Below are 57,671 nucleotides of genomic sequence, written 5' to 3' on the forward strand. Positions count from 1 at the left end.
GGCAGGCGCCGCCGGCACAGAACGAGCAGGGTCACGCAACTCGGACGGTGAGGGGGGATTCAGATCAACCACTGACGAATCCGGCGCATGATGATGGCGCGCCGTTGAGTGATCCGGCTGCAGCACCGAGGCACCCAGCATCGACCCACTGCCTCCGGCGTACGGCGCCGCGGCGTGTTCTTGTCCGCTCCTGAGTTGCGCCTCCCATGGCGATGTATCCACATGATGGGTGGGGGCCTGCATCAGCACGCGAGCGCCTGAATTGCCGATCTCGCTCAGCTGCTTAGCTTTCCCAGGGAGATACTCTGGCCGACCCAATGCCTTCTGCGGCCCGCTGTGCTGCGCAGCGGCGTCCCCAATGGCACGAGCCTCCATGCCGACTGCGTCTTCCGGACGAGCAGCAAGGGCAATTTCGCGCCCGAGTGCGGCGTACGGCGGGAACTTCCGGAGATGAGCTAGTGCACTGATCCACCGGTTGCCACTGGAGTCCAAATAACGCCTGGCATCTTCATCCAGCGACCCCTCGTAAAGCCGAGCCGCAATCCCCGGCCTGTTGTTTTCATGCAGGTATTGACTGAAACGTCTAAGAGTAGCCGCATAGTCCTGAGTGGTTTTGGGATTCGGCCCGGTCGCAGGCTCTGCCTCGTACTTTTTGATGAGAGCCGCTTTGTAATCTCTGATGAGCTCGGCGTCGACAGGGTCGGGATTCAGGGCAGCGCGGCCCACCATTGGCGCTCCGCCCGCCGACTCTTTGAGACGACCCAGTGCTCTAGCCACGTTCGAGGAGCCACTCTCGCGCTGGTACTCCTTGAGATCCTGATCCAGCAACGGATCGTCAAGCCGAGCAGCAAATCCCGGCTTGTTATTATCAAAGAGCCAACGACCAAAGCCGAGAAGAGAATTTACATGGTCCGTGACCGTGCGCTCCCCGACCTTACCGGCATAGAGTGCTGACCGCAGCCCTTCGACAACGGTCGCATCGTTGGAATAAAGAGGACGCTTGTCGCGACCGGAGACCACTACTGGAGGATCTGGCTGCACCGCCGCCGGCATAGAACGAGCATGGTCACGCAACTCGAACGGTGCGGGGGGATTCAGATCAACCACTGACGAATCCGGCGCATGATGATGGCGTGTTTCCCCGGGAATAACGTCCCGTACGAACACCGAGTCTGGGTTGCCTTGGTCCGGCGCGACTGGAGCCAGGGCTCTGTCGTGCAACGCTCGCGCTGACTGGCCGAGCCGCTTGATCCGCTGGTGAAACGTCCCAACGGGGCTTTCCTTAACCGCGTCTCGCGCCTGTCGGTCCATGAGTTCAAAGTTCGTGAGATAATTTGCCGTTCCAGATGTATCGTCACCCATGAGTCGGGTTTGTAGTGCCTGCCGATTGACGACGAGGTTGTTGAGGTTCAGGTCTGGCAGGTCTGGCAGGTCTGGCTGCCATCTTTGCAATCGCCCAACCAGCGCCCGCGTGCCGTCCACCACGTAGACTCCGCAATCCCACTCGTTGCTCTGCTGGGCGATGCGGGGTAAGTCCACGCGGGTCTCCAGGCTGGCGCCCAGCCTTTCTGCGAGGTGTTTTGCAAGCTTGTCATGCCATCCGCTGACGGAGTCATAATGATAGGCAACCGGCCGTTCCCGGTCGCTGCGATCAACGAACAGCAGCGACCAATGTTTGCCGCGCTCCGCAAGAGTCTTACCGCCATCGCTCACTGGCACGAACAGGAAGTCGGCTGTGTCGTTACCGTTCTGATTATGGACGATGCGCTGGAATGCGCTTAGCTTGTCGCTCTCGGAGCCCAAGCGCAGATGATAATTGGCTACGAGGGGATCCACGAACCGCGTCCGGGCGGCGAGATCTGGATTGTTCCCCTGCAACTCCTGCTCCAGGAGCTGGTAATCCCTGTGGATATGTTCGTCGCCTAGCAATTGCAATGCGCCGAGCACCCGCCCGCTGGGGTCGCCGAAAACACCAAAAAACCCTTCGACCGCGGGGGACATCCCCTCAGGAAAGAGCTCTGGCGAGGCGGAATTCCCCGCCCGCAAGCTGGGCGGAGCGAATTCCGGTGGCCTCAGTGGCACCTCCTCGCTTGGTAGCAGGTTGCTCCTGTCCTGTGCAGCGATCCGCTCGTCCGGCGCGCGCTGGTCGCCGTCGCGCCAGATCAGGGGACGAAAGGACTCTGCGGGATCCGAGGCTTGGTGATGGTGCCCAGTTGGTACGAAAGACGATGGCAGAACAGCGGCGTCTTCATTAGCTTCCCCAGGGAGCTTCTCTGGCCGACCCAATGCCTTCTGCGGCCCGCTGTGCTGCGCAGCGGCGTCCCCAATGGCACGAGCCTCCATGCCGACTGCGTCTTCCGGACGAGCAGCAAGGGCAATTTCGCGCCCGAGTGCGGCGGACGGCAGGAACTTCCGGAGTTGAGCTAGTGCAATGATCCTCCGGTCACCACTGGAGTCCTTATAGCGCTTGGCATCTTCATCCAGCGACTCCTCGTGAAGCCGAGCCGCAATCCCCGGCTTTTTGTTTTTATGCAGGTATTCACTGAAACGTCTAAGAGTAGCTCCATAGTCGTGAATGGTTTGGCGATTCGGCCCGGTCGCAGGCGCTCCCTTGTACTCTTTGATGAGAGCCGCTTTGTAATCTCTGATGAGCGCGGCGTCGGCAGGGTCGGGATTCAGGACAGCGCGGCCCACCATTGGCACTCCGCCCGCCGACTCTCTGAGACGACGCAGTGCCACAGCCACAGTCGAGGAGCCACCACTGCTCTCGTACTCCTTGAGATCTTCATCCAGCGACTTCTCGTGAAGCCGAGCAGCAAATCCCGGCTTGTTATTTTTAAAGAGCCAACGACCAAAGCCGTAAAGAGAATTTACATGGCGCTTGACCGTTTCCTCCTTGGCCTTACCCGCGTAGAGTGACCTCAGCCCTTCGACAACGGTCGCATCGTTGGAATAAAGAGGACGCTTGCAGCCGCGACCGTCGGAGACCACTACTGGAGGATCTGGCTGCACCGCCGCCGGCACGGGGGAACGAGCATGGTCACGCAACTCGAACGGTGCGGAAGGATTCAGATCACCCACTGACGAATCCGGCGCATGATGATGGCGCGCCGTTGAGTGACCCGGCTGCAGCACCGAGGCACCTAGCATCGACCCACTGCCTCCGGCGTACGGCGCCGCGGCGTGTTCTTGTCCGCTCCCTTGCATCATGGGCTGCGCTTCCCATGGGGCCGCGCCTTCGATGAGGCTCAGGTCTCCCTGAGACGGATGAGGATGGAACGGGTCTGGCAGAGCCGGAACGGCGGGGGCGGGAATTTGGGCAGCGGCTTGGCGCGCCTCGCCCGAGCGCTGCTCAAAGCCCTCTTGCCCGGCCTGTGCCGCTTGCTCTTGAGATGCCGGGGGCTGCACCTGCCGCCAACCTGTTACATTGGATAGGTCAAATTTGTGCCGGTTCACGCTAGCCTCACGTCCACAGATCAGCTGAGCAACCTACTCGGGCATACTTACGAGAAGCTGACGAGGTCCGCGGTCCCGGAGCGGGTAGGCCTAATTTTCTGCGCGCCGATTGCGCTGGCGCGACGTAGCCCAGCCTTTTGCCAGCTCGGCAGCTACGGCTCGCAAAGAGCGTCGTAAGGCTTGCGGAGCCGCCCCTCAGCTCCCGTCGAGGAGCAATCCACAATTCACATATTTGGAGATGGCTCGCTGGTTTACCGGTCTGCGAGCCCTGCAAGCCCATGCTTCAGATGCCGCCCGTGCAGAGGTATTTCATTTCGAGGTAGTCCTCGAGGCAATGGCGGGAACCCTCCCGCCCGATGCCGGACTGCTTCACTCGGCCGAAAGGCGCGGCTTCCGACGACATGCGTCCCGTGTTCATACCACTATGCCATATTCCAAGGCCTCGGCGACACGCCAAACACGCTTCCGTTTGAGGCACAAATGTGGGGGAAGGCCGTAGATCGTGTCGTTGGCCTCATGCACGACCTATCCGCATCGTCGAAGCAATCACAGGCGCCAGCCGCCCGAATGTCTCTTTCTTGCGCGATGGTCATCTCGCTGGAGACAGGACCGATAGTTCGACGTGCCATTCGCGCGATGCGTTTGCCCCCGCATCGAATTCTGCGGCCTTTCGCGACGGCATGGGATTCGATTTTGGCCAGAGCCTGCCTGTCGATCAGCGCACCGATCGCCACTCCGGAGCAAAGCCCTCGCCAACGATAAGTGGCGGACTTTCTCCACGAACTCTCGACAAACACCTTCGTGAACGCCTGACTGGACGGGGGTAGCCATGCCGAACAGGTCGCATAACCACGCCATCGTTCGGCGACTGCAGCCGCGAAGCGTCTCGAACACATCGGCTCGATGCGGTTGCGTCCAGAATGCATCAGCGAGCGGCGGGAGTCTTCGCTATATTCGCCCCCGACATCCCGAAGTCCACCAGCTTGCCTGCCAAAAAGGGGTGTTGCATGAATAAACCCGCTTTCGTCGCCGTCAGCCGCGTGCCCAGGAAGGACGACAGTCTCCATAGCAAGAATGCGAGATGATCATCGTATTCAGCGGCAGCGTGCCGGCGAAATTGGGTTTTCGGCAAGCCAAATAGCGCGATGCAGAAGGATGGTGAGGATTTCGCGTCCGCCACTGCGATGCATAGAGCCACCCTTCGCAACCGACCAGCGCAACAAAGCTCGTTATGCGGCGCGTAGGTTCGTAGACGCTTATCCAGTATCGAGATAACAAGGCCGCTGCGCAGGAACGAACTCTGAGAGCGCACCCTGCGAGAGGTTGCGCTTGCTGACGCGGCTGTGGAAGAAGCAGGGGCTCGCGCCGAAGCGCATGATCACCGACTAGCTTCGCTCGTATGGAGCGGCAAAGCGACAGATGATGCCGGACGTCGAGCACCGGTCGCACAAGGGGTTGAACAACAGAGCGGAGAATTCCCATGTGCCGCCGCGAAAACGGGAGCGGATGATGCAGGGGTCCGATCGCCGGGAGGCCTGCAACGCTTCGTCTCGACCTTGTCAGCCCTCCGCAACCTCTTCGTCCCCCGCCCCAAACGTTCTGCTCTCGCCATACATGTTCATCGCTTGCAAGCCATCGCCGAATGGAAGGCCGTGACTGGAACGCCCGCAACGATGGATTGCTAACGGCGAACTCATGCTGGTCGGCAAGGCGATACTGGCTGGAGCATCAACTCGGCCGACGAGAGTGGCCACACCATCCTAGACAGGATCGGCCGATATGCCCGGCATCGCCGCTCTGCAAAAAGCACAGCGGGCATCCAGACGTTGCCGGGTTGACTATGGGTGTCCGAACCGCGAAAAGAGGCCGCTCTTTATGAGTGGCGTGCGCTGGCAGTCTAACCCCAAGCCCCCCGCCCGGGCTGCCGGCGCGCTTCTAGGAACATCGAGGTAGATGACGAGACTCCGAACTACATTTCCAAAGCTATCGGTGGATTCACATTTCAAGCCCAATCGATTTCCTACAGCCAGGCGCGAACGTTCGATTGGAACGTTCAGAATTCACATCAAGGTGCACCGCTGTTGCGTCCCGAACAGGTGCGGCTGCTCAATGACGAGTACGAAATCGTTCTCATCAAGGTCTGCCACCATTAAAATTGAGGAAGGTGCGATATTTTTCGGATCGCATTCTGAAACGCATCTTTGAAAGCCAGACAGGCGCCCTCCCGGAGCCGACGCCCTTGACGAAAGCAGACGGGGGGCTCTCCACAGAATCAACTCGATGAGCCGCTGCGTGGATTGGCGCAGGACTTTGACGATACAGTTTGATGTGAGGCTAGTATGAACCCGCGAAATAGTAATCCATCCCGTGTAACAGCTTTGTCGCAGGTGCAGGACGCCGGCTTGGAAGACGGGCAAGCGGTCCAGGCCCGGCGAGTGGGCTTTGAGCAACACGTGTCCGAGGCGCTCCGGCCGCTGTTCGATGGTCGAGCTGACGAGCCGCCTACCGGTCCAGAGGAGCTTCTGCGACTGGAACAGGGGTTTCGCGAGGTGCTTCAGCGAGGGCAGGATCATCAAGCCGCCTCGTCTTTTTTCAGCGATCCAAGGATGCCCGCTGGACGGGATGACCCCAAGGGAAGCGTGTCGGACGCTTTCGCAGCAGCCGGCTCTAGGCACGCCGGAGTTGAGGCCGCCGCCTCGCCAGTGTTAGCTGCCAGCCAACAGCAGATCCGGCCCTCGCCAGTTGCGTTTGACCGACCGGTATCATCCTCGGCTGCTGCAGGCGTGCGCTTGTATGCCCCTTCGATGATCTCTCGGAAGACCAGTTCCGAAAACTGCGATCAGTTGCCCGCCTTGTGCTGCCGCCTCGCCGTCGAGGTCGAAACGCCCGCGAATCAATGGAAGGTCAGCGGGCCATGGGGGCAGAGTGCAACGGTGTCTACACCGCCTATTTGAGGGGAGAGGTACACTTGGCTTTCCTGTTCCAGCAGCATCCGGCCGCACACCGACGCGATGGGGAGCTAGAATTCAAATCGGACCTTCGCAAGGCACGCACCGCGGATCAAACGCCGTTCGTTTGGGAAAAATGGCTCAGTACCGACAAAGCTTCTGTAATGGCCCTAGTGGCCTCGGTTGCGCTCTTGGTCGCGATACAGTGGCAAGACCCCCAGATCAACGAGGCGGTCCTAAGCGAACTGCGGACGATTCAGATCAACTACGCATTGCTCCAGCGAGACGTCGCCCGCGCCGACATGGTATTGGACTTCCGTTCCGTTGCTTCTACCGGGCAAGCATTAAAAAGGAACCTTCAAAACTACCAACGCCTTGTTGAGATTTCGCCCAATGAGAGCTCCGGGGTGCACTCCAGGTTGCTTGCACAGCTCAAAAAGTCCCTCGAAAACACAGAAGCTGCCATCTCGGCCTCGGCCGCGCAAAATGAGCTTCTGCAAAGCTCTCTCGTACGCTTTGCTCGCTCGGCTAATCGCCTTCGGGGGGGAGTGTCGAACAGGCCTGAATTTTCCAATCTGATCCTTCAATTTTCGGCCAGACCGGGATTCAGCCTCGCATTACAAATCGATCAGTCTCTCGGCCGACTTCCTCCTAGCCAGGACCAAGTCACGGAGGATGTGGCCCGCGAGGGCCGCGCTATCCTGTCCTCAATGTTGAGGTTGGACCGCGCTGTCAATCGGATCCCATCCTTCGACACGTTCGCCAAGGCTGCCGAATTGGAGCGAGAACATCTGAAAGCCTACAGCTTCGCCAGCGCGCAAGCGCAGCGTACACGACTTTTCTTTGGCTTGGTGTCCATATGCCTCTGCTTGTTTGCGACCATTCGAGCCTCCACGCTGCATGTGCGGACGAACCGGTTGGAAAGGCGGTTAGAGCTTGAAGCGGCAATGAGTGAGATCGAAGCTTGCTTCATCGACAGTCAAGCAACGAAGGCTTCGCGGCGCTTCTCCACCGAAGCAGCGCTTAGACTCATTCAATGCGTTTTCGATGCGGATCAATGCGCGCTTGCTCTGGTGGATCCGAGTATCAGCAGGAATACCGAGTACTTTGTCGCGAACAAGCGCATGCGCGTCTGGAACGCCACGCTAATCCATGAAGTCGTCTCACTTGTACACCCGGAACAGCCAGTGTTTCGCGTCGTTCCGGCGTCGGAAGTGGTTCGGACTGCCGTAGGCACTACCGGTGTTTGTCAAATTGTTGGGTGCAGGGCCTCCGATCAGCAGGCTGCGGTTTGTATCCTTGTTTTTGAAGGAGATCGCTCACCACCCTCCACAGACGACCTCCTGGTTCTGGCGAGCGCTACTGTGCGTTTAGGCAACCATCTTGAAATGCAACGTGTACACACGGAACGTAACCTTTTTGAGAGTCGATGGGAGCATGCGGAAAGGCTGACGGCTGTCGGCACAATCGCAAGCGGCGTTACACATGAATTCAATAATGTTCTAGGAGCAATAGTCGGCTACGCAGAGATGGCTAAAGGTCTTGTGCGCCGCCCCTCGAGAATTCGGGGCCACATCGGCCAAATTATCTTGGCCAGCAACCGAGCCAAGCTGATTATTGATCAAATTTTGTCACTAAGCCGAAATCGGAAGCGCGTGACGATGCCTTTCGACGTCTCGGAGAGTGTAATGGATCTCGCGCCATTGCTGCGGGTTACACTTCGTGCGGATGTTCAGTTGAACTTCAAGATCAACGAGTGGCAAACGGTGATCGAGGGCAGCCCGACCGAGATACAGCAGATCCTTATGAATCTATGCAAGAACGCGTCGGAGGCTCTCTTGAATGAGGGCCGTGTCGAGATTAGCGTTTCTCGCGCTCACGTCTGTCAAACGAAGCCCGTGGCTAAGGGCACCTTGAAACCGGGAGATTACGTTCTCCTCTCCATCAGCGACGATGGCCAAGGAATCGCAAGTTCGGTGCTTCCGCACATCTTTGAGCCCTTTTTTACCACGCGCTCTCGCGTCGGCGGGACCGGACTGGGTCTTGCTGCAGTGGACCGCCATGTGAGCGCGCTCGCAGGATGCCTTGACGTCACCTCGGCTGTTGGCCGAGGTACACGCTTCGATCTCTACTTACCGGCCTGCGCTGAGGAGCAGGTCAGAGCTGATAGCGCTTCCGGTCCATACGATGGATCACTTGGCAATGGAGAAATCATTGCAGTCGTGGAGCCCGATCCAGCAGCGTTGGAGATCTACAACGATAAGATCGCCGCGCTTGGTTATAAGCCTGTCGGCTTCGCGACCTTCGAAAGTCTTTGCGACTGGATCGAGAGCGGGAAGGCAGCCGACCTCCTAATTTTCGATCAAGCGACTTTCCTCGGGCCAGGACAGCCCGAAGCCGTACGTACCACCCTGATGACGGTGCCCATCATCGTCGTTGGTGGAAGCGACCCCATGCCGATCACATCTGGTAATCAGACCTTCGTCCTTTGGCTAGCCAAACCGGTCTCGTCCAGGACGATGGAGCATGCAATTCGTAGGATGATAATGGCATGATGCCGCCGACGCGCTCAGGCTACCGAGCTACCGAGGCAATCGGAGGCGGAGCCGGCTGGGAACCAGCAAATACAAGAGCGTCGGACGATCTCTGCGCACCCGGCTCATGGCGAGTTCCCCTCGAACACTGTCGTCGGCTTCCGCCCAAGGAAGGGCTCCCCGACCACGGCAAACCTGCCGCCGTGCCGCCAGCTACACCACGCCGCGGGACACGATCCACTATTCCGTCCTTGGCCAGCATCGCCAAACGCTCATCTGAACCGCGAAGACGGATCGGATCAGATCCGTGGGCGACACAGATTGCCGGCACGTCAGCCTCGAAATCGCACATTAATCGCTCGATGATTGCGGCTCGCACGCGGTCGTCGTCTGTGAGGCGATGGCCCTTCGATGTCGCCAGTCGGCCAGCTGCGATGTGCCGGATGTAGAAATCCCGTGTAACTTCGTTTTGAACGTACCCCTGGCCGATGCGGCCGATAGCCGACGCGCCGAAACCGATCAGGGTTCTGCAGGTATCGGCAGAGCCCAACGAGTTACGTCGCAGGCGACCTGTTTCCTGTGCCAGCGCGAGCTCGTCGTGCGGCAAGGCGAAATGGTCGAGCCCGATCTCTCGGTAGCCGGCGGCAACCAGCGTCACGGCGGCAGCCGCATGCTGTTCAGCGCGGGCAGCGATGTGGGGAAGAAATTTCGCCTCGATGAGGCGCTGGTTCTTTATTTGGGATGGGATATGCGAGTAGCCGAACAAGGCAAGCCGGTCGGGGCGCATGGCGACCGCTGCCCTCGCCGTCTCGACCCACTACTCCACCGTTTGACGCGGCAGGCGTCCCATGGTGATAACAAACCACCTTGCCGCTGAGCTCGCCTGTGTCTTTGCGTTATGCCAGTCCGTTCCGCTTAGATGTCTTGGCTGTTCCCGCCGAGACCTCACGCGCACCGTTTTATTCCCACCATCCCTCCCCGTCAGCTCCGCCTGGGAAATTCTGCCAGCTTGCCGGATCCGACGAGATAATGCAGCACTGGGACGGACTTTGCTCGCCAGCTAGCGACCGTGGTGATCTCTGCCAAAAGGACGAGGCCATGAACGCGATCGGCGCTAACGGTGGCGGTTTGTATAAGCCTTGGGGTGGGAACTGGGCCTTCTATGCTGGCGCCACATACAAGCTCAACGAGACAACTTCGTTCTACCTTCGGCTCTCCCGGTGACCAGCTCTCAGTAGCGTCGCGGCAAACGTTGCCCATGGGCTTCTTTTCGATTTCACAGCTACGGCGACTCCAAACTCAGCAGTCGGCAAGATGGAAGCTTCCAACGGGAACTGCCCAATGCGAACAAGAAGAGCAGTGTCGGCAGTAATCCTGCGCCTCGAACGCTCATCCTAACGCCGTGAAGCGTTGAGCTCCGAGGTTGAGCAGACCAAGCCCGCAACACGCTCCAAGAGAACGGCGCATAGAAGCCATACGAGATTGCAGCCTAGCCTCGGGGCCGGGACGTTGTGTCATATCAGACCGGTGGGGATGAAGCCTGCCATCCAGCACCCAGTCAGTTTCAGGTCAAACTTGAACTCCCAGTCGGGTCAGAACGCGATCAACTGGCAGTCCGACGCACTTAAAAATGACAAATGGACCGGGCGCGAGAGAACAAGCTCACACAGCATAAGCGAAGCTCCAGGCGAATCTTGCGCTGGCCGAGGCAGAACCATGTTTAAAGCTGCCTGTTTTCCACCTCGAACCTGTCTGAGTCCGGCCGATCGTCATAGATCGGCCAAAGCATCGGCCAGATGGCTCCCCCAATTACGGTTTGTGCATAGTTGTCAGTGCGATAGGCCTGCCGAACATCGGCCATGATCATCATCGGCAGCATCGATTTGTGTCCAAGCTTGGCAGCGGTGGCAGTGCCGAGGCCCGCAAGTCCGCATGCCGACGATCGGCCAGAAGATCGGCCAAACAATCTGGTCAACTGAAAATTTATGTTTATAATCACGCATTTGGCGGAACCCAAGATCGGCCGATATGGAAGAGAGCGTACAGCGCATCGAACCGGCACGCCTACCCGATGTATCCGAAACTATCTCGGATGCGCTGGTAGAGCTGTCGGCGACGTCGGCTGTTTTGGGCAAAAGCCTGCACTCGCGTACCGCAGCCAACCTAGCCGATCTCGTGCGCATCATGAACACCTACTACAGCAACCTGATCGAAGGCCACGATACGCGCCCGCGCGACATCGAACGGGCGCTGGTCGGAAACTTCGATCGAGACGAGAACCGCCGCAATCTGCAGCTCGAGGCGGCCGCGCACGTTCGCCTGCAAGCCGAGATCGACCGCCTGGCTGCCGATGGGCAGTTGCCGGAACCAGCATCGGTAGGTTTTCTTCGATGGCTGCACGCGGAATTCTATCGCGATGCCGAAGCGCCCATGCTGACCATCAAGGGTGCCGGCCGTGAGTTCGTCATGGCGCCAGGTGAGTGGCGATCGAAGCCAGAGCATGACGTCGCCATCGGCCGGCATGAACCGCCTTCGAGCGATCGCGTCAACGATTTCATGCAATACTTTGCCATGCGTTATCGCTTCGATAAGCTGGGCAAGGCCGGACGCATCCTGACCATTCCTGCCGCGCATCACCGCTTCAACTACATTCACCCGTTTCCGGACGGCAACGGACGCGTCAGCCGATTGATGAGCCACGCCATGGCCCATCAGGCCGGGATCGCCGCGCACGGGCTGTGGTCGATCTCACGAGGCTTGGCACGTGGCGTGAAAAGCCGAATGGATTACAAGAGCATGATGGATCATGCCGATATGCCCCGCCAGGGTGATCTCGACGGACGTGGCAACCTCTCCGAACGCGCGCTCGGCGATTTTACCTTATGGTTCCTGCAGGCGTGTATCGATCAGGTGAGCTTCATGACCGGACTGTTCGATCTCGACACGTTGGCCAAGCGGCTGTATCGCCATGTGGAGCGCAGTGGTCTGAAGCCCGAAGCCGGCCGCCTCGTGGAGGAAGCGCTCACGCGCGGTGAGTTTGACCGCGGCGAGGCATCCCGTATTAGCGGACTACCCGAACGTACGGCGCGTCGACTGTTCAATGACGTAATCGCGCTCGGACTATTGGCGTCGGAAACGCCAAAGGGCCCAGTGTCCCTACGCTTTCCGGCGGACGCTCTGGACGCGCTGTTTCCGAAGCTTTTTCCGGAAACCTAAAAGCATAGGGCGCTCACGATCTTAAGCCACTTCTCCTCGGAACCGGAAAGATTGTCGCCGGATCGCCCGAAGCCGCAGACCACCTCGTCGACAGCATGAGGATGTCGTGTTTGCGCAGCACCGCCTGAACCTTTGGAAAATAATCCTCCTGTGGCACCAGCATGCCGCCGGCGCCCATGATCGGCTCGGCGAGCGGATCAGGGCGTCGAGTTCCTGGGCCAGGCGCGTTGTCCGCCGGCCGGCAGACCATCCAGATAGTGAAATGGCCGCGCCGCGAATATGACGGGAAGCGGCGGCAGGTTGAAGGACTTGTGCATGTGCGGCAGGCCACTCAGCGCCGCGCCCGTGAGCGCCAGCGAGTGGTCGTCGGCGGGCTCGATGGCGCTATCAGGTCGGGGACTCGACCTCTATGATCATCACCGATTTAATTCAAATTTGTCTGTATATATTGACGATTGCACTACCTTCACCTCGTAAACGGCAATGCGGGCGGATAGAGAGGGTCCTATGATATGACAAGCGATTTTTCCGCCGCCCGAGGGCATTTAGATCGAGCGTATGACTACCTTTGTGGGGATGACCCGATGAGTCAAAGGGGCCGCGAAGCCTTGGATCTGCTAATTGAGGCGGTTGCCGTCGAAGAGTTCAAGCAGCCACGCCAAAGCGCGGAGGTGCTAAGGTTTCCGATCGGGCGCCGCTGCTGAGGTCATCTCCACGGCTGCCATGTAGCCTCAGGTGGCAGGGACTCGCCGCCCCGTGAGGGCCGGGAGAACGCATTGGCAAAAGGAAAGCCCACTTGCCAGACCCGCGCCGGCCGGCGTGGTAAGAAGGCCGGCGGATTCCCAAGCGGAGACATTGACGCCGGACTATGACGTTCTTTGCATCGGCAATGCAGCGCCGGCAACACCGCCGCCGGCGTAGGCAGCTTCGGCGGGCGCGCCGCCTTCTTCGGCAGGTGTGGAACGACCTCTCGGCGAGATCTACGCCCACGACATCCACGCCCAGGGCGTCGCCTTCGACACCGAACCGCTAGTGGGACAACCACCGACGGCATGCTCGATGATCTTCGTCACGCCCGATGGCGAGCGCTTATCTCGGCGCCTGCTTCGAACTCGGCCCCGACGATGTCGAACGGGACAAGGCTTCGGGCACCAAGGTCACTTATTTCGAGGGCTATCTGGGGGACCCGCCGCGCGCCAAGCAAGCGATCCGGCAGACCGCGCGGCTGGCGCATGCCGCTGGGCGCGAAGTGTCGATGACGCTGTCGTATTCGTTTTGAGTCGACCCCTACCGCGACGAGTTCGTCGAGCTGATCCGCTCAGGCACGGCAGCAGCAGGTCGTCTGGATCGCCGGGACTATCCGGGTGAGTACGTCGGGGTAGTGTGCTGAGAGTTCTGCAAATTCGCTGAGAGGGGGCGGTCATGGCAGGCTGGTGATTGTTCACGTCACCTGATTCCCGCGAAGGAACGCCACCATGACCAAGACTGAAGTTAAGACCGCCAGCGCTGCCGTCAAAGCAAGGGCATCGGGTTGGACGTGTCCGACGATCATGCCGGCCTGGTGGCAGCGATCGGCGAGGTGATCCCCGAAGCCGCCTGGCAACGCTGCTACGTGCACTTCCTCAGGAACGCGCTCGATCATCTGCCGAGGAAGCACGGCGACGACTGCCTGCAGGAATTGCGCTGGCTCTACGACCGGCGCGATCTCGCAGAGGCCAGGGCTGATCTTGCCGCATGGCTTGCCAAATGGTCGGCCCGCTATCCGGTCTGACAGGCTGGGCCGAGGATGCCATCGAACAAACCCTGACCTTCTTCAGGCTGCCGAGACAGCACCACAAGCATCTCAAATCCACCAACACGCTGGAGCGGCTCAACGAGGAAATCCGCCGGCGCACCTATGTCGTGCGCATCTTCCCCAATACCGAAAGCTGCCTGCGCCTGGTCAGGGCCTTGGCCGTCGAGACCAATGAAAACTGGATGGAGGCCAACCGATACATCAACATGGACGACCTGCGCGAGCACAAGAAGCTCGCTCTGCGCCAAGCCGCATGACCAGCATCATGGCCGCCCCATTTTGCAGAACTTGACGCACACAACCCGCTTTGCTCTCTCTACAAAGGCATCGGAGTTGCCGAGCCGCCACCGCCTTACATGCCACTGAAAGCGCCAGCCCGATGCTGACTCGCGCCATGTGAATTGAGAAGGGAGATCGAGCCGGCTGCGAGTGAGCCCAGGCTGAGATCTAAGCTCATCCACGTGCATGATCAGCTTACGACGGGTAGTCACGGCGTGGATGTGCCCGCGGTTAGGGGGCGTATCCAAGTAAACCCGCTGGGTAGATTGCAGTTCGGAATCCGAGGCACGCTCGCTGCCCGTAGCGATTTGAGGACAGCATTGTACACGATCCAACGCAATGACCGGCCGTCCGGTCTCTCGTGCAATTTAAATTGAAACGTCTGTCTTGCCGCTGCAGGTCGGCCCGTAAATCAAATGGATTAGCATGTGTTTACCGCTTAGAAGCCCTTGTTTTTCGAACTAACTGCCGACAAGAAACTGGATAGGCTGTTCTCGTCGTTCGGTCCAGTTCACCTCGCCTATGTCGACATTTTACGGCGCTTCACTAACCGGGCACCGCACGATGGCAACTCGTTCTCTCCGGCAAAAGATACTCCCTGTGTTAGCTTCCGTGTTGTGTGCTTGCCCTCACCTGCGGGATACGTAAGGCCATCCCTAAAAGCATCGAATGCGGCAGCGACAGCGCGAACCCCAAAGCGATGCTCCCGCCGTACGCGGACAAAACCGTTTTCGAAGTCCACTATTCCGTCCTTGGCCAGCATCGCCAAACGCTCATCTGAACCGCGAAGACGGATCGGATCAGATCCGTGGGCGACACAGATTGCCGGCACGTCAGCCTCGAAATCGCACATTAATCGCTCGATGATTGCGGCTCGCAGGCGGTCGTCGTCTGTGAGGCGATGGCCCTTCGATGTCGCCAGTCGGCCAGCTGCGATGTGCCGGATGTAGAAATCCCGTGTAACTTCGTTTTGAACGTACCCCTGGCCGATGCGGCCGATAGCCGACGCGCCGAAACCGATCAGGGTTCTGCAGGTATCGGCAGAGTAGCCCAACGAGTTACGTCGCAAGCGACCTGTTTCCTGTGCCAGCGCGAGCTCGTCGTGCGGCAAGGCGAAATGGTCGAGCCCGATCTCTCGGTAGCCGGCGGCAACCAGCGTCACGGCGACAGCCGCATGCTGTTCAGCGCGGGCAGCGCTGTGGGGAAGAAATTCCGCCTCGATGAGGCGCTGGTTCTTTATTTGGGATGGGATATGCGAGTAGCCGAACAAGGCAAGCCGGTCGGGGCGCATGGCGACCGCTGCCCTCGCCGTCTCGACGCACGACTCCACCGTTTGACGCGGCAGGCCGTAGATGAGGTCGAAGTTGATCCGGTTTACTCCATGCCGGCGCAGCATTTCCACGGCAGCCGACGTCTGGGCCTCGCTCTGGATTCGGTTGATCGCTTTTTGAACAATGGGATCGAAGCTCTGTACGCCCAGGCTCGCGCGGTTCACGCCGGCCGCTCCCAAGCCTTCCGCCATCTCGGGCGTGAGCGTGCGTGGATCGATCTCGATGGCGACCGTAGCTGTTTTCGAGATGGCGAAGCGGCATCGCAGGAACTCCATCAGAGCGAGGAACTCGGCTGGTCCGATGAGAGACGGCGTTCCGCCGCCGAAATGTATGTCGCTCACGGGCAGCGTCTTCGGCACTCGCTCGCAAACCAGACGGATCTCGTCACGCAGCGCCGCCAGATAGTTGAGGATGGGCGCATCATGGCGGGTGATGGTGGTTGGGAAGCCGCAATACCAGCAGGCTGATCGGCAGAACGGAACGTGCAGATAGAGTGACACCGGATCCTCAGCCGGCAGGTTCCTGAGCCATGCCTCATAAGCCTCGGCGCCGACCGCCCCGGAGAACTCCGACACAGCCGGATAGATAGTGTACCAAGGCAGCCGGGCCTCTCGAAATTTCGTGGTCTGCAAAGGCACAATCCCATACTGATAACAACCAACCCTACCCACCGCGCCCCCCTGGGTCCTTGCGCTATGTCAGTCCGTTCCGTTTGGGCTCGAATCTAGATCTTTTTAGCAATGGGCGCCGTTCAGTCTTAGGCTGGACAGCGATGGTCTGAGCACCTGGTCACCGACTGATGATGGTGATCCGTCAGAACCCTCACGCGCCCCTTTTGTTCGACTATCCCATCCCTTCCCTTCACCTGCGCCTCGGAGATTCTACTGAGCGCAGCTGCCGCAATGGGCGAGACATACGGGCTTGGGACCAGATTTTGCTCGCCAGATAGTGCCGGCCCCCTTAGTGAACTCTGCCATGTCGATGAGCTCGTTGTTTGAATTGCTGGCAAGATGCATTAGCTGTGGCGCGCCGCTTTCAGGACGAGAACCTGCTCGGCGCGACAGTCCTGTCCGCCGCAATGCCAAGGCAGGCGCCCTACTGGCTTTGATGCAAGGCTGCAGCGCGTAGTTGTCGACCATCAGCTCGCCAAAATGACGGCGTCGTGCCGAGCGGTCCCGCCGCATGATGCCTCAACGTCGGGCTCACCACAAACAATGCTCTCCCCATGAACGAAACTGTCGCGAAGCGAACAGTCGAACCGTAGCCGAAACGTTTTCCGTTCGTGCTTGGGTGGATCCGCAAGGCAAAAACAAGGAAGTGCGAACCAAGGTCCGCCCGCACAATTGAGCTTCAAGCCGCAGCTGGTCGTCAGGCTGGCACGTCATTTGCGGTCGAATGCAGGACCGTTTGTGACGCCTACCTCTACCAGCTGAGTTGACTGTGATGATTGTACAAAACTTTGCACACCTCCATTTCGGCGATAATTACGTTATCGGCAGCTAAAACCAAATATTTTACAACAATGACCAGAGTACATTCTAGTCCTTCCTTCAGGGCTTAGCTGACGGCCCAGCACAACTGCGCGCGTTTCAAAGTTGTTCTCAGAATCACTCGTGTCCATCACTTTATTATTAAAGCGGAGATCGACAATGACCATTAGGAGCCTCCTCCTCGGCTCAACTGCGGCACTGATTGCCGTTTCCAACGCTCGCGCCGTCACCACCGCCGCCGAGCCTGACCCGACTGAGTACGTCAAGATCTGCAACGTCTACGGCTCGGGCTACGTCTACATTTCAGGCACCGAGACCTGCCTGCGAATCGGCGGCTCTGTCCGTTACAACGTCGGATTGTTTGATCACGCAAGAACCTCGGATGTGAGGACTGGTGAGCATCAGGGCACATGGCAAAACAACACGCGCTTCACATTGAAAACTTGGACCGGCCAGGAGACCGAACTCGGCACGTTGAAGACCTACACCGAAACCCGCATGAACTTCGGCAACCGCCACACTTCGGTTTCGGACAGTTCTCGGTCCTATGCCTTCAACGGAGACAGCACCTTGACTTTCGCCTGGATTCAGCTTGGTGGCCTCCGAGTTGGTAAGGACTGGTCGGCCTTCGACATGTTTATTGGCGGCGCGGGTGACGTACTCAACCAGACGCCGGTTCCGTACGGCTCTTTCGATACCAATGTGGTTCAGTACTACTTCGACGCCGGGAACGGCTTTTCGGCCGTGGTTTCGCTCGAAGAAGGCTCGGGCGTGGTCGGCACAATCGACAGCTACGCACCGCACGTAGTCGGCGGCTTGAAATACACACATGGCTGGGGCGCGATCACCGGCGTTGCCGCTTATGATAGCAACTACGAATCGGTGGCCGCCAAGGTCCGTGTCGACATCAATGTCACCAACGAACTGTTGCTGTTCGGAATGCTCGGCTACGGTTCCAACGGCAAGCTCAACGACGACTCCACGAACGCCATCGACGCTCATGGTCGCGGCTTCTATAAGAGTTGGGGCGGGAACTGGGCTTTCTGGGCTGGCGCCACTTACAAACTCAACGAGACAACTTCGTTCAACCTTCAGCTCTCCGGTAATCAGCTCAAGAACCATGGTGTCGCTGCAAACGTCGCGTATGCGTTTCTTCCAGATTTCACAGTTACGGCGGAACTCGACTATGGCCGATACGGTAACTTCGCCGTCGGCAAGGTGGACGGCGCTTCCAACATGAATTGGACCAACGCCAACAAGAAGAGCAGTGTCGGCGGAATGCTGCGTTTCGAACGCTCATTCTAACGGATGAAAGGGCGCTGAGGCAGGCATCGCATGTACTTGTCGTCGGCGGATCGGACTCCAGTGGGGGTGCCGGAATCGCGCGCGATATCGAGACGCTCTCCTCCATGGGCGTGCGCAGCTGCCTTGCCGTCACTGCGGTGACGGTGCAAACACACGACAGCGTCACGGACATCCTTCATCTGCAACCCGGTCTGGTGGCCGATCAGATGCGTGCAGCGATCTCGCGGGCGTCGCGGCGTAGTGAGCGCGGGCGCGGCCGTGATGATCGTGGCGGGAGGGAGAGGTAAGGAGCGTCTTTCCTTTGAGAATTCGCGTTTACGGGTACCCACGATGCAACGGGCGAGTTTTTCAAAGAGGCGCGTCCTCCTTCGAAGCGCTTCGGAGGGCCAGGCTCTAGGCTCGCCCCGAGCCCCTGCGTAGCCTGCGGGGGAGCTGGGTCTCGGCCCATCCGGGTAACGATCCTTCGCGCGGCTATGGAAACGATCGCATTTGCCGATTATCGTATAAAAAACTTGTTATCGCACGACTTAAAAAACTTGCAACTCCACAGCATCATTGACTTGTCGCCTATCAGCACTATATACTTGTAATCGCACAGCTCTAAAAACTTGCAAAGGCACGGCCATGGCCAAGCCCCATGAAAAAGTCGCTGAATCACTGGCCGTCCTCAAAGAGCTGCAGGAGGGTGGGCGGCGCATATTCAAGTCAGATGAGCTGACCCGCGTCCACCGTGAGCGGCTGCTGCAGAACGGGTTCCTGCGCGATGTTATCAAAGGCTGGCTCATGTCGACCGGCCCGCAGGCACAGCAGCAAGACACCACCCCCTGGTACGCGAGCTTCTGGGAGTTCTGCTCCCTTTACTGCAATGACCGGTTCGGCAAGGACTGGTTCCTGTCACCGGAGCAGTCGCTGCTTCTGCACGCGGAAGCGCCCACTATTCCGCCTCAGGTGGTGGTGAACACCCCCAAAGGCACGAATAACAAAATCGACCTGCTGTTCGGCACTTCGCTCTATGACCTCAAGGTCAAGGAGACGCCGGCCGAACTGACAGAGAAAAACGGCCTGCGCGTGTTCACTGTCGAGGCCGCCCTTACCCGGGTGCCGGAAGCGTTCTTCCAGCGCGCCCCTATCGAGATGCAGATCGCCATGGCGTCGGTGCGCGACGTATCAACCGTTCTGGCCCTGCTGCTTGATGGCGGCCATTCCGCCGTGGCGGGACGGCTTGCGGGGGCCTTCCGTCGCGTAGGACGCGACTCCTTTGCCGATGAAATCGTGCCCGCCTTCAAAGCCGCCGGCTATGACGTGCGCGAATCCGATCCGTTCGCGGGACAAATTGGAGTGACAACCATTGCGGCGGGCGTACCGCCGTTGGTCGCCCGCCTGCGCGCGATCTGGCAATCGCAGCGCGAAGCCATCATCGAGATATTCCCGAAGGCACCCGGACTGCCGTCCGACAAAGACGCCTATATGAAGTTCGTCGAGGATATCTACGAAAGCGACGCCTACCATTCGCTGTCGATAGAAGGGTACAGCGTCACCCCGGAACTCATCGACCGGGTGCGCGAGGGGAGCTGGAATCCGGAGATTGATGAAGAGGACCGCAAGAACCGGGATGCGCTTGCCGCGCGTGGCTACTACCTCGCATTCCAGAAGGTCAAAGACTCTGTTGCCGCGATCATCAACGGCAAGCCAGCCGGCGCGTTGACGCGGGACACTCACCGGGAGTGGTACCGGGAGCTGTTCGCGCCGTCAGTGACCGCCGGCATCCTCAAAGCCAGCGCGCTTGCGGGATATCGCAATCACCCTGTGTACCTGCGCGGCTCGCAGCACGTGCCGCCGCGTACCGAAGCGGTGGCCGATGGTATGAATGAGCTGTTCGACCTGCTGGAGTCGGAGAAGGAGGCCTCCGTGCGTGCCGTGCTGGGGCATTGGCTTGTGGGCTATGTGCACCCCTATCCGGACGGCAACGGACGAATGGCGCGGTTCCTCATGAACGCGATGCTGGCTTCAGGCGGTTACCCCTGGACAGTCGTCAGAGTCGATGACCGGAAGGCCTACCTCGCAGGGCTGGAGGAGGCGAGCGGCAATATGAATGTGAAAACGTTCGCCGCCTTTCTCGCCGAACGGGTGAAGTGGTCTATGGAGAAGGCGGCGTGAGGTCGGTGCTGTGCCATGTTTAACTTGCTTGTCTCGGGCCACGGCGAGTGGTGGGAAACACCGCCGTTCACGTCAACTATTGACCGGTTCAAGGAATATAGCGGCGCCGAGGCCGAGGCTATCGACCTCGCGCGCCCTGAAACATTGCGCCGGCTGGAGGAAATCCCGGCGCTGTTGATGTACGAAGTCGGGGCGGGAGGCCCGCACGCGCGCGCGTGTCCGGAACGGCCGCGTACGCAATATCGTTCGGCGCGGACACGAACTGGCCTTCACCTTCGAGCCCTATCCGGAACATGCCTTTCTCGACCGGTCAGCGGTGTTGAGAACTGCGGACCGGCTGGGCATTCAACAGTTCGAACAGCACCGTACGCACTGGGCAATCAAGGATGGTGACATTCCGGCCGAGCTGATTGCCACCGGCACCGCTGAACGGGCGCAGCGCACCGTTGCCGTGGTTGCGGCAGAATATGTAGAAGCGCGCCGCGAGGGACGAAGGAGAGAAGCTGCCGAACTGGCCGAAGAACTGGAGGATTTTCCTCCCTCGCTGGAGAAAGCACTGTCGCTCGTGCCGGCGCGTATCCTTCAGCAGCCGACACCCGAATTATACCCGATCCTTGGGATAGAGCCCCGCACGCCCGAAGGCCGCAACGCCGTCGTGGCCGTCGTCGCAAGGGATCACAATCGGCAGGACTTGCCTGCCGACTGGTCTTATTCGCTGGCGTGGTTCCTGGACCTTTACGGCAGCGCGACGGAAGCGGGGCGCCTTGACGGCGCGCTGGCCGAATGCGCAACGCATATGATCGCGCTCGGCACCGGCGAGGGAGAAGCCGCCGCCCCGGTTGAAGATATCGCTACGCACTCTGGCGCTGGTCGCGAAGCCCGAAACTTATCGGCGATCTGCGCCGGGAATCGCTGAGATAGCGCAGGAGGTTTTGTCGCTTACCAAAATCAACCGGAACTCGACCCAGATCAACCAGAAGCTTCCCATTCCCATTCTAGCAGCCAGAAGAGTGGGTGAGCTTTTGAAATATCTATCCGAGGAATCGATAAGCTCAGACTATCGCAAGTATACATAGCTTTTTCTGTTATAGGGTTAGCTCGGCTGCAGGAAAAGAGCCCCGGATAAACTTCAGCACGAAAGCAGAATTGAATGAAGGTGGGCTACACCGAGTTCTCATTTGGGTATGCCTTCACGGAAAACCTTATCCGGTCATCGTCAGCCGCACCTGTAGGCGCGCCGGTCTTTCCAAACCTCATACAGGAGGGGCATTCTGGCTTTGACATCCGCATCAATTTCGGGGTTCCGCTGTTTTTCCAGTACAAGCTTCCGGAGCTGATGAAGCGAGGAACTGCCTTTGAGATTGCGAGCGGACATTGTCCCGGTTTGTCGATACCATTTTTTCGGATTGCGATGATGCGCAGGGATGTGTCGCGTCAGCATGAACTGCTTCTTCGGCTTGAGGCGCGCTATCCGTCAAACGTCTTCTATGCGGCTCCTTGTATTGCAAACATCAGCGATTTCGACCGCTCTTATAATGGAGCAACCGTAGCACGGCAGTCCATTTTCGTCTCACCAGGGGATATTGGGCCCTTGCCAGACGACAAAGCGCACAGCCTTGCGCAAACCTGGACTGGCAACTGGATATTTTTGCTCGAACCCAAGCCACCAAAGTTCGAACATTTGATGATCTCGCTGCGCTCTTTAAGGAGCAGTTCGCCGAGAAGCGTTTTGCGGAAGTCGGCGAGGCGGCGCGTGAGATGCGCGAAAACGTACTTGAGCTTGCTTCGCCGTCAATGCGGCAAGCCGAACAGCTCATTGCTGAACGGGTCGGCGCGATACGCATTCAGATTCTAGACGGCGCAGCCAGACCGCCCGAGGAAGAGCGCGCAGGCACTGACATTCTCGTAGCGCGGGAAATTGCGCGTGTCGATCTTGGCGTCGACCTGCTGGTGGCCCAACCACGCTAACGACATCATACCTCGCTGATTAGCCCAGCTTTTGTCTAGAGGCCACAGTTATGAGACTACGAACTACTTGGCCGGGAAGAAGATCGGATTGAAAGCGAACCTTCCTTGTCATCTTTGCATCACGGTCAGTCTGCACGAGATTGACCGCTGCAAGCCGGGAGCAAGACCGGGCTGCGCAAACGTTGCAACAGATCCTTCAAGGAAATTCATAGACTCTTAGCAACTCCGGTTCGCTGTGAATGGTAGGCTTATTGCAACGTTTGAGTCAGTGGGGTTCGAACCGTGGCTTCTTCTCCGACCCGCCGAACTGCGTGCAATTTCGGCTAAAGGCAATGGCAAGAAGAGCGTCCATCTTGTTTGTTCGACACAGCCATATCGGCTCAAAACAGTATCTTCACGGCCACCGAGATTGTCCGGTCGGTGGACAAGCAACCATATTATTTGGTTCGAAAGTTGCAACATCTGTGGAGAACGCGAAATGACAAATTCAGTAGGACGAGTGCCCAGGCTTTCCAAGTGGCTTGGTCCTGACCAATGCTGACACTGGTCAGTCGCCTACGGACGGCGCATTTAGATCGCCTTCGAATTTTAGGCCTTTGCGCGCACGCGGACCTAATTGTCTGCCAGCTAGCGGAGATTCTGGGTCTGCGTCGTGAGCACGTTGTACGACACGTCCGGCTGCTGGCCAGAGCCGACTTTTTTTACTGCAACGAACAACGCCCGTGGTGCTCGTACCATCTCAAAGCAGCAGGTAAGGACGGCGGGCTGGTTCAGTTGTTGGTTGATCTCCTGCCGCACGGCGATGGCTATCACAAACGAGACCTTCAATGGCTCGAAGCGACACAAGACGCGCCGTTGAAGGGGATCGCATGCTTGACCGTGAAATAGATCAGTCCAATTGGAGCGCGAAACCACCATGGACAACTCCGCCGACGGCGCCATCGCGCCGCGCGACACTTACGGACGGTCTCGCTTGGCGGCGGTTGATTGCCGCGTTCACGAACTGCTTCTAAGACAGGAGCGGCAGGAGCGGACGACGCTCAAACTGATCGCATCTGAGAACTTTGCCTCCTCGGCCGTGCTGGAAGCGACCGGTTCGATTTTCACGAACAAGTACGCCGAGGGGTACCCCGCTGCGCGCTACTACGCGGGAAACGAGATCGTTGATGAGCTTGAAACCCTCGCCATTGAGCGCTTGAAAACATTATTTGGCAGCGAACACGCCAACGTCCAGCCTTATTCCGGCTCGCCGGCCAATCAGGCTGTCTACCGCGCGCTTTTGAGCCCCGGTGACAAGATCATGGGCTTGCCCCTTCCGGAAGTGGGCCATCTGACTCATGGTTGGGCCATCAACTTTTCCGGGACTGACTATCAACGCGTCCCTTATGGGCTGCACGACAAGACGCAGCAAATTGACTATGACCGCTTGCACGAGACAGCCAAGCGGGAATGGCCGCGGCTCATTTGGGTCGGCGCGACTGCTTATCCGCGTGTCTTTGACTACGCGGCAATGGCAGAAATCGCTCTGGAAGCGAACTCCTATCTCGTGGCCGACATCGCGCACATCAGTGGCCTGATTGTCGCTGGAGAGCATCCGAATCCCGTACCCCATTGCGACGTCGTCAGCAGCACGTCTCACAAGTCGATCCGCGGTCCCCGCGGTGGCTTCATTTTGTCAAGGAATGAAGATCGTTATCAAGCGCAGTATCATTCGAAGGGCAAATGCAATTTCGCCAGACGAATAGATCGCGCTGTCTTCCCTCAACTGCAAGGCGGCCCCCATATGAATGTTATCGCGGCGCTAGCTGTCGCTTTGAGGGAAGCCGCAGACCCGTCCTTCCGCAGTTACGGCCAACAGATTGTCAAAAATGCCAAGGCTCTGGCCCACGCGCTTCTGGACCGAGGTTATGACCTGGTCACCGGGGGCACTGACAATCACATGCTAATCCTTGATCTTCGCGATCGACCACTATCAGGCAATGCCTATGCCGAGCGGTTAGCGAAGGCAGGCATCATTACGAACTTTAATATGGTGCCGGGGGACCCGCGCCATCCTGAGGTCACAAGCGGAATTCGCCTGGGGGCGCCAGCAGTGACGTCAATGGGCTTGCGCGATGTGGAAACCGTGCAAATTGCTGGCTTCATGGACTCCGTCCTCCGGCGAGCCAGAAGACGAAGATCTCCATGCCTGCGTGCGAAGAGACGTTGCCGACTTGTGCGCTGCGTTCGAGGTCCCGGGCCTCACCGACAGGTAAGGTGGGCTGCAAAATGCCCCATACAACTCCAACACCCGAAGCGAGGCATTTCATGGCTAGGCAGTTCGTGTTCTCTTCCGAATCGGTTGGCGCGGGACACCCGGATAAGTTGGCCGACAACATCTCGGATGCCATCCTCGATGCCATCCTCCGCACCGATCCCAAGGCGCGCGTCGCCTGTGAAGCGTTGGTAAAATCAGGGATGGTCGTTCTGGCTGGCGAGATTACCAGCGATGCGCAGGTGGATTATAGCCAAGTTGCGCGCGATACGATTCTCGATATTGGATACGACAACGAGGCCGTCGGCTTTGACGGCCGGCGTTGCTCCGTCGTTCATGCACTCACCGAGCAGTCGCCCGACATCAGCCAGGGCGTTGACGAGGGACGAGGGCAGGACCTCCAACAGGGAGCGGGAGATCAGGGCCTCATGTTCGGCTACGCATGCCGCGAAACCGATACTCTGATGCCTTTGCCGATCCAGCTCGCTCATCGCTTGACGAAACAACAGGCAGATGTCCGGAAAGCACGACAGCTTGGCTGGTTGCGTCCTGACATGAAATCCCAAGTCTCAGTGCGCTATGAGGGGTTGCGCCCGGTCGCCCTGGATACCATCGTCGTATCGACCCAACATGACGAGCAGGTCTCGCAAGAGACGGTCCGCGAGGGCGTCATTGAGGAAATCATAAAGCCTGTCCTGCCGACCCACCTGGAGACGGAAGGCATCAGAATTCTGGTCAACCCGACGGGGAGGTTCGTAGTCGGCGGGCCGCGCGGCGACTGCGGTCTCACTGGACGCAAGATCATCGTCGATTCCTATGGTGGGATGGGTCGTCACGGCGGCGGCGCCTTTTCGGGCAAGGACCCGTCCAAGGTTGACCGCTCAGCTGCCTATGCGGCCCGGTATGTCGCAAAGAATATCGTCGCTAGCGGACTTGCGGACGTCTGCGAGGTGCAGCTTGCTTACGCAATCGGCGTGGCCAGTCCGGTTTCTGTCATGGTCAACACGTTCGGAACAGCGAGGGTTGAGGAAAGAAGGATCGAGCGCCTCATTCTTGAGTTGTTCGATCTCAGACCGAAGGGCATTATCAAGATGCTTGATCTCTTACGCCCTATATACCGCAAGACCGCGACCTATGGCCATTTCGGCCGTGAAGAGCCTGATTTCACCTGGGAGAAGACAGACAGGGCCGACGAATTGCGTCGCGAGGCAGGACTTGCCGCCCCGTGAGGGCTGGCGCCGAACGGATTGGCAAGCGCAAAGCCCATTCCCACTGGCCAGACCCGCCCGCGCCCGGCGTGACAGAAAGCCGGTGGTTTTTTGGCGGAGACATGAATTGATGCCGGACTATGACGTGCTTTGTATCGGAAATGCCATCGTCGACATCATCGCCCAGTGCGATGAGGCGTTCCTGGAGACCAACGGCATCATCAAGGGCGCGATGAATTTGATCGACACGAGGCGCGCCGAACTGCTCTACAGCCGCATGGGCCCGGCCATTGAAGCCTCGGGCGGCAGCGCCGGCAACACGGCGGCGGGCGTGGCCTCCTTCGGCGGTCGCGCCGCTTTCTTCGGCAAGGTCTCCAACGACGCGCTCGGCGAAATCTACGCGCATGACATCCATGCCCAGGGCGTCGCCTTCGACACCAGGCCGCTTAACGGCGAACCGCCGACAGGGCGCTCGATGATCTTCGTCACGCCCGACGGCGAGCGCTCGATGAACACCTATATCGGCGCCTGCGTCGAGCTCGGGCCGGAGGACGTCGAGGCCGACAAGGCGTCGGGCGCCGCCGTCACCTATTTCGAGGGCTATCTGTGGGACCCGCCGCGCGCCAAGGAGGCGATCAGGCAGACGGCTAAGCTCGCCCACGCCGCCGGGCGCGAAGTGTCGATGACATTGTCGGATTCGTTCTGCGTCGACCGCTACCGCGACGAATTCCTCGATCTGATGCGCTCCGGCACCGTCGACATCGTCTTTGCCAACAGCCACGAGATCAAGTCGCTCTACCAGACCGCGTCATTCGACGAGGCGCTGGCGCGGATCCGCAAGGACTGCAAGATCGCCGCCGTCACCCGCTCGGAAAAGGGCTCGGTGATCGTGCGCGGCGACGAGACCGTGACCATCGAGGCGACCAGGATCCGCGAGCTGGTCGACACCACCGGCGCCGGCGACCTCTATGCCGCAGGCTTCCTCTACGGCTACACGCAAGGCCGCAGCCTGAAGCAGTGCGGCGACCTCGGCTCGCTGGCAGCCGGGCTGGTCATCCAGCAGATCGGCCCAAGGCCACGGCAGAATCTGCGCCGAGAGGCGGAGCAGGTGGGATTGCTGTAGGTGGCGAGCCAAGAACCAGCTGCCCAGCCTCCTTAATCCAGCCCGAGCCTTTTCTTCAGTTCCGCATTCTCCTTGCGGAGACGATCGGCAAGCAGGCTCTTTAGCCGCTTGTTTTCTTCCTCGAGCGCGACGAGATCCTTCAGCCCGTCACTGTCCGCCGCCGGCGCCGCCGCCTTCTTCCAAAGATAATATGTCTGTTCCGAGATGCCGGCTTGCTTCACCGCGCTCTTGAGAGTAGCGCCGCCGCCGATCGAGGTCTCGATCTGCGCCAGCTTCTGGGCACGATCCTTCGCGGAGTAGCTCTTTCGGCCTGTTCGCGCTGACGGCGGTGCTTCAGTGGTCGCGGATATCGGCTTGGCGCCCTCCTTGCGGGCAGGCGCGCTCGCCTCAGCTTCTGGCTTCCTCGACCGCCGCGCTCTCGTCTTCGGTTTTGGCGTTTCCGCTTTGTCTGCCGGTGCGCTAGGAACTACTGCTGACTCGGTTTCCAGGGGATTGGCCATGAAATGCTCCACTCGCGGTTTGTGCAAAGGTTCAGCATCAAGGGCCACTACAGTAGAGTCAACAAGCTGACGATTTAACGGCTCGACTTCCTTTGTTGTCTCGGCCATCGCGGCGGCGATGTCGAAATTGCCCCAGATGGAACGTGCGGATTTTTGATAAATGCGCTTTTGTTTGACTTCCACGGTGAATGGTCGCGTCTGCCGCCTCATAGTTCCTTCCTGAATAGAAGAATGAAGTCGCCGCTCGAATTTTTGGCGCTTCCTGCTTAGCGCGGAGCATTATCGTATAGCCGCTCAACGGGCAAGTGATGCCGGTCTTCGATGGCTGACCCATCTGGGGAGATTTGAGCGGCTTCGCGCGTCCTGCGCATGCCTGTAAGGCCGCCAAGTTTTCTGGGTTAGCAGGCGCGCCACTGTGGCAGCTTGGCTTGTACGGCGAGGCCATGGTTGAGTGAGGCGAACCAAAGCCCCGCGCTCGATCCCGAAGCTTCCCACAATGGCGAAGAGAACATCTTCACTCGTTCCTTTTCAGCACAAGACCTTCCGTTCGCTATGGTCGGCTGCACTCGTTTCGAACCTTGGCACCCTGGTGGAAGGTGTGGCGGCGGCTTGGCTGATGACGAGCATCGCCACCTCCCATGGAATGGTGGCGCTCGTCCAGTCATCGACCACCCTCCCCTACATGATCTTCTCGCTCGCGGCGGGAGCGCTCGCGGACAACTTTGACCGTCGCCGGATCATGTTGACTGCGCAACTGCTGATGGTCTGCGTATCCGCCTTCCTGGCGTTCCTGACCTATGCGGGGGAAATGACACCCTGGGCCCTTCTGGGTCTCACCTTCCTGATCGGCTGTGGTTGGGCATTGCACGATCCCTCTTGGCAAGCCTCGATGGGGGATATCCTGCCTCGCGAACACCTGCCTAGCGCGGTTGCGCTCAACGGCATGAGCTACAATCTCATGCGCAGCATCGGGCCGGCGATTGGCGGCATAATCGTGGCCACAGCCGGTGCGGCCTTCGCGTTCCTCTTCAACGTCTTTTGCTACTTCGCTCTGATCGCTGCGCTGTTGCGGTGGAAAGCCGTACGGGCACGACAAGCGCTGCCGCGGGAGGCTTTCGGCAGTGCGATGGCGGCGGGCTTCCGTTACGTGCTCTTGTCGCCGAACCTTCTCAAGGTGATGTGCCGGAGTTTCATTTTCGGCCTCACCGCCGTTGTCATTTTGGCTCTCCTGCCGTTGGTTGCTCGCGAACAGGTCAAAGGGACCGCGGTCACCTACGGCGTGATGCTTGGCTTCTTCGGCCTGGGAGCGATTTGCGGCGCGCTCCTCATCGGGCGGGTCCGAGAAGTTCTCTCCAACGAATGGGTCATTCGCGGAGCGTTCTTTATATTGGCGATCAGCTGCTTCTTTCTGGCATGGAGCGAGCACGTTTGGCTGAGCTGTCTGCTCCTCATGCCAGCCGGTGCGGCCTGGATTCAATCATTCTCGCTATTTAACGTCACAGTGCAGCTTTCGGCACCGCGGTGGGTGGTTGGACGCGCCCTGTCTCTCTATCAGACGGCCACATACGGCGGCATGGCGGCGGGAAGCTGGCTTTGGGGCGAACTGGCGGACGTCCAAGGTGTTTCGGGAGCCTTCCTCGTCGCCAGCGTGGTTCTTGTGATTGGTGGACTGATGGGGATCGTTCTGCGTCAGCCGGATTTCGAAACGCTCAATCTGGATCCGACCAACAAGTTCAGCGAACCGACGCTGCAACTTGACCTTCGGCCACGAAGCGGTCCGATCATGGTGATGGTCGATTATCGTATCGATCAGAGAGATGTCCCAGAATTTCTCAGTGTGATGACATCGTGGCGAAAAGCGCGGCTGCGAGATGGCGCCAGACAATGGGCGTTGCTGCGTGACCTGGAAAAGCCCGAACTATGGACCGAGTGCTATCATGTGCCAACCTGGGTCGAGTATGTTCGCCACAACAACAGGCAGACCCAGGATGACGCCGAAATCGTTGCGCGCCTGGAAGCGCTGCACCGTGGCGATTGCCCGCCCAAGACGCATCACAAGATCGAACGCCAAACCGTGCGCGTGCACGACGATTTGCCGCTCAGGCCTCATTTGGACAGGACTTGAGCTGGCCCGGTGGTTTGAGCCGGGTTACCTTGAGCCGGTGGGCTGCGAACAAGCAATTCGAGACGTCGGCCTCGATCCTCCGCAACACGCCGCTGCGCCGGGCCTCGGGTGCTCCCCTCGAAATCGTTGTGTCGTATCACCGAGGGCATCACGGCCAACACCTTCCACATGGGCAACAGCCTCGCCATTGAGTCGAATGTGGTCGCGAGCAGATCACCAAAGAAGCGGTCGGAACCTCGGAGCCGAAGTTCGACGCCGAGGTGGCGTTCGCATGATGAGGGAAGCAGCACCACGGCACTTGCCGGTATGTTTGCCGCCGGCAGCCGACGAACTCCTATCCTCCTGGACCGCTGTGCATCATTGCTTTGATTTACCGGCCGCTCAAGGCTTCCACAGTTTTCGCTTTCGAGGCGACCTTTGGGGACATGCCAACGGAAATTTAATATAACGACATAAACATTTCTTTATGCGGCGTTGACAAAGAAGCGAACTGCTGTGATTGTCTCCCGTGTCGTGGTTCTCCGTACGGCGCTGCCGCAGCGGAGCTAAGAGGGAAGCCGGTGCGATGCCGGCGCTGCCCCCGCAACTGTTAGCGGCAAGCCAACCCCACTCATGTCACTGAGGCGAATAGCCTTGGGAAGACGGGTAGAGGCTATGACCCCGCGAGCCAGGAGACCTGCCACGGCGAATTACGTCCACGGGCGGGGTGTCTCGGTGGCCGCTGCAGCCTGGCGTTCGTGCCGGCGTGCTAGCGCCTTCCTTGTCACCGACGCCCCAACCATCGGGGTATGGCATGACTGTCTCTCAGCAAATTCCTGTAGCAACGCTCGGCGTGCCGCGCTTCGGTCGTCGGCGAGAACTGAAATTCGCGCTTGAAAGCTACTGGTCCGGAAAATCTTCCGCCGCCGACCTTCTCACGACGGCGAAGGCGCTCCGTGCCGCTAGCTGGGAGGAGCAGCACGATCGCGGCGTGTCGAAAATCCCGTCGAACGACTTCTCGCTTTACGACCATGTGCTCGACACCGCAGCCATGGTCGGCGCCGTTCCATCCCGTTACGGCTGGAATGGCGGCGAGGTCCCACTTGACATCTACTTCGCAATGGCGCGCGGCAACCAGGGTCAGACGGAGGATTGTGGACACGTTGGCCACCAGCAGGCGGCTCATCGGCCTGATGTAACCGCGATGGAAATGACCAAGTGGTTTGACACCAACTATCACTACATTGTGCCGGAACTCGACGATGATCAGACGTTCGCCCTCTCGTCGACGAAACCGGTCGACTACTTCCTCGAGGCTAAAGCTCTCGGCATTCACACACGCCCAGTCATCCTTGGACCGATCACCTTCCTCAAGCTGGCGAAATCGCCTGCCGAAGGATTCGATCCCATCGCGCTCCTGCCGCGGCTGCTGCCCGTCTACGAGCAACTCCTGCAGAGGCTGAAGCTGTCGGGAGCCGACTGGGTGCAGATCGATGAGCCAGCGCTTGTCCTCGATCTGAACCCGAACGAACGAGCTGCGTTCGAATTCGCCTATGGCCAGCTGTCAAAAGCCGCGCCCGAGTTGAAGATCATGCTGGCTACCTATTTCGGGCCGCTGGGAGACAATCTCGAAACCGCAGTTTCTTTGCCCCTGGCCGGGCTGCATATTGATCTCGTGCGCGCTCCCGAGCAGCTGGAAATGGTGGGTCGGCTCGCTCCGAAGGATCTGGTGCTCTCGCTTGGCCTGATCGATGGCCGCAACGTCTGGCGTGCGAACCTGCCCGCCATTCTCGACCGCATCAAACCGATCGTCGCCGGCTGGCCCTTGGACCGCGTCGAGATCGCGCCTTCTTGCTCGATGCTGCATGTGCCGATCGACCTGCGCATGGAGACGGAACTCGAGGCGGACATCAGGTCGTGGCTCGCCTTCGCGGCCCAGAAGACCGACGAGCTGGTCTTGCTGGCCCGGGCCCTGTCCCAAGGCAGGGATGCGGTGGCAGGCGCGTTGAAAGCGTCTGCCGAGGCTGCCGCCACTCGCGCGACATCCACGAAGATCCATGACCCACTTGTTGAGGGGCGGATCGCCAGCATTGACGACAGCATGAAGCGACGAGAGAGCGCTTTTGCCAAGCGCTCCAGAGTCCACGCCGGCACGCTCGGGCTGCCGCCGTTCCCGACGACGACCATCGGATCCCTCCCGCAGACGCCGCAGGTACGCAGGGCGCGGGCCGCTCATGCGAAGGGCCAGCTGAGCTATGTCGACTACGAGACCTTCCTGAAGAAGGAGATCGAGGCTGCAATTCGCTGGCAGGAAGAGATCGGGCTGGACGTGCTGGTGCACGGTGAGTTCGAACGAAACGACATGGTACAGCATTTCGGCGAGCAGCTGTCCGGCTTCGCCTTCACCCAGCATGCCTGGGTGCAGAGCTATGGGTCGCGTTACGTGCGCCCCCCCATCATCTTCGGCGACGTATCGAGGCCCAATCCGATGACGCTGCGCTGGTGGCAATTCGCCCAGTCGCTTACGGAATACCCTGTGAAGGGAATGCTCACAGGCCCAGTGACCATTCTCAACTGGTCTTTTGTTCGCGACGACGTACCCCGCTCCGAGGCATGCCGCCAGATCGCGCTTGCCATCCGCGACGAAGTGACGGATCTCGAATGGTCCGGCGCAAGGATGATCCAGATCGATGAGGCCGCGTTTCGCGAAGGATTGCCACTGCGCCAGTCTGATTGGAACGACTATCTCGACTGGGCTGTCGAATGCTTCCGGATCGCTTCAACGGGTGTAAAGGACGCGACTCAAATCCATACCCACATGTGCTATTCGGAGTTCAACGAGATCATCGACGCGATCGCTGAAATGGATGCGGATGTCATTTCGATTGAGACGTCGCGCTCGAAGATGGAACTGCTGGACGCCTTCACGAGCTCCAAATATCCGAACGAAATCGGTCCCGGGGTCTATGACATTCACTCACCACGCGTCCCGGAAGTCGGCGAGATTTCGGACCTCGTCATGCTTGCCCGCGAGCGACTGTCGGATGCCCAACTGTGGGTAAACCCGGACTGTGGCCTCAAAACACGCAAATGGGAGGAGGTCCGCCCTGCCCTCATGAACATGGTCGCTGCAGCACGTGCGCTCCGGGAGAAAGTGCAGGCCTGAGGCTTCCTGCTTCCTCATCATGTGGTGAGTTACCGGTTGCCGCATGTCGGCCGTAAAAGTGCAAAACGCGATCACATCCCTTGAAATAAGTCGCTCGAGCGAAAGTGTGCAATTTCCTTCGCCACGTGTCCTAATCGCGCAGGAATATGAATGTGGACAATACGACATGGATTACTCAGTCTAGCTCTGGACTCCTTGGAAAGGCTGGACTCCTTGAGCCACAAGGGGTTCAGACTTCCAAGGGAACTCAACTGGCGGTATTGCTTAAGCAGCGCGCAGCCCCTGCCGCGATCTGCGCAATCAGATTCCACGTCGACTAAATGGTAGAATATTTTTTAGAAAAGCGCCTCGCTATGATTGAGGCAGGCGCTTCTGTTTTGCATGAACCTGAGGGGGAGGCACCCACAGAGCGTCAGGCAAGAGCAGTTTGTTTGGGGTTGTCAGAGGTCCAGAAATTGTGTTGTCTTCAATGACACAACAAAGAAGCCAAAGGTTGGTATCGAGCAGCCATATTTCATGCGCAACTCGTCTGAGAGTGGTCAAATCGCTCTTGAAGGCCAATGGATCGATTGCGTCAGCTTTCTTGCTCCTGCGCGCTAGGATGTATTCTCCGTCAAATTTGCCAACCATCCAAGCATGAGCAACCGTGTTTCGATTTTGCCGGTTGATGTCATATGCATCTAACGCATTGAGGATCAGTGCAGTACCGTCCGTGTGGAATGAGCGGCTTGCCAAAATCGCTTTGATGCGGGTGCAGATGGCGACATCGCCGAGATCGTAAACGAGTGCCCACGCTTCTTTGTCTGCAATGCCGGAGACCTTGCAAAACAGTAAAAAAAGCCAGAATTCACACTGATTCCATCGAAGCGTTATGACGCCAATGGCGTGCAATCGCTCGGGCGACAGTGGAGAGTTCTCGGCAATCCAAGGATCTGAGTTCATGTCAGCTAACCTGAAAAATTCACGGTGGGTTGGCGGATGTGGTTCAAGCCGTTGAAATGACGTAGGATTTGGTTGCTAAGGCCGATCCGAATCATTTCCGGAGACCACACCCGCCATGAATGATCTTACGCTGCCGCTGAGCGGCTTGTCATCTGTCGGCGGCAAGTCCGTTCGCCCGTTTCGACGGCGGCATGCTGTCGTCGGACATTGGCGTTCTGGCTCTAGCAGAGGTGGAGAAACGACTGCGGGTGGCCGACCGTCTGGCGCGCTGCATCGATGATCCACGCAGCCCGGACCAGGTCATCCACCACTTTGCAGATATGATCGGCTTCCGCATGAAGATGATCGCCGCCGGTTACGAGGATGGCAACGACGCCAACCGGCTGCGTTCCGACCCGGTGTTCAAGATGGCCCAGGATGCGCCCCCTTCGGGTCGGGATCTGGCGTCGCAATCGACGATGTGTCGGCTGGAGAACCTACCCGATGTGCGCTCGCTGCTCGCCATGGGCCAGACGATGGTCGACCTCTACTGCGCCTCCTTCCGGCAGATTCCGAAGCGGATCGTGCTCGACATCGACGACACGTTTGACGCCGTGCACGGCAACCAGCAGCTCCGCCTCTTCAATGCCCATCACGACGAGTACGGCTTCCAGCCGATCGTTGTGTTCGATGGCGACGGCCGGTTCATGGCTGCTGTCCTGCGACCGGCCAAGCGGCCAAGTGGGGCTGAGATCCGCGCTCACCTGCGCCGCCTGGTGCGGGCGATCCGGAGCAACTGGCCGAACATCCGGATCCTGATCCGGGCCGACGGTCACTATTGCAGCCCGCAGATCATCGACTGGTGCCGCGCCAACGATGTCGACTTCATCCTCGGCGTTCCGCCCACCACGACCCTGCGCAAGCATGTCGCGGACCTGGAAGCCCGCACGACGGCGCGCTTTGAAGCGTCACCGAAGACGAACAAGGTCCGCAGGTTCAAGGAGTTCCTGGATGGGGCCGCCAGCTGGAGCCGCGTCGAGCGCATCATAGCGCGGGTCGAGGTCGGTGCCCAAGGTGCTGACACCCGCTTCATCGTCACCAACCTCGCCGGTGGAAGGGCCAAGGCGCTCTACGAGGATGTCTACTGCCGGCGCGGAGCGGCCGAGAACCACATCAAGTCCTGGAAGACCCATCTCGCCGCCGACCGAACGTCCTGCACAAGAGCGACGGCCAACCAGTTCCGGCTGTTCCTGCATGCCGGCGCCTACTGGCTCATGTGGGGCCTGCGCGCTGCGAGCCGAAACGCTCCAGCTTTGCCGTCGCGCAATTCGACACGCTGCGTTTGCGCCTCATCAAGATCGCTGCGCGGGTGGTCGAGATGAAGACGCAAATCCGCCTGCACCTGCCGACATCCTGCCCCGACCAACGCATCCTGCGCATCGTCCTCGATCGTATTCCGCGGCTCGCGACATAATCATTGGGCGCAGACGCCCCGAAACGAACCCGCCGACCGCAACCTGCAAACCCCACCTGCCATCACGACGGATCACCGCCGGCGCCTGACGAGGTTCGCGGAAAAGCGCCCAACAGCGGCCACATCGCCGCTTCAGGCCGCCAAAACCTCATCGCCGTGCATCAAGGCGGCTAAATGACCAGTTTGAATCCGGCGCAATTATGTGTTTCGACATCGGCGCGAACTCCGATATGCCTACCGGGAACCATAGGAGGAAGTGCAGTGTTTTTCCATGACGATGCCGAGATTGAGGAAGTGGTCAAAACAACCGTGGACGTGCTCAAAGGAGCGGCTCGTCAAATCGGGAAGGCTGATCGGGGTATCAGTACAGAGCAAATTGCGCGAATAGAGGAAGCCTTCCAACAATTACACAGCACGCTCGACTTCAAGAAAAAATTAACGCCAATCGAGCCTTAGAGATTGGTACCGCCAGCTCCCACGAAATGACGGCACCAAGAAGGGTCATCAACAAGCGCCTCCTTCTCTCACGAATAATTAGCATTGTCAATATACGCGCGGCTCAAGTTAGAAACGCTGAGACCTAAGCCCGATCTATACAGCGGATTCTGCGAGGGTAACTACTTGTATCTTTCTGCGCTCATTCTGAGAGGTGGTTACACTCTGTTTTCCGGCTGCGTATTGCCCGGTCCGATAGACGAGCACTGCCAGCGTTTAGTATAGCTTTTTTAAGCACCTTTTTAGCAATCTCGGCTGACCTTTCTGATCTTAAACTCTCGGTAAGGCCAATTTCATATCCCGGCTTCTGTAATGGGCAGTAAGACTTGGGGTGTTGAATATGAGAACTATTAATCTATTGGCCGTTGGGTCAGTATGCGCCGTCGCCGGTTGTCAAACGGCCACCTACACGCAATACATGCCGGGACCGCCGTTGGAATATGCGCAAGCCAAGTGCAATATGCTCGCACCAAGCGTCGATCAAGGATTTATCGCAATGGGGTCGCCGAGCTATGTTGCTGGCGCAGCTTTAGGCAATGCCCTAGATAATGCCATTGCTGAACAGCAATTCATCAAGAACTGCATGATATTGCAGGGTTGGCGACAGGATGCCCCCGGTGCAAAGAAGTCTTCAACGTCGCTGGCATCAACGCAACTACCGCACCAACGAACAGCAAAAAAGCGGCCAACCGCGCAAGAGCTTGGCATCCCGGGGCAAGTCGTGGCGGGACAGTGAATACACAGGGATGCGGGACGGCCTCACCTTGTTAGTCGCGCCGAGGCAACGCTATTCGACAAGGGCTGCGACGTTAACGCTCTAACGGACAACCGCGTCGATCCCTATCAGAATGCGAGGCCATGGACTGGATTCAGGTGGTACGGAGCGTGGGTAGTCAGGTGGTCCGGAGTCATTCAAAAGCCATTGATTTTATTTATATTTAATTCGCTTTGATATCGGCTCCTTCGGAAAATACAGGCCCCGCCGCTTCGTACACGCGTCGTTTCTTAAAGTACATTGCTTGTCGCGTTCGCTCTGGTGGCGATAATATATTGTGCTGCGCGTCTGTCCGCTTCCCCAGTCGATTAGCGCAGACTACGGCCGAGGTGGCAGGATTCGGGTGGTGCCAGCGTCCCGCCAATTCGGAGATCGGTTAGGCCTTGACCCTCGCCAGCACCCGACTTAGCTTCTATAAGCAACTTGCGTAGCGATCTGGTGTGCAGCCCGATGACATCGAACTCATCCTGTACGCGGATATTTCGGAGGACCCATGCCTCCTCTTTGACGTGATCACGCCCGATGGCGTGCTTCAGCTCTTGGGAAACGTGGAGATAGCCAGTAACCAATCTTGTCGTCCGTGACCTGCATATTGGGGGCGATGCCGAGGTCCAGTGAGGATGGTCCAAATTGCGCAAGCTCGGTCGAGTGATCGCGGAGAAGCTTAATGTCGACTACATCGAAATTCATGGAGCGGTTCGGACAACGGGTGCGAACCCGGGACGTCGTTCCGGTGTCGTCAGGCTCTCCCGTCCGACTGAGCCTCAGTTGTCTTCACGGCGCGAATACTCCTGAGGCCGCCCGGATTCTCGTTAAGAGACAGCTGCCGCTCAGGACGGCCCACGCGATACTCACGGAGATGGTCGATCACGGCAAAGCGTTCGTGACGGTTCCTTGCGTCGACGACCTATTGGCACTGAGGAATGAACTGTCGTCCGCAGGCGTGATCGCGAAGGTTCATGCGCCGCGGCCGATAAGTGTTCGCGAAGTCCGGGATCGCACGAAGCTCTCTCAGGAGGCATTCTCGGTGAGGTATGGCCTCGATCTGGCAACGCTTCGAAACTGGGAGCAAGGTCGCTCGAAACCGGATGTAGCGGCGAATACTCTCCTTTGGACCATCGCCCGGAATCCGGAAGCAGTCGAAGAATCGCTGGACATGGAGGACGGAGTGGCTACCCCATCGCCCTAAGGGGGGCCGGTCACTCCGGCGCGCGGCTATTCGGCCGCCATGGCCGGCCGCCGCGCGGTATCGACAGCGCGCGAGCCTCATGCGTCAGACACCTTCCTTGGCATGTCGCACGCCAGATCCCAAACATGATTCCATCGCAACGAGCTGGTGACGGAAGCAGTGTCTGCACTTTGGAAACGAGCCATTTGCGTTCTCATGGACGTCGCGATCGTCTCGTCCCAGTAAAAGTCGCAATCATTGTCAATTGCGATGTTCCGCAGTCAGCTGGCCGTTTATTTTCCTAAGATCTGCATTATAGGCCGGGGTGTTGTCGCCGTTTCGGCGGGTAAGATGGGATAGGCGACCTCGGGTGCCTTTCCGGTCAGCGAGTTGAGGAAGGCAACAAGCAGGTCGACTTCTTCGTCCGCCAGTACCACGCCAAGCTGGGTGGTTCCCATGATGGCAACGGCCTGTTTCAGATCCCAAACCTTGCCCGAATGAAAGTATGGCGCGGTGAGTGCAACGTTGCGCAGCGGCGCCACGCGGAAAACATAGGAATCGTCGGCAGTATTAGTGACCGCAAATCGGCCCTTGTCTTTTTCCGGCAGGACCTCGGCGCTGGGCTGTTCCACGAGGCCGAATGGGTAATAGGCTTCCCCACCAACGTTGATACCGCCATGGCAGGACGAGCAGCCTTTGTCCATGAAAAGCGCCAGGCCCTGTTTCTGTTCGGAAGTCATGGCAAGCTCATCACCATTCAGGAAGCTGTCGAAGGGGGCCGGCGTGACCAGTGTCGCCTCGAAGGCTTCGATTGCCTTGGCGAGGTTGTCGAAGGTGACCCGATCGGCTTCAGCCGGAAAAGCTGCATCGAACCACTCGACATATTGCGGCATGGACTTGAGCGTGGCGATGACTTGGCCCGGTGTATTGGCCATTTCGATCCCGGCTTGGACCGGTCCCTTCGCCTGAGCCTTCAGGTCTTCGGCACGACCATCCCAGAACTGGGCGATGTTGAAGACAGCGTTCAGTACAGTCGGCGCGTTGCGCGGTCCCTTCTGCCAACCATGGCCGATCGAGGTTTCGTGATTGTCGTCGCCGCCGGTGGCCAGGTTGTGGCACGAGTTGCACGACAAGACGCCTGACGCAGAGACGCGTGGATCGAAGAACAGTGCCTTGCCGAGAGCGATCTTTTCCGGGGTGATCGGGTTGTTGGCGACTGCCGGCGTGGTGGGTGGCAAAGCCTTGAAAGTGGCCATTGCCGTTTCTCTGAGGTCTGCGGGGATCGAATCCGCAGCAAAGGCGGTGGCTGTCAGCAAGGGGACAGCCATCGTACTGAATAGGATTTTCATAAATGATCTCGCTGCGTCGTGCACGCAGCCACTCTGGGATATGCGGCTCATGAACGCCCTGCGCTAGATCAGTTGCGGGAGAGGACCGGGTGGTCTGACACCTGTTTTCGCGGCAGAGCTTGGACCGTCCCGGAATTGAACGCTCTTCTCGATGGGATTTCAGGGAGGCGGAGGATCGCTGCTCGGCAAGCGGCAGCGCCGGAGCCGTGCTCCGGTTCTCTCTGCGCCTTCTACCATGAAGAAATCGGGTCCGCCGCTGTCGGAGATTTCGGTTCGGGTTATCTGTTCCGCTGCAGGTCCTGCTCGATTTCCGGCGTGCCTTCGCCAGATCGACGTTGGCCCAAATCGATTTTCGTCTTGTAGCACCCTTTGGCGAGACAATCTTATTTCGACTGTGGAGGGCCGTTTGGGGTGAGCGAAATTAAACGATTTCAAAGGACGCCCGAGTAGCTGTTTTGATTGGCTTGTGAGGCCTATAGCCTCCATCGAGCGAGTATTGGCAGACGACGGAGCACAATTTTGGCTTCGTTTATCATCATGATTCAATGGGACAACTGCTTTGCAATAACTACACGGCAATTTGCTATCATTAATTTGAGAGAACCAAGTCCCACGCAGTGATTTTCACACCGGAAGCGTTGCAGTCCTGTCGCGAGAAGCTGATTTATAAATACAACAAGATGATTAACATCGCCATAGCGGGAAAATATTGTTTGTTCGCTATAGTACGCTCCAGATGCCGGCGAAATCTCGATACAATAACCTCGTCGGCGTACCCGCTCCAGCCTCACACACGACTGCGACGCCTATACTTGCGCTTTTCCACTGCCCGACATGCAGGCAGCGAGCCATTGCATCGCGGAGGTTGCATCTTCCAATATGGCGACCTGTTTCGCAAAGCGGAAAAAAGTCTTGCGCGCTGCGCTCGCAGGTTTTTGTCCGTTGTATGCATCAAAGCACGCCCTGAGGGCGGCTTCGTAGATCCGGTCTCTGCGATCTTCGGGCCATTCGTTGAGAAAATCGATAGCATCCGCAGGACTGGCAATCTCTCGCACGATGTGCGCTGCACGCCTTACGAAAAGTGGGCTGCTGAAAGTCCCTGAGCTCATTTCGTTCCCCGACTGCTGAACCGCTAGTCTGCGTGAACAGGCGCCTTCTCCCGCCCACCTTTGCGGAATGTGTTGTCACAGCGACAGCGGTTCAGTAGCAAAGCAGCGGCGTGATGTCCTCGGTTTACCAGCGGGCCAATCCCTAACATCCTGCTGCGAGGGCGGCTCACCGGATGAATCTACATCGTTTCGACCCTTGCGAATCAACGCTTTCCTCCCGCGCACGGCCGAGACGCCTGAAAATGCGCAAGGACCGCGGCAGGTCGCCAACAACGGACGGATCAACGGTCACGGCCGGCGGGATACCGCGCCATAGATGTCGCTTGACGAGCATCGCAATAATCGTGTCGAGACCTTTGTTGCTTTCAGCGGCGACCGCCACTATGAAGCGACGCTTCGCCGACTGTGTTTCACGCCGCCTGGAGAGTTTCATGACAGAAGAAGCCGAAAAAAACATCGACACCCTCATCGAGCTCACGGCCGATGTCGTCTCAGCCTATGTCTCCAACAATCCGATCCCGGTGGGGGATCTCCCTGCCCTCATCGGCCAAGTGCACGCGGCTCTGAAAGGGACGGCCGGAGGTGTCTCTGCAGAAGAGCCGGTTGCCCTTACGCCTGCAGTCCCGATCAGGAAGTCGGTGACACCGGACTACATCATCTCCCTTGAGGACGGGAAGAAATTCAAATCGCTAAAGCGCCATCTGTCGACCCACTATGGGCTGACGCCGGATGGATATCGGGCCAAATGGGGCCTGCCGGCGGATTATCCCATGGTCGCGCCGAACTACGCCGCGGCGCGCTCGTCATTGGCCAAGACGATGGGGCTCGGCCGCAAACCGAAAGCGCCGGAAGCGCCGGAGCCGGCGCCGACGAAGCGAACCCGCAAGAAGGTCGCGGCTTGATTTCGGCAATCGAGATTCGTTCTGGAGCGTTGCAGCCATCGGCTTAATCTGCGCGTCATATAAAAAGGCGGGGCCAACCCCGCCTTCCTTTCAAACAGCCTTGTTTCATGAGGAATTCAATTCGCCACGCCTTGCAGCGATCTGCTGCCCCGGCCTTGCAGTTGAGCCACGTTCTTGCTCGCTCTTGTCGAGCGGCCGTGAGTCCCTCGTGACGTACCGCGCCCACTCTTGCCAGGATGCAAGAGTAAATTCAGCCAACTTTGCTGAGACTGCCAGCGGAAGATTTGCCAGTGCGGCGGTCCTGTTCAATCTCATACTTGATCTTCTGGCCGTCAGCGAGGGTCGAGAGGCCCGCGCGTTCGACAGCGGAAATGTGGACGAAAACATCCTGACCGCCATCGTCGGGTTGGATAAATCCAAACCCCTTGGTGCTGTTGAACCACTTCACTGTTCCGGTCGCCATATGCGTATTCCTTTTGTAACAATTGCAACGTCGGCAGGCCATTTGGCCAGTCCGATTCATAGCCGAGACTTAGGGGCAGCAAAACGAAAAATTTCAAGGCCGCTTGATGGTCGGCGGCAACTGGCGTAGTCCATTGTGGCCGTGGTCGCCAGCAAGCACTGTCCTACACTACCGCTCGAGCATGGCCGGAAGCGCCCCCGACCCTTCCAACGCTCCTCAGCGCCACGTCTATGGCTGGTGCTTGGAGGCACGAGACGTACGGCCGACCGCTGCTCGTGCCGCCAGGTCAAGGGCCGGGTAGTTCACGGAGCTACCTTCGTGCATAACGGCTTGGCAAGCGCTTGAAGGAGTTTCGTATTGGATTGTTTCAAGAGGGTCGAGGGGTTAATCGATGCCACCAGCGTGGAAGCGATCGATAACGCGCGCGTTTTGCTGGACCAATTCAAGGGCAAGTCAGAAACAATCGCCCAAGCGATCGACGACTTCCTACTTGATTTCATGACCTTGCTGTTTGTGGTAGAAGCTACCCGCGAGCGGTTCCACAATCCGGCGAGGCGGTTGGCGCGCATCAGATTGAGCAGGATCAGGCTGTTACTCACCCGATGCTCTTGACCTTAGGGACCACGCCGCCAGGGATGCGTTTGCAGCCGCAAAGAAGGCAAAATCTGTTCGCCGGCAAACCGAGCACAGCCAGGCGGCATTTACGCAGATGAATTCGATCGCGACCGCCAAATTCTTCTGTTTGGTACCCAGCGACGTCGGCAAGCGCGGACAGCTTCCGTGCTGCTGTCCTCCAGCGACAAACGTGCCTGCATGCCCCCATCCACGGCGAGCTCGACGGTTGTTTCTTACGTTTGACCAAGGCCCCGCGCAAACACTCCCCTTTCCCGCAGCAACTCATCAGGCTCAACGGCCTCGCGGCAGGCGCATTACGCCAGAAGCGCGCAACCGCATCGTTTTTTCCCGCCCGAGTGCTACGACCTGCGTTTTCCAACGCCTCGCGGATATCGCCCAACTCGCCGATCTTTGACCAGATCCGTCCTAGCGCGCGAGCAGGCTCCGCGCTCGAGTTGGCTGGGCTGCTCACGCCTCTGCCCTTCAGCATCGACCCGGTCTGGCTGTCGAGGACAGGGTTCCGCTGGGGCGACCAACATCTCCATTCTCACCGTCAGTGCAGCGGCCATACGAAGCGCGTCCTATACCCCTCCCCGGCAGCGCGCCCAATCGTCGTCCGAACGAAGAAGATATTCTCAGCCGCGCGCGCGTCGCGTTCGGCCCTGTCCGATGTCCGACAATGTCGGATGCGCAACATGGCAGAGCCCGATTTTGTCTACTGCCTCGAACGGTTTTCTGATCTGGCACGGTGCATGCTTGGTCATCCGCAAGGCGTCGCGGACCAAGGAGAATCCGTCCCATGATCACCTCACCAAGAAATACTGCCGCAGGTCTCCTGGGTTCATCCAAAGATGAGGCTCGAGCAGGGCCTGGCACCATGAAGAGCTTGTTCATCTGGCTCGGCGCTGCCCCCCGATCCTCCCACGCGGGGAGACGGGGACGCAGCGACTTCATCAAAATGAGGAACAAATCACTTTGCCTCGAACCTTGCCTTTCGACCAGCCACCACAACCGGAGCCATCGATCGTCCCCCTGGCTGCGCAAGGCGTTCACTGCCATCGCGCTGGCCCTGGTGACGACCACTCCGGCTCTGGCCGCCACCGACGGCGGCAAAGTGACGGATTTCCTGCTCGACAACGGTATGGAAGTGGTCGTCATCCCGGATCACCGCGCGCCGATCGTCACTCATATGGTCTGGTACAAGATCGGCAGCGCCGACGAGCCACCCGGCAAATCAGGCCTTGCCCATTTCCTCAAGCATCTGATGTTCAAGGCGACGACCAACCACGCCGCCGGCGAGTTCGACCGAGCCGTCTCAGCCATCGGCGGCTACAATAACGCCTTCACCGCCTATGACTACACCACCTTCCTCGAGACGGTGGCGCCCTCGGCGTTGGGTGAGATGATGGGCTTCGAGGCCGATCGCATGTTCAACCTCATCCTCAACGACGATGATATCAAGACCGAGCGCGACGTGATCCTGGAGGAGCGCCGTTGGCGCAGAAAGACGAACCCGCAGGCTCTGCTGGACGAGGAGGTCAACGCGACGTTGCGGCAGAACCAGCCCTACCGCATTCCGGTCATCGGCTGGATGCAGGAGATGGAGAAGCTGAAAACCGACGCATTCACCATCTACAACAAATACTATCGACCGAACAACGCCGTGCTGGTGGTGGCCGGCGACGTAGAGCCGGAGACGGTGAAGGCGCTGGCCGAGAAGACCTATGGCAAGGTTGTGCGCGGGCCGGACCTGCCCCCGCGCAACCGCCCGGTCGAGCCGGAGCAGAACACCAGGCGCACAGTGACGCTGACCGATGCGCGCGTTTCGGTGCCGAGCTTTTCCACTCAATGGGTGGTGCCGTCCTATCATACGGCAGAGCCCGGCGAGGCCGAGGCGCTCGACCTGCTGGCCGAGATCCTCGGCGGCGGTAACCGCAGCCGGCTATATCAGGAGCTTGTCGTCAAGCAAGGCATAGCCTCGGCGGCCGGCGCCTCCTTCCAGGGCACCATGCTAGACGACACCAATTTCACCCTCTCCGGCTCGCCGCGCGGCGATGCAAAGCTCGTCGATCTCGAAGCGGCGGCCGTTGCCGAAGTCGCCCGGATCGCCAAGGATGGCGTCACCAGCGACGAGCTGGACAAGGCTAAAGACCGCTATATCCGCTCGGTGATTTTTGCGCACGACGAGCTGGACCACATCGCCAACATTTATGGCAGGACGCTCACCACCGGTGGCAATGTGAAGGACGTGCTCGAGAGGCCGGACCGCGTCCGCGAGGTCACCACCGACCAGGTCAAGGCGGTCGCCGCGCGTTATCTGGTGCTCGACCATTCGACCACAGGCTATCTGTTGCCGCAGCAACAGGCGGGGAATTGATAAGCTCCATCCCCATGCAAATGCGCCGGCCGGTCTTCCCTCGGCGCGCCTTCGCCACCCTGTTCCTCTCCATCCTCTTTGTCATCTTGCGGGCGCTCGCCCGGTAAACGGGATCTGTTTAAAGCCGCGAGGAGCGGTTTTCGCGGGCCTTGCCAGGCATTTGCCGGTTGAGGCGTCATTATTTGGGGTGCGCTCCTCCTCAGGCCAGCCTCTCTTCGAGTGGATAGAGTCGCCGATTCGTGGTCCGCAGATTGTAGGCGCAGTCCACCAGGATCCACTCCGCGCGGCTGGCGAAGCCGATGTCCGTTGTTCAATCGTTCGACTAGTAGAACCGCGAGGCATCTTCTAGCGTATTCAGGTATTCTCCCTTTCCAGTTGGGTACCGTGGTCTACCAGCTGTCTGGCCGAGGCCCTATAAGGAACCCGGACGTCGCGGAGTACACACCGCACCTGCTATATATACCTGCTGCGTTGAGGAGGAATCCGGTATTGCCCCTGTGCCTGCCGATGATCCGTCACCTGAGATCCCCCGACCTGTTTGGACTCATTGATCGCCTGCCGGCACTTGGCACGCGGATTAGCGAGCGGACATTCGAGGTCCTCAACCCGTCGACTGGCGAAGTGCTGGCAGAACTACCCGACATGGGTGTCGAGGAGACATGCGCTGCGATCGACAAGGCCTATGTCGCGCAGCCTGGATGGGCAGGGTTGACCGCACGTGAGCGCAGCGACGTTCTATGGCGATGGCATCAGTTGATCATCGACCACGCCGACGATCTCGCCGCGATTCTCACCGCGGAGATGGGCAAGCCGCTTGCCGAAGCCAAGTCGGAGATATCGCATGCTGCGGCGTATCTGCAATGGTACGCCGAGGAGGCCAATCGCGTCTATGGCGAGACGATCTCCGCACCATCGATCGACCGCCGAATGCTGGTAATCAAGCAGCCCATCGGAGTTGTTGGCACGATAACGCCATGGAATTTCCCGGCCTCGATGGTGGCGCGCAAAATCTCGCCAGCCTTGGCGGCGGGCTGCACGATTGTCCTCAAGCCCGCTGAACAGACGCCGCTCGTGGCGGGAGCAATGTTCGCCCTCGCCCAGCAGGCTGGCTTTCCCGAAGGCGTCGTCAACCTGATCTATGCGTCCGAAGGTGACGCGGTCGGCCGCGAACTTTGTACCAATCCCAAGGTCCGCAAGATTAGCTTCACCGGGTCGACTGAGATCGGGCGCCTTCTCATGCGCCAGTGCTCGGACCAGATCAAAAAAGTCAGCCTTGAGCTCGGCGGCAATGCACCTTTCATCGTCTTCGATGATGCCGATATCGATGCCGCGGTTGACGGTGCGATCCAGGCGAAGTTCCGCAATGCCGGCCAGACCTGCGTTTCGGCGAACCGCCTTTACGTCCAGTCGGGCGTTCACGACGAGTTCGTCGAGAAATTCGTGCAACGGGCTCGCCAACTTCAAGTTGGTGACGGTTTCGCTTCCGGAGTGGACATCGGACCGCTCATCGACAAGCACGCTTTGGCCAAGATCGAATCCCATATTGCCGATGCCGTCGCCAAAGGCGGCGCAATTCGATGCGGGGGCAAACGCATCGGCACGAATGGCACGTTTTTCGAACCGACAGTCCTGACCGGTGTCTCCAGCGAGATGACCGTCGCGCAAGAAGAGACATTCGGGCCGCTGGCACCGATTATTCGCTTCAAAGATGCGGATCAGGTCGTGCGTGAGGCCAACGACACGATCTACGGCCTCGCGGCCTACTTTTATGCCTCCAACCTGAAGCGTGTCTGGCGTGTGGCCGAGGCCTTGGAATATGGAATGGTCGGGGTAAATACCGGCCGGATGTCTTCGGAAGCGGCGCCGTTCGGTGGGATAAAACAGTCCGGCATCGGGCGGGAAGGATCCCGCCATGGCCTCCAGGACTACCTCGAAATGAAATATCTCTGTATGGGCGGCATCTGAATTTTCGGCTTGCAGGGTTCACAGACCGGGTAACCTGGCGAGCGATCTCCAAATATGTGAATTGTAGGATCGCTCCTCGATTGGGAACTGAGGGGCGGCTCCGTACCCGACCAAACACGCAATCCTGAAGGAGCACCCTGGCTGGACTTATCTCTCGACGAGACAAGCGTCTGCATTGTCGGCGAAGACGGCGTGGATGTGACGGAAGATACGCTTGCGAGGGATATGGCGGCCCTCGCCGACTATCTTCAGGCGACGGGCTGTCGTTGCGCGGGTCTGGTTGGAAGCTTGTGCACCATCGTGAACGCTGGTTGTGCGCAATATCCGGTTTCTGGGGCAGAATTTTGAACCTGCTACCCGTCCGATGCAGTAGCTCAGTTGTTCTTCGGCCGACTGCCGCGCCGGTACAGGCTCGGACAGAATCGAAGATACCATCGGGCAGGCATTCGCATTCGACATTTCCGGTGATCGGCGCACGATCCAGGGCGCGCCAGGTTGACCAAGCGCCTCGAACCGCATGACAGTCTTGACCGGCTGGAGGACGGAAATCCCGCGATGCCGAAGAGGTTGGTCAGCACAGTCGAGCCCACACGGCATTTGCGGCACGAAACAGCAAGGGCTGGGAAGCGATCGGCCGAGCGGTCTTCGAAGGCGCGGGCCAGGGTGTCGACGATGCGTTGGTTCAGGTCCGCCAATCTGGTCTCTGCCGTCTGATAGCGGCTTCGGTCGCCAGTGACAGCGAGTAAAGATATTTGGCATCATCGGCTTTGATTGCCGCGCAGATCTGGTCGAGATTGGGATAGCTCACTGTGCACCTTTGGGCTCATAGTGCTTCCTCCTCATCGAGATGAGGATTGCCGGATTTGGCGTAGAACACCAACACGGCTCCGAGATCAAAGCTCGTCCCGGGCGCAAGGCGCTGGACGGACCGGGGCCATGTTTCGGTTGAGACGCCATCGATGCCTCGCACCAGCGTTCTGGCGAATCGGGGCATCAGCGGAGCGAGTGTCGGTGCCAGGATCGCAGCGGCCGTGGTCTGAAGGGCTAGCGAAGTCCGATTGCGGGCAGGATAGAAACGTCGCGCCGCCGCATAGTCTTGCGCCCGACGGTAGATCACGCAATCGCGCACGAAATCGCAAACCTGAGCGGCCGCGCGCCGGACCGAGAAGCCTTCGTCCGAATAGGCGCGCTCCATCGCCGCGCGATAGATCTCTATCCGAGCAAAGAAGGCGCGGTCGACCGGGCTCCAGTCGCCTGCATCGGGTACACGGCCGGCAAAATCCTGCATGATTTCCTGGTTCAACGCATCGAGCCAGTTCAGCCAAATCCCTTGGAACACCTCGTTCTCGGTGCGGCGCAGCGCGTCTAGCGTGAAATCCGTCCGCTCACCTTCCGGGCGTGTCAGGCCCAAATGGAGGCGCACAACGTCGACTGTCTTTGGGCTCAGAACCTCCTTGCCCCAGACCGCATGACGGCAGCTGGTTGAGAACTTCTTGCCGTCGAGCAGGTAGAACTCGTTGACGTGATAGTGGATGCGTGGCGTCCAGTGGGAGAAGACCTCAGCGTAAAGAGCGGGGTAGAGTAGCGCGTGGTAGAACGAATTGTCGAAGCCGAAGAAATGGACAATCCGCCAGTCGTTGCCGGGCATCTCCGCCTTCCAGTCGCGACCCAGCAAGCGGCCGAGCGCCTGGATGTTGTAAAGAAAACCGAAGGCCATTTCCGGCCAGACCCAGATCACTTGCCCCGGGAATCCTTCGGCCGGCAGGCCCCAGTCCGAGGGGTGGGTAATGGGCACTGAAAAGTTGCCGCGTCGGCGTAGGCGCGCGAAGAGATCCAAGATCCGTAGCGGGACGCCCGACGCCCTTAGATGCCGGTCGATATTGTCGTAGCATCGGTCCAAGGCAAGTTCCGGGCGGCGGACGGAGCCGACCAGCGGCGCCTCGGCAGATTGCCGTGACCGGGCTGCACGCAGGTCGTGGCAGAGGTTTGGGGCGCCGCATTCCTCGCAGATGTTGCCACCAGCGGAGCCGCCGCAATCGGGGCAGAGGCCGCTAACATCCGGCTCGTAAAGATAATGGCCTGTCACAGCATCGAAAAGCGCGGGGCTCTGGCGCAGATCTACCGCCGTGCTGCTCAGAAGGCTGCGGAAACACGCGGCTTGAAACTCGCCGTAACCGTCATCGCCCATTGTGGGTTGGAAGCTGTGGACGTCACAATCGAGAAGTGCAAGCGTGGCGCGAATCTCGTCGGCGTAGTAGCGCGCCACGTTTGCGGGCGTCGATTGATCGGCATCGGCGCGTGTCGTGACGTAGCTCTGGTTGTCATCGCTTCCAGTGAGATGATAGGCTTCGACCCCTTTCATGCGCAGGAAACGCGTGTAGACGTCGGCGCCAAAATAGGGGCCAGAAAGATGCCCCAGATGCAGATCGCCATTTGGCGTTGGCGGCGTGGAGAAGACGAAGATCGGCCCGCAGGGAGCCGTGACCGTTGCAGCGACATGATGAGCGGCATCGTCGTCTCGCCAGTAGACATCGACGAAATCTAGGTCTTCGTCCCCATCGTTGTGCAGCACATGCGCTTCAAAAGGGTGGAACAGAACGACATCGCCCGCCTCGACCGAGATTTCCCCAAGGTCGGTCCTGACCTTGCCCGATCCTGACAGGATCACGAAGGCCTCGATTTCGTCGTGCCGATGGGGCTCGGATGTAACGCCCGGTGCCACCCTACCGAACGAAAACCCCGAGCCGGCGCTTCCCGTTCCAAGCGTGGCCATGTCGATACCGAACGCCTGCGACAGCTCCGTTCGAGAAAACGTGTATTTGCGCATGACAACGAACCTAAGCTGTTGAAGCCGTGGGATCTTCGGCTGCCAACGCAACAGCCTCCCGTGCAATTCGTGGAGAGAAACGGCCCGACCCGGTTGGCGGCCCCGGCCAGGATAATGCAGCTCTGGGCCGCCAGGCGGGCGACGAGGGGGCGCCAGTCGGGCTGTAGGCGTCATAGAAGACCGCCCTGCGACCACCTCCACAATCCGAAGCGTCGTAACGGGCTGCGGTCGATGCTCCGCGAGCCCGCAAATCAGAACGCCATACTCTCCGCGCATTTTTGAGCGGTCGATCAGTTTCGTGTGCATGCCTCCGCCTGGCTGCGTGAGCTCAATCGCGATAGAAAATGCCATTTGGGGGCTTGAGTTTGTCGAGATCGGCCACTTTGCCCTCGGGCGGGTTAAGGGCGCGCTTAAGCACGTTATATTCAGCGCGGGTCGGTCCACCGGTTGAAGCACGCTGGAACACCAAATAGAGTGTCCGCCGCGAACGATTGCTTTTGTTCGGTCGTGAGTAGTGCGGTGCATAATCGTCGAAGATGAAGATGTCGCCAGCCTTCCATACTACGGGTTCCCAGGAGAACATTTCGGCGACTTGAGGATCGATCACCCCACCGGCATCCATGGGAAACACCCCCTTCTTGTGGTTGCCGGGGCTGAAGAAAAGCCCGCCGTTTTCCGGGTCGGAGTCGTCGATGCCTATGGCAACCACCGCATGGACCATCCGGTCGGGGAGTTTGTGTGGAATGTGATAAATGTCTTGATGCGGGAGATAGCCGCCGCTGTCGGGGTAGTGGAAAATCAGCAACTCCTTGAGCCTGCGTGAATCTTCGCCAAGCAAATCCTCGACAGCTGACTTTATGCGCTGATCTTCTAAGAGCAAACGACGCAATGGATCATGGAAGTCGAGAAAATTCTCGATCTTGGAAATGATCTTTCGATTGTCCGTCGTCTTCTCGAACCACATGAGCCATTTATCATCGCTGACATCCCAGCGTGACATATCTTCGACAAAAGTAGAGATATCTTCCTGAACCGCTGGAGCGAAGAACCTTTCGAGCCTGACGTATCCGTGTTTCTGCCACTTTTCTCTTTGTGCATCAGTCAACATGCGAAAAGCCTCCTGTTGGAAAGAGTGGTTGGTCGGACATCCCAATTAGGGCAGTCGGGCGCCGGTCAAGTCCACGGAGACGGACTCACGTCATGTGGGACGGCGATGCTAGGTGCGTTCCGCTCCGGCGGATATTGTCCGCAGAAGCTCGGCGCGAGACTGCCTATGTCAGGCTCAGCCGGGTGCAGGGGTTCCGTAAACTGAGCCGGATCAGTCGCTTCACCCGGTCCAGCCACGACACGCATCGCTAAAGGCCGGCACCATCCGCTGACCGCCGACCCAGCCATGGCCGCCAAGGCCACGGCGCTCTTTCGAGTGAGCGACCTGGTACGGTCTTGACGACCGTAGGGGAAATGCACGCCCCCAGAATAATGCGATGCGCCGCTTGGTCCAAGGGCTTGTTCGGTCACGATGATTTCGGAGAAGCCTCCGGCCTTCGCGGCAGCGGAGGCGGATGTCATTCCTAGGATGCTACCGTCGATCATCAAAAGTCTACGAGTCATATCCCGCTGCCCATTTCTTCGGCTGCGGGGGCGGGCCAGCTCTCGATCGAGGTATGGCTGATGAAGCCAGGATGCTCGGGGTTCGCGCATGGCGCGCGCCCAAGAAGGCTATCGAGGATGCGGCGCGCGCGCCAGGCCAGCAGGCTTAGGTTCGGATCGGCCAGGCCGCGCTGCCCGAGGCTCGCGTTTTGTACGAAGATGCGTCTGTCACGCGGTCCGTCCCAGCTCACCGAAAAATCCTCGCGAATAGCTAATTCATTGTCGATCTGCTCCAGCCGGTGCGCGATGGGTTCCAAGAAGTCTGGCACCGCGTTCTCGTAACCGGTGGCCAGGATGACGATGTCAGCCGTGACTTCTTCGACCTCGTCCATGCCGTGCTGCAGGGTCAGCCTGTGACCCGGTCCGGCGTTGATGCAGTGCGAGACGGTGCAGCCCGGCCGCAGTGTGATGTCGCATCGGTTTGGCTCGACAAATGCGTGGCGGTACAGCGCCTGATAGATCGCGCGCAACGTACTTTCCGAAATGCCGTCCGAGGCAAGCACGAAACGCCGCAGGAGCAGCTTGCGCTGCGACTCGCTCATCGCCGCGAAACGATCCGAAAAGCAGGGCATGAACAACTCGTTTGTGAACGGGCTGTTGTCGAGAGGCAGGTAGTTCTCACGCTGCGAGACCCAAGTGATCGAGGCAGGCCGCCGTTCTTTTGGCAGGCCGACAAGGTGCAACATCACCTCGGCTCCCGACTGGCCTCCGCCGACCACGCAGACATGCTTTCTCCGCACCTCAGGATGCATGTGCAGTAAAACAGATGAGTGGAACAGGTTGCGTCCAGTCCAGCCCTGAAACTGAGCCGGAATTTGCGCCTGCTTGCCAATGCCAACCACGACGTTTCTGGCGCCGAGAACCGCCTTATCCGTCCGCACCCGAAACTCGCCGTCAAAGCGGATTTCGCGCACCGTCTCGCCGCCACGCACAAGCGGGTTCCTGTGGAAGGCCCAGTTCAGATATTGTTCGAACTCAACTCTGAGCACGGCTTCGAACTGTGCGTTCAGGAAGTGATACAGACGCCCGTTCTCGTGCAGGAAGTTTACGAAAGTGTAGGCTGATCGCGGATTCACCAGCGTGACCAGATCCTTGAAGTGGCTGACTTGGAGCTCCGAGGAATCGAATGCGATGCCTGGATGCCAGCGGAAGTCGACCTGCCGATCCAGGAACAGTGCCCCTTGCCCAACTTGCTCGTGTATCTGACACGCAAGGCTCAAATTAGACGGCCCAGCACCGACCCCAACGCAAGATAACTCCACTTGCTTTCCTCCTATAGAGTCTTCCCGCTAGGCGGCTTGTTCGCGGCGAATATGGCGATAGCCATTGGGCCCCCTCGCGGACGTTTTCGAGCCCCGGTCCCGACCGGGTTTGCGGGAATTTGTCCGCGGTCGGGTCGCCGAATGTAGACCCCAGCATTCCAGCGCGGTGACAATCGACGGGTCATGCCGGCGACGTGGGGCAACGACGTATGTCCTTTCCACCCGTCTGGATGCCCGCCTCGCCGTCACGCGAGACGCTTTCCAAGCCCATTAAGGTGTTTGAAGCCGGCGCAATCACCCGCCTCAACCATGACGCGCCGGCCTTTCGGCGGCTTGATGGCAGGCGAGAGCGCGGTTTTCACTGCGGCGACGGCATTTTTCGTGCGCATGATCATGGACGACGTCTCGCTGATGCGTTCGCCGAGTCCCATGCATGGGCCGTGCCAGAAGGAAAATCTATTAAACAATGGGTTCGCGGAATTGCGGTCCTGTCGGAAATCCGACATTGAGGGGGACGCCTCAGGGCGGGGCCCGATTTGCACGTCGATGTCACCTTTTCCGAATAGCTAATCGCGCACCTTCTGCACCAGAATACTTCTCTTATGGAGACCAGCAGGAAGTCTTCATGAACGGACAGTGCAGAACCTTGGAACCTTGTGCCTCTGCCGGACAGATCGCGATTTGCCTTCTCCCATCGAGGTCGGCAGTGCAAGAGCTGCCAGATCCTTCGGCCTGTCGTGCCGTTCACTGGCTCGATCCCAACATCCTCGGAGCCCGCGATCATGAAGAGTGGCGCACTCTCATGTCAGTCGCGAGGGCCTCTCTAATAGGGAAGCTTCTCTATGTTGGTGTCGGATCGATGCTCTTGATGAGGGTGGGACTGGCGCATGCCCAGAGCGCATCAATGATGCGCGATCTGGGACCTCACCAACTGGATGGTCGAATCTCTGTAAAGATCTCGGGAAGAGAATTGCTTATGACCACTCTGCCGGTTCCAAAAACACGTGCGCAATTCGGTCCCTGCGACTCAATCCAGGCGGAGGGATGAGGGCGCAAAGCAGTCTTTTGCGCGCCCCCGGCAGGCCAGGATGAAGCCATCGTAAACGCAGTTATTCGCTGATCGTCGCCGCGGAGTCCTCAGGATGTGCCGCGCCCGACGCCGGCGACACATAGTGGTCGTCGATCGCCCCGTCACCGATGTCGATCCGAAGCTCGGCCAGTTTCGCGGTGAGCTTCACTGCTTATTCCGCGGTGTCGACCGAGCTGGCACAGGAGGTTCTATCAGGCGGTCAGGGCTGCATTCGTTGTCGAATCTTCGACGAAGTCGCACAGGTGACACAGCGCCATCATGGTGATCGCATTGTTTTGAAACGATTTTCTTATTTGGCACGACACCTGCACGGTAGTCCGCAAAACGCGCTGCGGCACGACAGAGGAGAAATCGTCCCATGATAATGCTCGCCGAGCATGCGGTCGCAACCCCGAAAACGGAGCTTTCCCGGGCCGACGGAAGACTTTGCGCCTGTTTTCCAGGCGACATCACTCCTCGGGTTAAGCGGACATGACCGAATTTGATTTCCGCCCAACACTGAATGCGCCCGACGATGACCCCCATCTTTGGCTTGAAGATGTAGAAGGTGAACAGGCACTTGCGTGGACCGCCAGCCAGTCGGCAAAGACCCTGAAGCACTTTGGTGGAACGCAGTTCGAGCGGGACCGGGCGGCACTGACGGCGATTTTCGACCGTCCCGACGGGGTTCCCCTGGTCATGCGCCGCGGTCAGTATCTCTACAATTTCTGGCAGGATGCCGGAAATCCCCGCGGGGTGTGGCGCCGGACCACCCTTTCCGTCTACGTGAAGGCGGATCCGCAGTGGGAGCTACTGCTCGATCTGGACTTCCTCGCCGCGAGAGACGGAGAGGACTGGATCTGGGGCGGCGCGTCGATCGAGCCCGAGAGACGGGAAAGAGCCGTTCTGCGCCTGTCGCGCGGCGGCAGCGACGCGGTCGTGCATCGCGAATTCGACTTGAGCTCTCTGAGCTTTGTCGCCGACGGTTTCAATCTCCCGGAGGCCAAGGGCAACATTGACTGGCTCGACTCCAACACGCTTCTGCTTTCCAGTGCGCTTGGTGATGGCATGGCCACCCGCTCCGGCTTCGCGCGCACCGTGCGGCTGTGGAAGCGTGGCGCGGATCCCCTGACGGCCCCGGTAATCTTCGCGACCGGTTCCGAAACCCTCAGTGTGTCTGGCCATCTGGACCGCACCACCGAGAGCGAGCGCATATGGTTTGTCGAGCAGTTGGCCTGCTTCGAGAAGCAAGTCCGCATGGGCGATAGAGGCGGGCCGACGGTTGAGATCGACCTTCCTCGGGACGCCTGGTGGAGTGTCTTCGGCGACTGGCTGGCGGTAAAGCCGCGCAAAGCATGGACGGTTGCCGGGACGACCTATGACGCCGACGCGCTGATCGGCATCTCGCTTTCCTCCTTTCTGGCCGGCGAGCGCGGATTTAGTACCCTGTTTGAACCAGCCGAAAGGCGTTCCCTGCAGTCATTCTTCTGGAATGAGGGGAAGCTCGTCAGTTGCTACTTCAGCAACCTCGTTCCGCGATTCGAGATGTTCACCCCCGGTCCCCAGGAATGGACGCGCCGAACCCTGGACACTGTGCCCGGCGCGAACAATGTTCAACTCTGGTCACTCGACGCAGAAGGTCACGACACCAATGGAGAGGTCCTGGTCTGGGCTCAGGATCCGATCACGCCGCCGCAGCTTTCACTATTCGATCTCAATGCCGCGCCGCCTCTCAGCGCTTCACTAATCCTGAAGCGCAACCCGGAGAATTTCGACGCATCCGGACTGGTGGTCACGCGCCACGAGGCGGTCTCGACCGATGGTGAGATGATTCGCTATACGCAGGTCGGTCCGGCTGACGGGAACGGGGATGCCCCGGTTCACCTCACCGCCTATGGCGGGTTCGGCATGTCGCTCCTGCCCTCCTACAATTCCTCGCTCGGCAAGCTGTGGCTCGAAGGCGGCGGCAAGTGTGTGGTGGCGAACATCCGCGGGGGTGGCGAGTTCGGCACCCGTTGGCACGAGGCCGGGCGCAGGGAGGGCAAACGTCTCGCCCATGATGATTCCGCCGCCGTTGCCGCCGACCTCGTGCGAAGAGGCATTACGCTGCCGAGGCGGATTGCCGCCCAGGGCGGCTCAAATGGCGGCCTTCTGATCGCCAATATGCTTACCCGGTATCCTGAGCGCTTCGGCGCGCTGTTCTGCACAGTCCCGCTTATCGATATGCGCCGCTACACCAACCTTTTGGCGGGCGCGAGCTGGATTGACGAATATGGCGATCCCGACAAGCCGAAGGAATGGATTTTCCTAAAGGAAATCTCCGCTTATCACGCCGCGGCGCCTGGACAGCCCTATCCGCCTATCCTGCTCGCCACCACGAAGCGGGATGACCGCGTCCATCCGGGCCACGCGCGTAAGATGGCCGCGAAGCTGCAGGCTCTTGGCTATCCGGCCTACTTTTACGAGCCCAGCGCGGGCGGGCACGGCTACGGCAAGGACAACCGGGAGCGGGCCGCATTCATTGCCCTTGGCACCAATTTCCTTCGCAGCGCGATCGGCTGGCAATCCGGTGGCGTTCGGTAGGTGGGCGGGCCCGAACAAGAGCAACTTCGATGATTGCGAGCACCGCTAAATAATGTGAGCACAGATTCCACGCAAGAGGAGGATAAGAGCTCCGTCAACCTCAAGTAATTCTAGCAGGATTAGTCATAGTGCAGTGTATCATTTCTGAAGAGCAAGGAGAGAACATCATGGCGAAAAAGCGAATGGGCGTGGCGCGGGGCGTAACAGCGGCCGTCATCCTCATGGTGGTGGGACAGCAGGCCGTCGCGGCGGACCTTGCGCGAGCGGCGAGCGTCCCGCAGGCAGAAGCCTCGGTCACGGAAGCGCCAAGCCCTTGGCAGATCCGCCTACGTGCGTTGGGGGTCATCACTAAGGATTCGGGCTACGTCAATGCGGTGCCCGGCTCCGATCTTTCGTATTCGAACACCGTGACGCCGGAACTCGACATCTCCTATTTCTTCACGGACAACATCGCCGCCGAGCTCATCCTCGGCACCACCTATGCTAACATCGGGGGCCAAGGTACGATCGGCGGGCTGGGCAATATCGGCAAGGTTTGGCTGCTGCCACCTACGCTCACATTGCAGTATCATTTTACCAATTTCGGTGCGTTCAAGCCCTATGTCGGCGCCGGCGTGAACTACACGATCTTCTATAACCAGGATGCCGGCAGCGCCGATGCTCTCAAGGTTAAGAACACGTTCGGCACCGCGCTGCAGGTCGGCTTCGACTACATGGTGGATCAGCACTGGGGCGTCAACTTCGACGTGAAGAAGCTCTTCCTGAAGCCAGACTTCGACGTCACGGTGGACGGCGCGAAGCTGACGGGGAAGGCCGCTCTCGATCCCTGGTTGATAGGCGCAGGTGTCACCTACCGCTTCTGACAACGGAAGGCGAATGCCGGTTGTTGAAGCCCCGACCACGAAGTAAGCGCTGGTCTGGGCAGCCGATACGAATAATGAAGGGCGCCTCGTGCGCCCTTATATCTCCAAAGCCGTAACGCTCAGGAAAGGTGTGATTGGAGAGACGTGTCTTCACATCTAGTGCAGCAACACTCAACGGCAGCACCATTAAGCCCGATCCGATTGCTTTCGGCTCGCCGGCTGATAGTGAAGATTGGCTCGGCACTGATCGCCGATGCAGAAACCGGAGAGATACGCGGTCCTTGGCTTCAGACGCTAGGCCGTGGTGACGATTTAACGGATGGGGGATTCCGCTGAAGGCGCAAATCAGATTCAACGCTGATTTTTGGAGATCAGCGATGGACTGCGATGCGCTTCGGGACGACCAATGGGAACGGATCAAGGGGTTTATGCCCGGCGGCACGAAGGGCAAGCGTGGTCCGCGCACGGACAACCGGCGATTTCTGGACGCGCTGCTGTGGATGGCCCGCTCGGGTGGTCGGTGGCGCGACCTGCCCGAACGGCTTGGCGACTACCGCTCGGTGAAGCGGCGCTACTATCGCTGGATCGAAATGGGGGTTCTCGACGACATGCTTGCGGTGCTGGCGCGGGAAGCCGACCTGGAATGGCTGATGATCGACTCGACCATAGTGCGGGCCCATCAACACGCCGCCGGCGCGCGCCGATCAAAAGGGGGGCGGATGCCCAGGGCCTGGGCCGGTCTCGCGGCGGCCTGAGCACCAAGATCCATGCTGCAGGCGATGCGCTCGGCAATCCGGTCCGCCTGATCGCGAGCCCCGGACAACGCAACGACATCGCCTTCGCGCATGAACTGATCGACGGCTTCGAGGCGGGATGCGCCATTGCCGACAAGGGCTATGACGCCAACCATCTCATCGACAGGATCGCCAGGATGCAAGCCGCCATCGTCATACCGCCGAAGAAAAACCGA

37 protein-coding genes, 10 pseudogenes and 1 riboswitch (1 of these 48 running past the window's edge) are annotated in these 57,671 nt (G+C 59.2%); of the genes and pseudogenes, 27 read left to right on the top strand and 20 right to left on the bottom strand.

Annotation, left to right across the window (positions count from 1 at the left end; genetic code table 11):
- Positions 1-3,081 (bottom strand): Ulp1 family isopeptidase (locus tag NKH49_RS23375; protein ID WP_352928026.1); only part of this gene is annotated, 3,081 nt, incomplete at its 3' end.
- A gap of 658 nt (positions 3,082-3,739) precedes the next feature.
- Positions 3,740-4,275 (bottom strand): annotated as a pseudogene (locus tag NKH49_RS34955) (aldehyde dehydrogenase family protein); the annotation flags it as partial.
- A gap of 507 nt (positions 4,276-4,782) precedes the next feature.
- Between NKH49_RS34955 and NKH49_RS23385 the strand changes: the two are divergent.
- The 3 genes and pseudogenes from NKH49_RS23385 to NKH49_RS23395 all read left to right on the top strand — a co-directional run.
- Positions 4,783-5,141: pseudogene (locus NKH49_RS23385) on the top strand (DDE-type integrase/transposase/recombinase); the annotation flags it as partial.
- A 267-nt stretch (positions 5,142-5,408) separates the two neighbouring features.
- Positions 5,409-5,783: pseudogene (locus tag NKH49_RS23390) on the top strand (type IV secretory system conjugative DNA transfer family protein); the annotation flags it as partial.
- Between the two features lie 641 nt (positions 5,784-6,424).
- Positions 6,425-8,959 (top strand): two-component system VirA-like sensor kinase, encoded by a 2,535-nt coding sequence (locus tag NKH49_RS23395; RefSeq protein ID WP_031212674.1) that lies wholly within the window; start codon positions 6,425-6,427, stop codon positions 8,957-8,959.
- Positions 8,960-9,173: 214 nt separating this feature from the next.
- Here the strand turns inward: NKH49_RS23395 and NKH49_RS23400 are convergent.
- Positions 9,174-9,779, bottom strand: a pseudogene (locus tag NKH49_RS23400) (oxygen-independent coproporphyrinogen III oxidase); the annotation flags it as partial.
- Positions 9,780-10,658: 879 nt separating this feature from the next.
- A complete protein-coding gene (locus NKH49_RS23405) occupies positions 10,659-10,817 on the bottom strand; it encodes a hypothetical protein (protein ID WP_023679701.1) in 159 nt (52 codons plus the stop codon).
- 149 nt (positions 10,818-10,966) lie between these two features.
- Between NKH49_RS23405 and NKH49_RS23410 the strand changes: the two genes are divergently transcribed.
- From NKH49_RS23410 to NKH49_RS23425, 4 genes and pseudogenes are all read left to right on the top strand, one after another.
- Complete coding sequence (locus NKH49_RS23410; protein ID WP_023679700.1) at positions 10,967-12,154, top strand: Fic family protein; 1,188 nt, start codon at positions 10,967-10,969, stop codon at positions 12,152-12,154.
- Between the two features lie 512 nt (positions 12,155-12,666).
- Positions 12,667-12,858, top strand: coding sequence for a hypothetical protein (locus NKH49_RS23415; RefSeq protein WP_023679698.1), 192 nt, complete (start codon positions 12,667-12,669; stop codon positions 12,856-12,858).
- A gap of 189 nt (positions 12,859-13,047) precedes the next feature.
- Positions 13,048-13,430, top strand: a pseudogene (locus NKH49_RS23420) (PfkB family carbohydrate kinase); the annotation flags it as partial.
- 234 nt (positions 13,431-13,664) lie between these two features.
- Positions 13,665-14,206, top strand: a pseudogene (locus tag NKH49_RS23425) (transposase); the annotation flags it as partial.
- Positions 14,207-14,212: 6 nt separating this feature from the next.
- On the opposite strand, the gene NKH49_RS23430 reads toward NKH49_RS23425, so the two are convergent.
- Both NKH49_RS23430 and hemN read right to left on the bottom strand, forming a co-directional pair.
- On the bottom strand, positions 14,213-14,596 hold the full coding sequence (locus tag NKH49_RS23430) for an isopentenyl transferase family protein (RefSeq protein ID WP_084641664.1): 384 nt from the start codon (positions 14,594-14,596) through the stop codon (positions 14,213-14,215).
- 152 nt (positions 14,597-14,748) lie between these two features.
- Positions 14,749-16,191: an oxygen-independent coproporphyrinogen III oxidase gene (gene hemN, locus NKH49_RS23435; protein WP_352644016.1), complete on the bottom strand. Its 1,443-nt coding sequence runs from the start codon at positions 16,189-16,191 to the stop codon at positions 14,749-14,751.
- A 1,017-nt stretch (positions 16,192-17,208) separates the two neighbouring features.
- Here hemN and NKH49_RS23440 point away from each other — a divergent pair.
- The 5 genes and pseudogenes from NKH49_RS23440 (at position 17,209) to NKH49_RS23460 (ending at position 22,366) form a co-directional block, all read left to right on the top strand.
- Positions 17,209-18,354 carry a porin gene (locus NKH49_RS23440; RefSeq protein WP_023679692.1) on the top strand — a complete coding sequence of 382 codons (1,146 nt, stop codon included), beginning with the start codon at positions 17,209-17,211 and terminating at the stop codon, positions 18,352-18,354.
- Positions 18,355-18,368: 14 nt separating this feature from the next.
- A pseudogene (locus NKH49_RS23445) lies at positions 18,369-18,578 on the top strand (bifunctional hydroxymethylpyrimidine kinase/phosphomethylpyrimidine kinase); the annotation flags it as partial.
- 400 nt (positions 18,579-18,978) lie between these two features.
- The gene (locus NKH49_RS23450) at positions 18,979-20,511 is read left to right on the top strand and encodes a Fic family protein (RefSeq protein WP_352724974.1); all 1,533 of its coding nucleotides are present in this window, start codon (positions 18,979-18,981) and stop codon (positions 20,509-20,511) included.
- Between the two features lie 319 nt (positions 20,512-20,830).
- The gene (locus tag NKH49_RS23455) at positions 20,831-21,427 is read left to right on the top strand and encodes a hypothetical protein (protein WP_352724975.1); all 597 of its coding nucleotides are present in this window, start codon (positions 20,831-20,833) and stop codon (positions 21,425-21,427) included.
- 234 nt (positions 21,428-21,661) lie between these two features.
- Complete coding sequence (locus NKH49_RS23460; protein ID WP_352928032.1) at positions 21,662-22,366, top strand: hypothetical protein; 705 nt, start codon at positions 21,662-21,664, stop codon at positions 22,364-22,366.
- Here the strand turns inward: NKH49_RS23460 and NKH49_RS23465 are convergent.
- Together NKH49_RS23465 and NKH49_RS23470 are read right to left on the bottom strand one after the other, a co-directional pair.
- Positions 22,363-22,485 carry a hypothetical protein gene (locus tag NKH49_RS23465; protein WP_352724977.1) on the bottom strand — a complete coding sequence of 41 codons (123 nt, stop codon included), beginning with the start codon at positions 22,483-22,485 and terminating at the stop codon, positions 22,363-22,365. The two genes, NKH49_RS23460 and NKH49_RS23465, sit on opposite strands and share 4 nt — an antisense overlap.
- 621 nt (positions 22,486-23,106) lie before the next feature.
- On the bottom strand, positions 23,107-23,397 hold the full coding sequence (locus NKH49_RS23470) for a hypothetical protein (RefSeq protein ID WP_352724978.1): 291 nt from the start codon (positions 23,395-23,397) through the stop codon (positions 23,107-23,109).
- On the opposite strand from NKH49_RS23470, the pseudogene glyA reads away from it, so the two are divergent.
- From glyA to NKH49_RS23485, 3 genes and pseudogenes are all read left to right on the top strand, one after another.
- A pseudogene (glyA, locus tag NKH49_RS23475) lies at positions 23,396-24,734 on the top strand (serine hydroxymethyltransferase). The gene NKH49_RS23470 and the pseudogene glyA sit on opposite strands and share 2 nt — an antisense overlap.
- 52 nt (positions 24,735-24,786) lie before the next feature.
- Positions 24,787-25,962 (top strand): methionine adenosyltransferase, encoded by a 1,176-nt coding sequence (metK, locus tag NKH49_RS23480; RefSeq protein ID WP_352542141.1) that lies wholly within the window; start codon positions 24,787-24,789, stop codon positions 25,960-25,962.
- Between the two features lie 109 nt (positions 25,963-26,071).
- Positions 26,072-27,064, top strand: a complete 993-nt coding sequence (locus NKH49_RS23485; RefSeq protein WP_352724979.1) for an adenosine kinase — start codon at positions 26,072-26,074, stop codon at positions 27,062-27,064.
- 32 nt (positions 27,065-27,096) lie between these two features.
- Here the strand turns inward: NKH49_RS23485 and NKH49_RS23490 are convergent, their stop codons facing one another.
- Positions 27,097-27,774, bottom strand: a complete 678-nt coding sequence (locus NKH49_RS23490) for a transposase (RefSeq protein ID WP_352724980.1) — start codon at positions 27,772-27,774, stop codon at positions 27,097-27,099.
- Between the two features lie 286 nt (positions 27,775-28,060).
- Here NKH49_RS23490 and NKH49_RS23495 point away from each other — a divergent pair, with 286 nt between their 5' ends.
- Both NKH49_RS23495 and metE read left to right on the top strand, forming a co-directional pair.
- Positions 28,061-29,689, top strand: coding sequence for an MFS transporter (locus NKH49_RS23495; protein ID WP_352724981.1), 1,629 nt, complete (start codon positions 28,061-28,063; stop codon positions 29,687-29,689).
- A gap of 497 nt (positions 29,690-30,186) precedes the next feature.
- Positions 30,187-30,387: riboswitch (cobalamin riboswitch) on the top strand.
- A 95-nt stretch (positions 30,388-30,482) separates the two neighbouring features.
- On the top strand, positions 30,483-32,834 hold the full coding sequence (gene metE, locus NKH49_RS23500) for a 5-methyltetrahydropteroyltriglutamate--homocysteine S-methyltransferase (RefSeq protein ID WP_352725031.1): 2,352 nt from the start codon (positions 30,483-30,485) through the stop codon (positions 32,832-32,834).
- A 351-nt stretch (positions 32,835-33,185) separates the two neighbouring features.
- On the opposite strand, the gene NKH49_RS23505 is transcribed toward metE, so the two are convergent.
- Complete coding sequence (locus tag NKH49_RS23505) at positions 33,186-33,776, bottom strand: hypothetical protein (RefSeq protein WP_352724982.1); 591 nt, start codon at positions 33,774-33,776, stop codon at positions 33,186-33,188.
- 115 nt (positions 33,777-33,891) lie between these two features.
- On the opposite strand from NKH49_RS23505, the pseudogene NKH49_RS23510 reads away from it, so the two are divergent.
- The 3 genes and pseudogenes from NKH49_RS23510 to NKH49_RS23520 all read left to right on the top strand — a co-directional run bounded on the left by NKH49_RS23510 (position 33,892) and on the right by NKH49_RS23520 (position 36,460).
- Positions 33,892-35,229: pseudogene (locus NKH49_RS23510) on the top strand (IS1380 family transposase).
- 261 nt (positions 35,230-35,490) lie between these two features.
- Positions 35,491-35,685: a hypothetical protein gene (locus tag NKH49_RS23515; protein ID WP_352724983.1), complete on the top strand. Its 195-nt coding sequence runs from the start codon at positions 35,491-35,493 to the stop codon at positions 35,683-35,685.
- Positions 35,686-36,157: 472 nt separating this feature from the next.
- Positions 36,158-36,460 carry a hypothetical protein gene (locus tag NKH49_RS23520; RefSeq protein WP_352724984.1) on the top strand — a complete coding sequence of 101 codons (303 nt, stop codon included), beginning with the start codon at positions 36,158-36,160 and terminating at the stop codon, positions 36,458-36,460.
- A 552-nt stretch (positions 36,461-37,012) separates the two neighbouring features.
- On the opposite strand, the gene NKH49_RS23525 is transcribed toward NKH49_RS23520, so the two are convergent.
- The 3 genes from NKH49_RS23525 to NKH49_RS23535 form a co-directional block, all read right to left on the bottom strand.
- Positions 37,013-37,189 carry a hypothetical protein gene (locus NKH49_RS23525; protein WP_352724985.1) on the bottom strand — a complete coding sequence of 59 codons (177 nt, stop codon included), beginning with the start codon at positions 37,187-37,189 and terminating at the stop codon, positions 37,013-37,015.
- 771 nt (positions 37,190-37,960) lie between these two features.
- Positions 37,961-39,016 (bottom strand): cytochrome-c peroxidase, encoded by a 1,056-nt coding sequence (locus NKH49_RS23530; RefSeq protein ID WP_352928039.1) that lies wholly within the window; start codon positions 39,014-39,016, stop codon positions 37,961-37,963.
- Between the two features lie 806 nt (positions 39,017-39,822).
- Positions 39,823-40,125, bottom strand: a complete 303-nt coding sequence (locus tag NKH49_RS23535; RefSeq protein WP_352928042.1) for a DUF982 domain-containing protein — start codon at positions 40,123-40,125, stop codon at positions 39,823-39,825.
- Between the two features lie 431 nt (positions 40,126-40,556).
- On the opposite strand from NKH49_RS23535, the gene NKH49_RS23540 reads away from it, so the two are divergent.
- A complete protein-coding gene (locus NKH49_RS23540; RefSeq protein ID WP_352594544.1) occupies positions 40,557-41,027 on the top strand; it encodes a Ros/MucR family transcriptional regulator in 471 nt (156 codons plus the stop codon).
- Between the two features lie 250 nt (positions 41,028-41,277).
- Here NKH49_RS23540 and NKH49_RS23545 read toward each other — a convergent pair whose 3' ends face one another.
- Positions 41,278-41,490 (bottom strand): cold-shock protein, encoded by a 213-nt coding sequence (locus NKH49_RS23545; RefSeq protein WP_023721434.1) that lies wholly within the window; start codon positions 41,488-41,490, stop codon positions 41,278-41,280.
- Between the two features lie 357 nt (positions 41,491-41,847).
- On the opposite strand from NKH49_RS23545, the gene NKH49_RS23550 reads away from it, so the two are divergent.
- The 3 genes from NKH49_RS23550 to NKH49_RS23560 all read left to right on the top strand — a co-directional run bounded on the left by NKH49_RS23550 (position 41,848) and on the right by NKH49_RS23560 (position 46,447).
- The gene (locus NKH49_RS23550; RefSeq protein WP_352452611.1) at positions 41,848-42,102 is read left to right on the top strand and encodes a hypothetical protein; all 255 of its coding nucleotides are present in this window, start codon (positions 41,848-41,850) and stop codon (positions 42,100-42,102) included.
- Between the two features lie 961 nt (positions 42,103-43,063).
- Positions 43,064-44,482, top strand: a complete 1,419-nt coding sequence (locus NKH49_RS23555) for a M16 family metallopeptidase (protein ID WP_352928045.1) — start codon at positions 43,064-43,066, stop codon at positions 44,480-44,482.
- A gap of 507 nt (positions 44,483-44,989) precedes the next feature.
- Positions 44,990-46,447: an NAD-dependent succinate-semialdehyde dehydrogenase gene (locus tag NKH49_RS23560; protein WP_352928123.1), complete on the top strand. Its 1,458-nt coding sequence runs from the start codon at positions 44,990-44,992 to the stop codon at positions 46,445-46,447.
- A 147-nt stretch (positions 46,448-46,594) separates the two neighbouring features.
- Here NKH49_RS23560 and NKH49_RS23565 read toward each other — a convergent pair whose 3' ends face one another.
- The 6 genes from NKH49_RS23565 to NKH49_RS23590 all read right to left on the bottom strand — a co-directional run bounded on the left by NKH49_RS23565 (position 46,595) and on the right by NKH49_RS23590 (position 53,424).
- A complete protein-coding gene (locus NKH49_RS23565; protein WP_352928048.1) occupies positions 46,595-46,966 on the bottom strand; it encodes a hypothetical protein in 372 nt (123 codons plus the stop codon).
- A gap of 304 nt (positions 46,967-47,270) precedes the next feature.
- Complete coding sequence (locus NKH49_RS23570; protein ID WP_352928126.1) at positions 47,271-49,625, bottom strand: class I tRNA ligase family protein; 2,355 nt, start codon at positions 49,623-49,625, stop codon at positions 47,271-47,273.
- Positions 49,603-50,382: a phytanoyl-CoA dioxygenase family protein gene (locus tag NKH49_RS23575; protein WP_352928051.1), complete on the bottom strand. Its 780-nt coding sequence runs from the start codon at positions 50,380-50,382 to the stop codon at positions 49,603-49,605. Before NKH49_RS23575 ends, NKH49_RS23570 begins: the two co-directional genes overlap by 23 nt.
- 499 nt (positions 50,383-50,881) lie before the next feature.
- Positions 50,882-52,186: a lysine N(6)-hydroxylase/L-ornithine N(5)-oxygenase family protein gene (locus NKH49_RS23580; RefSeq protein ID WP_352928054.1), complete on the bottom strand. Its 1,305-nt coding sequence runs from the start codon at positions 52,184-52,186 to the stop codon at positions 50,882-50,884.
- Positions 52,187-52,431: 245 nt separating this feature from the next.
- A complete protein-coding gene (locus tag NKH49_RS23585) occupies positions 52,432-52,581 on the bottom strand; it encodes an iron-sulfur cluster assembly accessory protein (protein WP_352928057.1) in 150 nt (49 codons plus the stop codon).
- Positions 52,582-53,295: 714 nt separating this feature from the next.
- Positions 53,296-53,424 carry a hypothetical protein gene (locus tag NKH49_RS23590; protein ID WP_352928060.1) on the bottom strand — a complete coding sequence of 43 codons (129 nt, stop codon included), beginning with the start codon at positions 53,422-53,424 and terminating at the stop codon, positions 53,296-53,298.
- Positions 53,425-53,747: 323 nt separating this feature from the next.
- Here NKH49_RS23590 and NKH49_RS23595 point away from each other — a divergent pair, with 323 nt between their 5' ends.
- The 3 genes and pseudogenes from NKH49_RS23595 to NKH49_RS23605 form a co-directional block, all read left to right on the top strand.
- Positions 53,748-55,838 carry a prolyl oligopeptidase family serine peptidase gene (locus NKH49_RS23595; RefSeq protein ID WP_352928064.1) on the top strand — a complete coding sequence of 697 codons (2,091 nt, stop codon included), beginning with the start codon at positions 53,748-53,750 and terminating at the stop codon, positions 55,836-55,838.
- Positions 55,839-56,005: 167 nt separating this feature from the next.
- Entirely contained in the window at positions 56,006-56,701 is a 696-nt protein-coding gene (locus NKH49_RS23600) for an OmpW/AlkL family protein (RefSeq protein ID WP_502907923.1), read from the top strand.
- 428 nt (positions 56,702-57,129) lie between these two features.
- Positions 57,130-57,671, top strand: a pseudogene (locus NKH49_RS23605) (IS5 family transposase) (it continues 168 nt past the right edge of the window).

The organism is Mesorhizobium sp. M1088 (genome assembly GCF_040318575.1).
In the GTDB taxonomy this organism is placed as follows: domain Bacteria; phylum Pseudomonadota; class Alphaproteobacteria; order Rhizobiales; family Rhizobiaceae; genus Mesorhizobium.

Bases quoted from the DNA above. Each gene is read 5' to 3' on its own strand.
- NKH49_RS23405 (WP_023679701.1), bottom strand. From the start codon at position 10,817: ATGCTGCCGATGATGATCATGGCCGATGTTCGGCAGGCCTATCGCACT.
- NKH49_RS23410 (WP_023679700.1), top strand. From the start codon at position 10,967: ATGGAAGAGAGCGTACAGCGCATCGAACCGGCACGCCTACCCGATGTA.
- NKH49_RS23415 (WP_023679698.1), top strand. From the start codon at position 12,667: ATGACAAGCGATTTTTCCGCCGCCCGAGGGCATTTAGATCGAGCGTAT.
- NKH49_RS23440 (WP_023679692.1), top strand. From the start codon at position 17,209: ATGACCATTAGGAGCCTCCTCCTCGGCTCAACTGCGGCACTGATTGCC.
- NKH49_RS23450 (WP_352724974.1), top strand. From the start codon at position 18,979: ATGGCCAAGCCCCATGAAAAAGTCGCTGAATCACTGGCCGTCCTCAAA.
- NKH49_RS23460 (WP_352928032.1), top strand. From the start codon at position 21,662: ATGAAGGTGGGCTACACCGAGTTCTCATTTGGGTATGCCTTCACGGAA.
- NKH49_RS23465 (WP_352724977.1), bottom strand. From the start codon at position 22,485: ATGTCGTTAGCGTGGTTGGGCCACCAGCAGGTCGACGCCAAGATCGAC.
- NKH49_RS23470 (WP_352724978.1), bottom strand. From the start codon at position 23,397: ATGGTGGTTTCGCGCTCCAATTGGACTGATCTATTTCACGGTCAAGCA.
- metK (WP_352542141.1), top strand. From the start codon at position 24,787: ATGGCTAGGCAGTTCGTGTTCTCTTCCGAATCGGTTGGCGCGGGACAC.
- NKH49_RS23485 (WP_352724979.1), top strand. From the start codon at position 26,072: ATGCCGGACTATGACGTGCTTTGTATCGGAAATGCCATCGTCGACATC.
- NKH49_RS23490 (WP_352724980.1), bottom strand. From the start codon at position 27,774: ATGAGGCGGCAGACGCGACCATTCACCGTGGAAGTCAAACAAAAGCGC.
- NKH49_RS23495 (WP_352724981.1), top strand. From the start codon at position 28,061: ATGGCGAAGAGAACATCTTCACTCGTTCCTTTTCAGCACAAGACCTTC.
- metE (WP_352725031.1), top strand. From the start codon at position 30,483: ATGACTGTCTCTCAGCAAATTCCTGTAGCAACGCTCGGCGTGCCGCGC.
- NKH49_RS23505 (WP_352724982.1), bottom strand. From the start codon at position 33,776: ATGAACTCAGATCCTTGGATTGCCGAGAACTCTCCACTGTCGCCCGAG.
- NKH49_RS23525 (WP_352724985.1), bottom strand. From the start codon at position 37,189: ATGAATTTCGATGTAGTCGACATTAAGCTTCTCCGCGATCACTCGACC.
- NKH49_RS23530 (WP_352928039.1), bottom strand. From the start codon at position 39,016: ATGAAAATCCTATTCAGTACGATGGCTGTCCCCTTGCTGACAGCCACC.
- NKH49_RS23535 (WP_352928042.1), bottom strand. From the start codon at position 40,125: ATGAGCTCAGGGACTTTCAGCAGCCCACTTTTCGTAAGGCGTGCAGCG.
- NKH49_RS23540 (WP_352594544.1), top strand. From the start codon at position 40,557: ATGACAGAAGAAGCCGAAAAAAACATCGACACCCTCATCGAGCTCACG.
- NKH49_RS23545 (WP_023721434.1), bottom strand. From the start codon at position 41,490: ATGGCGACCGGAACAGTGAAGTGGTTCAACAGCACCAAGGGGTTTGGA.
- NKH49_RS23555 (WP_352928045.1), top strand. From the start codon at position 43,064: ATGAGGAACAAATCACTTTGCCTCGAACCTTGCCTTTCGACCAGCCAC.
- NKH49_RS23560 (WP_352928123.1), top strand. From the start codon at position 44,990: ATGATCCGTCACCTGAGATCCCCCGACCTGTTTGGACTCATTGATCGC.
- NKH49_RS23565 (WP_352928048.1), bottom strand. From the start codon at position 46,966: ATGCGGTTCGAGGCGCTTGGTCAACCTGGCGCGCCCTGGATCGTGCGC.
- NKH49_RS23570 (WP_352928126.1), bottom strand. From the start codon at position 49,625: ATGGCATTTTCTATCGCGATTGAGCTCACGCAGCCAGGCGGAGGCATG.
- NKH49_RS23575 (WP_352928051.1), bottom strand. From the start codon at position 50,382: ATGTTGACTGATGCACAAAGAGAAAAGTGGCAGAAACACGGATACGTC.
- NKH49_RS23585 (WP_352928057.1), bottom strand. From the start codon at position 52,581: ATGATCATGCGCACGAAAAATGCCGTCGCCGCAGTGAAAACCGCGCTC.
- NKH49_RS23595 (WP_352928064.1), top strand. From the start codon at position 53,748: ATGACCGAATTTGATTTCCGCCCAACACTGAATGCGCCCGACGATGAC.
- NKH49_RS23600 (WP_502907923.1), top strand. From the start codon at position 56,006: ATGGCGAAAAAGCGAATGGGCGTGGCGCGGGGCGTAACAGCGGCCGTC.